Below are 57,671 nucleotides of genomic sequence, written 5' to 3' on the forward strand. Positions count from 1 at the left end.
AATTATTAAAAAGCGATCAAAAGAATGTTACTGGTTTTGGGGTGAATAGGTTTGAATCTTTGCTTAAAATTTTTGGTCATGATGGACAGGTGGAAGAAACGGTCAAACGCCAATTAATGGAGTTATCTCAAATTAGAAATGTTTTGGTTCATAAAAATGGTAAAGCTGACGGTCGCTTGGTAACTAATTGCTCGTGGTTAGGAATTAATGAGGGGGACGAAGTGAATTTAGATATGGGTCATTTTATTAGGTATATGAGTTCGGTACATTGGTACATTCTAGAAGTCTTTAGAAGGCATTTTATTAAAACTAACAGAAATAATTTTAATGATTATTTAATTCATTTACAAAAAGAGACATTAAAAGATGTTTTTAAGTTCGTAAAAATAAAAAATATAAGAAAAAAAATTGAGGGTTAATAATGACCGCTTTTTGACCGCACAATGACCGTTCATTAGGGTTTGAGCATGATATATTTGTACTGTGGAAATCAGGCGAGAGTGACACGCATGGCTGCAGTGATGCAACATCAACCGGGACGTACCTCCTCTCTCTTTTTGTTTCTTGCAGGAGTAAAGTTCTAGTTGTCGAAATGTTTCAGGATCAATGATTCGACATGGAGGAATGAACAGTGGAACCCGAAAAAGTAGAATTAATCAAAACAAGTAAAAAAGAGGATCAAAAGTCACTGAAGTTCGAAGTATACATCGACGAGTCAGGTAATACTGGTATAGATCTTTTTGATAAAAATCAACCTTTTTTTTGGACTGGAAGTATTATAGTGAGTCAGGATGCAACACTTCCGTATGATTTATCCGCTCTAGCCCGACAGGTGGGTAAGAAGGAGCTTCACGGAAATGAACTGGGGTTTGGCCGTATTAACGAGATATCTGAAAGGCTTGTAGAAGTAATTGAGGGTCTAAACGCAAGATTCATGTTTACAAGAGTTGAAAAATCTCACATATCCTCTATGAGATTAGCTGATGCATTGTTCGATAATGTCAATAATCCAGCAGTAACTGCATTCCACTATAACATCCCATTTAATAAAAAAATGCTTGCATCCTATGTTGATTTTATTATGGATGCAAAAGATAAACAGGATTTTTGGAATATTCATTTATCTGGGGATTCACGTAAATTTCGTGACTTCCTTATCAAGTTTCGTTCAAAATTCGATTCTGATTTTCCAAAAAGCAACCCAAGAGGAAGACAATTAGTTTTTGATGCACTAGATTGGGGTATTAAGGAACCTGAAACCTTACTTAGTGAACGAACAACAAAGCCGGAAGGTGTCCAAGATTTAAGGAGTTTACAATATGAGTCTCCTAATTTGGTATCTATTTCAACACTCCTTCACGGACTAAATTATATTGCTGAAGAACATAAAATGAAAGCTACAAAGATAATCCATGATGAACAAAGTGAATTTGGAAAGTATATACAATACAGTTATTCACTTTTGAAAAAGGTGAAAGTTGATCAATCTGATCAATTTCAGATTCCTAAAGTTCTTGAATCTGAAACATTTTTGTCGGATTTAGAACTCGCCTCTTCAGAGAGTTCTCCTTTTTTGCAACTGATTGATGTAGCTCTTTGGATGATAAAACAAAGAGTTGATAGGAAGAAGGAAATCCTCGGTAAAGCTTCGAATCTAATGAACTGTATAATAAGTAAAAGCAACATTTTCCACTTCAGTAGCCAGCATTTGGCGGCTGATTTACAGTATTCATACAACGAAATAATGAATAAACCAATCTCGAATGAGCAACTACAAGTTGGAATTAATGCTATGAAAGAGTTGGAATCAGGACGTATAAAGCAAATGATAGACAATAATTTACTTAAGTAGTTTTTATTTTAATTCAAACCTGTCCTTAAATTCGAAACAGATGTACAATTGGGTCAGGCAGTCTGTGGATGAACCTGCTTCCCAGAATGCCGGAATATTAAGTCGATTAAAGTAGTATAGCGAAAAAGTGAGAAATGTGGAGTAATGACATTATAATATGAGACGGATCATCTTTGTTCGTTATCGGTGTCTTTGACTTTGTTTTTAGCTGATCTGTAAAATGTTCTTGTCCTCCTTTGTTACAAAGGCCGTAAAGATTTTAAGCAAAGAGCGCAGCGCATTTGCTGCGGATGCGCAGCGGACGCCGTTCTATAGATCGGATTTATTGCACAATTGAATTGAATACATATTCCGAAGTCGCTCATTAATTGGGCGGCTTTTTTATATTGGGGGAATTATTTTGAAGAAGAAGCAACAACAGCGGCGTTTAAAAGATCCGCCTCGGCAGGCAACTAAGTGTAAGGGTTGCATATGGGGGCGCTGGGAAGGTACCGCACAGTATTGTGGCAGGCAAGTATGTCAGAAGGAAAAATATTCCTAGACGTCGAATGATGTTTACTTAAGGAGGAGGAGTATTTATGTCTGATTTAAGCACTTTATGTTATTATGTGGAGATTGATAAGTATCTTTTTGAAGATGAGTTAAAATTCGAGGGAAGCGGAGAGAAAATAAAAGGTATTAAACTTCGTATAAGTAGAGAAAGTAAGCCTCTTTACGCGCTTTTTATTGAGTTTTCTTTATCCGATGTCACAAGTCTAGAGGAAGCCGAGCAAACTGTACAACAAAGTTTGAACGATATTGTTATCGAGCTTACGGTTAGATATAAGATTTATGCCGGTAATATATATTTGACATCATACAATATTACCAATCAAGGTGAGTCAATTTTGATTTCAAATATAGCTATTAGACAGTGGAAAGACGATATTTTGAAGAAAGAAGATAAAGATGAGTTAATACGTATTCTTAATGAAAGTATTGAAAAATCTTCTGAATATGTAGAGAATACAGCCAAAAACTTATTTAGAATAGCGATGTCAAATAGAGATATTACTGCAAAGTATATGCTACTTTATTTAATTCTTCTATTTTTGACTAAGGATTCAGAAGGTAAGGAGAAACAGGGGTACGTAGACAATTATATTAATGATGATATAGGAGAGGTCAATTCCGAATACAGTGATGGCCCCCAACAGAAAAGAAACGGGACCTATATTAAAGAGACAATATACACTAAGTTACGGAATGAGATAGGACATTTTAGGGATATAGATCTGGCAGAGACCAGAAAAGAAATGGAGAGAACAATAAATTCCCTTGTAGATATAGTAAGAAAAGCTGTTTTATTGGAATAGGCATCCTTTACGGATGCTTTTTTTATGCTTATAAACAGTCTACTCTAAGCCATTCTCAGACATTATATACAGGTACGTGTGTTTGTTCGATAGAGCGTAGAAAAGAGCAGGGCGGGCTGATTCTCTTTGTCTCCTACTGCGTTTTTGCCTAACCAAAGATTAAAAACCAACTTAACTCAAATACAGCGAAAAAAAGGATAATTCTCCCTATAGTCGAAATGTATTTGTGAGGTGATTTTTATGAATACACGGCAAAGTGCAGAGAAAGAAATAAATGATTTTTTAAATTCCGATGAATCTGTAATCCTAATTACAGGTACTCATCAGTATCAGAAGCACATTCTTGTTTTGGAAGCAATATCTGAAGTGAAATGTCCCTCCATATTGTTATTTAGAGCCAACAGTATGAAGAATTTCGGAACCATCCTGGAGGATCATACAACTACTTATAAGACAGGATATGGCTATAAATTTGGTCCTCATAGGGTATATGTTGATTCTATAAAATCAACATCTTGGACGAAGACGCCTTATGCTGTTGATTTCTCAATTGTTTATCCTATTGATTCAGTGTGCAAAAATAATGGCAAAGAAAAAATTATTCAAGATATTGTACGACGTACTAACAATAAAGTGTTTTTAATAAGCTGGACGGATAATTATGACTGCAGTTGGTTAGATGAATTTATAGATCGAAAAGTGATTTATGATGTGGAAGAAGAAGATCCAGAATATCATGCGAGAATGCTAAAGAGTTTAAAAAAATTTTAAAGAGCCGAAAGGCTCTTTTTTTAGTCAGGGGATCCATATGGACATTAGAATCATACCAATCGAGCAGCTCAATGCAGCTCTTTATAACCCACGCGTAGACCTTCAGCCAGGAGATCCAGAGTATGAGAAGCTTCGCCGTAGCCTGGACGAATTCGGCTACGTTGACCCTATAATCTGGAATGAGCAGACCGGCAACATGGTCGGTGGCCATCAGCGCTATAAGGTGATGGTCCATGAGAAGGGTTGCACTGAGCTGGCCGTATCGGTGGTCAACCTGGACCCAGAGAGGGAGCGGCTCCTGAATCTGGCGCTGAACAAGGTGTCTGGTCGCTGGGATGATGAAGCTTTGGCTCAGCTGCTGAATGAGTTGCAGGAAGGCGGGGCTGACCTGGATTTGTCCGGTTTTGATTCAGAGGAAATCGGAGAGCTTATCACAGAGTTTAACGGCATGCCAGACACTGAGATTGATCTGCAGGTTGTTGAAGATGATTTCGACGTCCAGGGAGCACTTGATCAGATCAAAGAGCCTGAAACACGCCGCGGAGATGTGTGGCAGCTCGGACAGCACGTTCTCATGTGTGGTGACTCTATGAATGCTGAAGATGTTGCCAGGCTGATGGATGGTATAAAGGCTGATCTGGTTGTGACGGACCCGCCGTACAATGTAGCGGTGCAGAGCGACTCGGCCCGCCTAGCAGAAGCAGGTACCAGCTCAATAATGAACGACGATATGCCCGCAGAGGAGTTTGCGGGCTTTTTGCATGCTATCTTTGAACAGTACGCCGTGGCCATGGAACCGACCGCGGCGATTTATGTCTTTCATCCATCTTCCTATCAGCGTGAATTTGAGGATGCTATGAACGCTGCAGGAATTACGGTTCGCTGCCAGTGTGTTTGGGTTAAAAACGTGGCCACCTTCGGCTGGGCGCAATACCGCTGGAAGCATGAACCGGTGTTCTATGCTTATAAGAAAGGCAAAGTCCCGGCTTGGTACGGCGATCGCACACAGACAACGGTATGGCGGGCTGGCTTGCCGACGGAAGACCCACTTCCGGAGACGGTTTGGGAGGTTTCGAAGGGGGATGTAACCAAATATGTTCACCCTACACAGAAGCCCTTGGAGCTGTTAGCCATACCGATCCGGAACAGCAGCCGACGCGGGGATACCGTTGCTGACTTCTTTGGCGGCAGCGGCTCCACCTTGATGACCTGTGAGCAGCTTGATCGCCTCTGCAGGACAATGGAGCTAGACCCGGTATTCTGTGATGTGATTAAACTGCGGCATCAGGCTACGACTGGCATAGAGCCGGTGTTGCTTGACCGTGCTGATCCCGAATCATAAAAAACAATTTTACTTAATTTTATTATTGCTAGTTAGCGTTCAGTGTAGTGCAGTATTTCTCTAGAAACGGTAGTATATGAAATAATAATACTTATAATTTCGGGGGGATTAAATGTTTACAATTAGTTTCCAACTTGCGGGTTCAATTTTATTGGTATGGACTTTTTTGACCATCTCTCCTAGAGAAATCATTGCTTCTACTGCTGTTGTTATTCCATTTGATAATGAAGGTATCCCAGAAATCAAAGAAAAGATTGTAAAAGCAAGGCTTTTCGAAAAATATTTATCAGTGATGGGTATTTTGTTTATCGCTATTGGGTATTTAATTCAACTGTTACAAGCAGATATGTTCATAAAGAAATTGATTTATAAAATAAATCCTTTAAATAGCTATTTAAATCTTTCTGAGGTGATTGCATCACTAATCAATACACTTTTTTTATTGTTTTTGGCACTTTATATTGCTCGGGTATTGAGAAATACAATTTTCAAAAGAGAGAAAAAAAAGAAACAAACTCCTGTTGATGGAGAACTTCGTTTTGAAGAAGTGTGAATAACCAACCACCACCACCTAATCTTTGGGTGGTTTTCTTTTGCCCAAAATAAAAGGAGGACGCGCTAACGTCCTCCCGATCACCCAGGGTATCCCCCGGCTGAGACAGCGGCGCGCCACGCGTGGCATTCACAGTCATCCGCTGTCTCGAATTCCATCATAACGGAAAGTCGAGGGGTACGTAAATGGGAACACAAGATGAAATTTTATTGCAGCATGAGCTAGAAGTTATGGCTGGTATCCTTGAGAGTAAGGCGCAGTATCGTAAAATTGTTAAAGCCGGCATAGCCAAGTGGGTCAAGGATTTCCAGGACGGCCGGATTGAGATCAAGACGGTGGATGACTTGAAGAAGCTTATTGAGATAGATATCGAGCTACAGAAGGATGAATTTAATTGATTGCCTTCTCTTTACAATGTATCCTATTAGTTGAGGTGGTACTTCTTGGATACGAAAATTGTCTATAGGACAGATGAATTGGAAAATGCGATAGACTATTTAGAACAGGCGGCATGTTATTATGTGGATAGTCATTCAAAACATCGATTTAAATGGTTGATGATCGCTCTACATGGTGCATTGTATGGTTTCGGTGTGCTTGCTATCAAAGGATCTAATGCATCTGCAACTGTCTATAAACCTATAAACAGTAAAAGATTAAGAGGTCTTAGAGAACAAGTAGCGAAATATCATAATGAGTCTGATGAGAGATATATTGATATGTTTATTCAGCCAGAGCACGGCAAATTGTTGGCTATTTATGATGTCTTAGACAAATGTCAAGATGAATCATACATGATTCGCTTCGTTAACAGTAAAGTGTTAGTAATAACTGAGGATCAAAGAACGGCAATTGGAAAAATGATTGAATTCCGAAATCAATTTGCACATTTTAAACCTTCGCTTTATGCTATTACAGGAGATTATAACAAAGATATAGTAATTCCTGTTATTAAGGTAATAAGTGAACTAGCACTAGAGAGTAATAATGTCATGTACTATGAGGTTGAGCAAAAAGATCGTGTTGAAAAAGCCTTTTATAAGATCTTAAAACACGAATAGTCGAAATATAAAAAAGGGTGGCCATAAAAGTGGCTGTCCTTTTTTTGTTGGGGGTGGTGACATGTAGCATGGCCAGAGAACGCAGTCCCGAACGGGATAAGGCAAGACAGATGTGGATCGAGAGCGACGGGACGATGAAGCTTAAGGACATCGCCTCTGCTCTTTCTATTCCGGACAGCAAAGTCCGAAAGTGGAAGTCAGTCGACCGTTGGCAAGATGCGCTCAAAGGGAACGTTCCACTTGAAACCAAAGGGAGCGTTCCAATTGAACCGAAAGGGAACGCTCCACATCGCGGCGCTCCTAAAGGGAACAGAAATGCTGTTGGTAATCGTGGCGGTGCGCCTTCAGGCAATCAAAACGCCAAAGGAAATAGCGGTGGTGCTGGCGGGCCACCTGGCAACAAGAAGGCCGTCACCACCGGCGAACATGAAACCATTTGGTTGGATGCATTAACCGAAACCGAGCAGCAGCTCATCGATCAGGTGGACACTGACCCGATCATCCAGGCAAATGAATCCCTTTACCTTCTAACGATCCGTGAGCGCCGCATGATGCACCGGATTAAATCCCTGATGGATGGATTATCAGAGACCGAGCGCAGTGTGCTCTACGAGATGAAGGCTATCAAGGAAGTCGCGGAGATCCATGATGAGAAGACCGGCATTACGAAGAAGATCCCACATAGCCGTAATGAAATGATGGAATCGAAGATTGAAGAGAAAGGCTTTCGAAAGTTAGATGATATCCTGAAGTTGGAAGAAGCTCTGACTCGCATCCAAGATAAGAAGATCCGGGCCATTGAACTCAAAAATCGATTGACCGACGACGAAAAACGTATCCGCATCGAAACCATGGAGTATGAGCTTCAAATGTTGCGCGGTGGTGGAGGTAAGGAAGTCTTTGAGGATGATGGTTTTATCGATGCGCTGAAAGGCATGGCAGCGGGGGTGTGGAGCGACGATGGCGAAGCTTAAACTCAAACCAGCGGCGTTCAAGTGGTCCCCTTTCTCGAAAAAGCAGCTTAAAGTGCTGACATGGTGGACACCTGAAAGCCCACACCACGATAAAGACGCAATCATCTGTGATGGTTCGGTCCGCGCCGGTAAGACGGTCTGCATGTCATTCTCCTTTATCGCATGGGGGATGGACACCTTTCGAGGAGAACAGTTCGGTATGTCAGGAAAGACCATTGGTGCGCTACGACGTAACGTGGTCGGGCCTCTAAAGCGCATGCTCGCCAGCCGTGGGTATCACGTTCATGATAATCGATCTGAAAATGTTTTGACTGTGACCCGGGGCTTAATAAGCAACCGGTTCTTTTTATTTGGTGGACGAGATGAAAGTTCCCAGGATCTGATTGCCGGGATCACGCTGGCCGGAATGTTCTTCGATGAAGTTGCCTTGATGCCAAAGTCCTTCGTCGACCAAGCGACTGCCCGTTGTTCTGTAGATGGTGCCAAGCTCTGGTTCAACTGCAACCCTGCAGGACCATATCACTGGTTTAAAAAGGAATGGCTAGATCAGCTGCAGAAGAAGCACGCACTGCACCTACACTTTACAATGGAGGATAATCTCTCTCTTTCTGAGGGTGTACGGGAGCGGTACCGTCGCATGTACAGCGGGATATTCTATCAGCGGTACATCTTAGGGCTTTGGGTTATGGCAGAGGGAGTGATTTTCTCTAAGTTTAATGATGCGGTCCATAAGAAACCCCGAGACTGGTTTCCGGCCAAGTTTGATCGCAAATTCATTTGTATCGACTACGGGGCAAATAATCCAACGGCATTCCTGAAATACGGGGTCCAAGGGAACGTCTATTATGAACTGGATGAGTACTACCACAACATCCGGCATAAAGGTGAGAAAACGAATGGTGAATATGCGGATGATCTGGAAGCCTTTCTTGATGGCGATGAGTATTCAATCTTCATTGACCCATCAGCAAAGGCTTTTATTATTGAGTTGAAGAAGCGAGGGATCAACAATATCCGAGCTGCGGTGAATACCGTATTAGATGGGATTCAGACTGTGTCTAACAGATTTCAGAATAATGAACTTTATATCTGTGCCGATAACACCAATTCCCTTCAGGAGTTGGTGTCTTACGTATGGGATGAAAAAGCCGCCGAGCGCGGCGAAGACAAGCCCATTAAGCAAAACGACCATACCTGTGATGCACGCCGATACGGTATTCATACGGATTATCTGCTGCAGCGTGTGAAGCAGCGTAAAAAAGAGAGAGAGGAGCGATCTGATCATGATGTGGGGTGGGTGTAGGGCATGAGTGGCGAGGCACAGTGGTTTCAAATATCAAAAGCAGAGGACAGGCATATCCCCTCGAGTGCACAGCTACCGGATAGCTTTGAAAACCTATACGATCAGCACGGGCTGCTTCCGTTTCCATCAGGCAATGACCCTGTCTCCTGCAAACTTCTTGTTAAGAACAGTAATATCATTCCGCAGTGCATCGAGGCGTACAAGCGAAACATTGCTGGATATGGTATTACTTTGGAGTACCTCCCCGGTGAGAGTGATCAAACTGCGCAGGAAGAGTGGAACAAGGCTGATAAGTTTCTTGAGACCTGTAACCTGGAGGATACGCCGGATGAGATTATCGGCTCCTTGATTGAGGACATCGAGAGCAGCGGGAATGCAAATGTGGAGATCGCCTGGCCTGCCGGCAGTGAGTTCCCGACACTCTACCGAATCAATCCGAAATTCGTTCGTTGTACCCGAGAGACGGATAAGGTGACGATCAAGCGTAAGCGGCTTATCCGGTCATCGAAGAAGGTAGAGGAATTCTCCCAAGATATCTATGCCCGGAAGTATGCCATGAAGAGAGGGCAGTCCGTGGTGTGGTTCCGTACATTTGGAACAGAGGGTCAAGGGAATCAGATCATACCTTTGAAGTTGGGAAACGATGGTCCTTATGGTGAACCACGCTGGTTTGGGAATGCACCAGGAGTGGTTGGTAGTAGGGAAGCAGAGGAACTCAACGTTTCCTATTTCTCTAATGGCCGAATGCTCTCCATGCTGCTGACAGTGACCAATGGTCGGTTGACGAAACAATCTATGGAGCTACTGAAGAATGTTAAGGGTTCGCAGTCCCAAGGGGGTATTCTCTATCTGGAAGCCATCGGGGAAGAGACTGGTGGTCCGTTAGATGAGAAGGTCGAAAAAGTGTCTATTAAGCTGGACAAACTGAATGATCTATTGCAGCAGGATGCCTTGTTCCTAGAATACGGGAAGGACAAGAAGGCCGATATCCTCTCCGCGTTCCGGCTGCCTCCGATCTTGGTAGGCCAGAGCTCCGATTACAACCGCGCTACGGCGCAGGCCGCACTGCGGTTTGCAGAGGAGCAGGTCTTTGAACCGTACCGCAAGTGGATCATGGACGAAATCTTTAATAAGCGCTTATTCCCGGCTATGGGTATCTTTCGCGTGCGGGCTACGCTGAGGGGGCCGCGCATCATTGATGCGGAGGACCGCAAGGCACTGCTGGACTTTATCGCAGACCGCGGTATAATGCTGGTCCGTGATCTGATTCCAATTGCTGAGGAAGTACTGGACACAACTATCGATGAGTCTAAGTACAGCGATGAGTACCTGGATACACCGATTGCCCAACTAATTAATAGTCAGCCTGCATTAACTGTGCCAGAACCTGATTCCGATGTGAACGATCTGCAGGAGCAGGTATCCACAATTGCCAAGCGTCTGTTGCGGCAGAGTCATGACGAGGTAGTCGGTCATGTGTAAGGAATGCTGGGAGCTCATTGCCAAAGCGGACGATACTGAATTTTTGGATAGTTTGGAGCTGACCCATGCGGAGCGGACAGTGCTGGAAGAGTTGTACAAGCAGGGTGAAACCCGAATAGTTGAAATCCTTGAGCTGCAAGGGAAGGCATTGCATGATGCGATTCTGGAACTCAGTGAGGAACTACTGATTGATATCGGTGAGCTTGGGAAGGTGCTGCTGTCGGTTCAGAGTGGGGATCTCTTTACGGTACAGTTCGAGCAGGCGGTGTATGATGCCTTCACGCCGCTGTATCACTTAGCTGGTGAATCGGAGCTTACGGTGCTGAACACTGACAAGACCTGGTCCACGAAGCATAAGGCGGCATCACGGTTTGCCAAGAAGCTGCAGAAACTTGTCCCGGATATGAACGGGACTAGCAAGGAAGTTATGACTCGGGCCTTTCAGAAAGCCATCAAAGAGGGAAAGACACCTTCAGAGCGAGCACTTCTGGTACGTGGAGTCAGCGAGGCTGCAGCTTCAGGTGAAGTCGGTCCATTTAACATGGAACGGGCTATTACCGTTTCTCGAACCATGAGCACGGCAGCGGCCAACGGCGGTAAGCTGGAGGGATGGAAACAATCCGAGGTTGTCACCGGTAAGAAATGGAGGTCTTCCAAGAGCGATCGGACCCGTAAGACACACCGTAAAGCCAACGGCCAGGTGCAGCCGCTGAACAAGCCTTTTGAAGTCGGCAAGAGTAAGCTGATGTTTCCGGGAGATCCATCCGGACGGGCTGAGGAGATTATCCGCTGCCGTTGCACGATGCATTCTGTAATGGAATGAAAAAGGTAATCTCCCAACTAATCTTCTTCTTTTAGTTAATATGAATTATAAAAAAGTGGAGGGGATCATTTTGAATGAGGAATAGAAGACTGAGTAAATAGAGTAATAGACTGATTGATCATTAAGCTAACGGGCAGGATACTTCTAAATCAAGGGCGAATCATTTAGGGTAGTGATTTTGTTGGAAGGAATGATCAAATGGTGCTATTTACTTCGAACCCAGATATTTATAAAAATGCTTACCCTAATTGGCAAAAAACTTTTAGGAATTACAACGATTTCTTCGATTTATATTCTGAACATTTTAAAGAAGCTGCAGACAAGTTAATTGATTCCATTGAAGCTAACCGGGGGCATATTGCTGATAATATAATCAACCCGGCACTATTTTTGTATAGGCACTCTGTTGAGTTATCCCTGAAGGCTATTCTACATCGGATATACTTAACATCTGGTTTGGATGATAATAAAATTAAGGATAAACTAGAGGGACACGGCCTTGATAGTTTATGGGCAAAAGTTAATAATGAAATTCGAAGTAAATATAATTTTGGTGCAGACCAAAATGAAAAGGATGAATTGAGAACTATAGGCGGATTAATTATCGAACTACATAATACAGATGATAGTTCAATGACATTCAGGTATCCATTTGACAAACGGCTTGATGAGTTCACTTATGGAGATGGTAAAGAAAGTTTTGGGATTGATTTTATACATTTCAAGGAACAACTAGATTATTTGCATACAAGGTTAAGATATTGGATTTATTATAAAGTTTCAGGAGAATGGAGTAACGAATAGAAATATTATTGAAAATGCTTATCTCAATGATAAGGCAGTTTTTGAACGTACCATCGCAAGTATTGCTGAGCGATTGGAGAAGTGCATTTAGGATTGCTCCTATTCGAGTTGAATTCCTCGGAAGATGTTAGAAGCTTTAAGGAGCAGCAACTATATATGATTGCACTAACGGGACACGTTAGTTCAATGAAACAGCGACAGTCTAGGGCATTATTTTCACGTCCTTTGCTGTCGCTGTTTCAATTTGTAGGGTCAGTCTATTATTTATTTAACGAATTTTGGCGCCATTACAATTCAGAATCTGCAAGGAGTCATCTGATCTAATATAGCTTTTTTTATTGAAAGGAGGTGAGAACAGAATATGAGCTATAAACTGAAAGATGCTAAAATCACGCATATCTCCCTGGTAGACAAGGGCGCCAATGGCGTGCCGTTTGCTATTATCAAGGCTGCCAGAAAGAATGCCATTCAGAAACAGGTCCAGATTGCCAAAATTGACGATGAAAAGCGGATTGTCAAAGGTGTGGTATATCAGCCAGATGTGGCAGACGCACATGATGACCAAATGGATGAAGTTGAGATCGAGAAGGCTGCACATCTCTTTATGGAGAAGCAGCATACCTATAACATTGACAAGCAGCATGATCTTGAAGTCGATAAGGGTTTTGTCATTGAGTCTTACATTGCTCCTTGCGACATGACGCTTGGTGAGCAGCAGATCATCAAGGGCTCCTGGGTGGCAGCTGTAAAAGTGACGGACGACGACACTTGGGAGGCTATCAAGAAAGAAGAGATAACCGGCTTTTCAATATGGGGCGTTGGCAAGCGGGAAGAGATCCAAGAGGAAGAGGAGGTATCCAAGGGGCTCTTGAGTAGAATCGCTAAAGCACTGGGCCTGATCCAGAAGGGTGCAGTTGCTGACAAATACCATAAGAACAGGAAGAACCGAGAATTTTGGGCGGCGCAGGATGCCCTCAACTCGGTTCTTTTTAATTGGGACACTTGGCAAAGTGGTCTGGAAACTGATCCGGAGACCATCCGGGAGGCCCTGCAGGACTTTGTTGATATTGCTGAGGATGTGCTGACCAAGGAAGATATCGTCAAAGCCATCGGTACACCCCCAGAGAAAATTGCCAAAGCTGGGAAGAAGATTTCCGCAGGTAACCTGAAACACGTCGACGATGCGATCGCCGCATTGACCGAGCTTAAAAATAAAACGGCTCCTGTAGAAGCGGAGCCAAAGGAGGAAGACGATTTGAAAGCTGAAGATATTGCCAAGGCCGTTACGGCCGCACTGGCTCCGATCGCAAAGCAGGTGGAAGGCCTAACGTCAGAGATTGCAGAGTTAAAGAGAGAAGAAGGTGTCGAAGGTGACCAACCTGCAGGCGGTGCTGCTTCGACTGCGACCGCAGAAGAAAACGCAATTACAGATGCCATTGCTAAAGCCCTGGCACCGCTGAGTGAGCAGATGCAGACACTGGCAGCTGACGTACAGTTGGTAAAGAATAGCCGTGGTGCTTCCGCGCAAGGTGATGAAGAAGAAATCAACAAATCAGAAGGCGCCGTTAGTTTCGGACGCTTCCTGTAATTCGGAGGAGGAATGCAAATCATGAGAACAAACGGTAACATCGCTAGTACGAGCATTCGTAAATCAACCATCGTCACATCGATGGATCAAAACGCTCTGAATTATGAGGAAGTCGAAGCTTTTACGGATATGGCGTACGAAGCTAACGGCTTCTTAAAAGGCATCCGTCATGAGAATCGGAAGAGTTCCAAAGGAACAATTGACAAGGTGGGTGTACGAGGCCGTAACATGCGGAGTAAAAAAGAGAATATTATGGCTTCCAACACGCCTGGTCTGACCTTTCCACAGATTCCATATTCAGTAGAGCCAGTAATTGTTCCATTTGATATTACTGAGGAATTTATTCGCCAGACTCAGCGGGTACGAGGCCAAAACGCAGAGGATATCATCATGCGGGCTATGGCAAACAATTACGGTGAGAATATGCAGGACATCGGCTTTAATGGTGATACTGCAACCCCGAACACTGATCCGGATTATGAGTTTCTGAGCATAAATGATGGCTGGTTGAAGAAGGCACGTACCACCGGTCATTACTTAGATTGGAAGACACTTTCGGCTAAAGAGAAAACAGGGATTTTGTTTGAGGTGGAGCGAGCGATTCCAACTCGGTACAGAGCCGGCGGAGTATTCAAATATTTCATGCATCCCAACACCTTCAGCGATCGTCTTCAGATGCTGGCTGAGAAAGACACGAGCGCATCGATCCAGCTGCAGATCATGGGCGGTGTGAAGAAGATCAATGCTTATGATGTCGAAGAGGTCTGGAGTATGCCAGAAGGAGCCATTCTCTTTACTTATCAACCCAATTTTGCGATGGTCCATACTTATGACATGCAGATTCGGAAGACTACTGAGGGCAAGGAGGCAATCTGGACTGATAAGCGCTTTTACGCAATTCATTCTGACTATGATTCGATTTTTGAAGAGCCACAAGCTCTAGCCTATGTGGAAGGGGTGGAATTCTAATGGCATACGTAACCTATCGAGGCAAGAACGCCTCACTTCGGCTGTATAGTATTCGTTTTGAGCCAGCTAAGCCGGTACTGGTGGAAGATTCGGTTGTGCTGGAAAAACTGCATGAGCATCCTGATTTTGAAGTGAATGCGGAGAAGGTCATTCCGCTGGAAGATCTGACAGTTCCCCAACTGAAGGACAAGGCGAAGAAAGCCGGTATTGAAGGCTTTGCGGATATGAAGAAGCCCGAGCTTATCAATGAACTAAAGGCACTAGAAGGCGGCGGTGTGCCGGATGCTGACAGTAACACTCCTTAAGAGCCGTAGTCGTGTCAGCGCCGTCCAGGAGGCGACTGACGAACAGCTTGAGCAGTATATTGATGATGCACAGACCCGGATCGAGCTGTATTTGCCTGTTTCTTTTCCAGAGGTGGTAGACAAGCAGCTCATGTTGGCCTGGGTGAAGCTTGCGGAGTCGCTGGGTCTACAAGACAGTGAGGAATATCTTGCTTCCGTCGCTCGTGGCTACTCAGCTGAGAGTGATGGTGCTTGGACATACACCCGCCAGGCAGTTGAAGGGAAGACCACGGGCAATGCTGATGTGGACTCCATCCTCTTCTTATGGGTCAAGAAGCAGCAGTCCGGGCCGGATGATGGGAACATCACGGCCTATTTGCTATGAATCACCGTATGAATACCCTGCTGGAGGTATACAGGGTCGGACGCCAGAAGGATGCGGACGATCTGTTCAGCGATCGTAAACCCGGAAAGGTCACAGATTTAAAATGTTTTGTTGTTAAGACCCAGACCGATGCCAAGGCAGAATCCACTCCTGTCATATACATTGTCAAAAAGACAATAGGTGTGCCGAAGACAGCAGACGTTAGAATCAGCGACGAAGTATTGTTGTTTGGAAGAAAATATTTGGTGATTGACTCTAACCCACGCCGTTACTGGCGTGAGTTATTGGTGACTTGCGAGGTGAAAGGTAGTGAGCGTGCATGATTTTGATGGTTTAGCGAAGAAATTCAAGAAGCTGAGCGACGAAGGGGTTAGTCAGATCCTTAAGAACATTGCTGAGGCTGTGGGCGAAACACTTTTGAACCTGGTCATCGATGAGATTGATAAACAGGATCTGATTGACACTGGATTGATGTGGAACTCCTTTACTCGTGGAGAGGAGAATAACATTTGGGAGTGGGATATTGACCGCAATTCTATTACTATCGAAGTCGGTTCAAATGTTCCTTACGCACGTCATCTCAATGACGGTTATACCATCCACAAGGCTCACTTTGTCCCAGGTTATTGGGCAACGAATGGTACATTTGTCTACGATCCTAGGGCGAAGACAGGATTTATGGCTAAGCCAAGGTCGTTCATTGGTCGACATTACTTTGACATCGCTGTTCAGCAATTGGAGGGCGGGATGAATGCACTGATTATGAAGCGGCTAGAGAAAGAGCTGGGGAGGATGCTGTCATGATGGATGTGGGATTGAAAGCTTGGGCAGAACTCGTGCAGCGGATATATCCGGAGCTGCCGATTCTTCGAGATCGTTCCCTTTGGCTAGCAGGGCAGTTTGATCGTCCGAGTGTGTTCATTGAGACGGATCTTGTCTCTGACAAGGCTCATACGCCGCGGGCAGACCGGATCATCGAGGATGTGGGTCTGGTCTTTCATTATGACATCGACCGTAATATAGTAGAGGAGGCCGGGGAACCGGTCCCCTTGGACTTATCTCCCTTCTTCCTTTACCTCCGACAGCGACGGTTCTGTGTGGTTTCGCAGCGCTTTAGAATCATGATGGTGATTGAGGCTCCACGTACTCGGCCGCAGAATGATAGGATGGAAGTTACGTTTAGGTATTCATATCTGATTCACGTTCCGAAACTCATAATTAAAGATGACGGGCAGTCTGTTCAGAAGATTAATGAATTTTTTATTGAGCCAGGTTGTTTTAAAGTTTGATTCTGTTGTTAAGCTAACGGGCAGTTTAGTTTAAATCATTCTATCCATATTATGTTAATGCAGGAAATGATATAGTGAACACTTGAATTGCTATTGCTGGATATCTGGGGGGACAAAATGTACAAATATCAGAAAACTGAGAATACGTTGCACGAAATGTTAACCGATTTTGTTGAAAATGGACCGTTTCCGGCATTAGCCGTCGGAATAGTGAAGGACAACAATATGATCTTCACTGGTGATTATGGAAAAGCCAATTTATCGACTGGTGATTCTGTTGATCGTAGCACTTTGTTTCACCAAGCCTCCGTCTCAAAAACATTCGTTGTGACAGCCATTATGCAATTGGTTGAGAGTGGAAAAGTAGATCTGGATTCACCGATCACGAAGTACCTCCCTTACTTTAAGATGGAGGATGAGCGGTATCTACATATTACGATAAGGCAGCTTATGAACCACACATCGGGCATGCCAGATGAAGAAGATTATGCATGGGACCGGCCCGAATACGATGAGCAAAGTCTTGAAAGGTATGTAAAGAGTATCTGTCATCACAAGCTTTTGAGCGAGCCTGGTTTTAAGTTTGCTTATAGCAATATAGCTTACGAGATTTTGGGAGACATGATAGCAAAGGTTAGCGGAATGAGCTTCGAGCAGTATATGAAAAAGCATATTCTGGAACCGTCAGGAATGCAGTCAAGTTCCTTTTTGAAACAAGAGGTGGAAGCTCATCTTGCCGCACCTCATGTGCTCAAAACTTCCGATGGATATGGCGGATATATCAGTGATGTTTTTCCTTATAACAGGGCGCATGGACCCAGTTCCACTCTATATACCAATGTTGAAGACATGAGCCAATATATGCTTATGCACCTTAACCAGGGAATTGCAAAGGATGGATATAATGCCTTGCAGTCCGGCAGCTATGATGAAATGTGGAAGTCTCATGCGGCTACTCGATACGGGCAAGAAAATGCACAGATCGGTCTGGGCTGGTTTTTGGGAGAATATAAAGGGTTCAGGATCGTCTCGCATTCCGGATGGGATACCGGTTTTCTAAGTGATCTAATTCTACTTCCTGATGAAAAAATCGCTATTTCTGTGATGACCAATTGTGACTATGTCTGGCTGGGTAGCGTAACCTATCCGATACTCGATCTATTGCTTGGTTCGAATATACACCAAATAAAGCGATCAATGGCACACATAGTTGCGGACTTAGCCGTATCTAATGGAGTAGAGAAGGCGATGGAAGAGTATCACCGCATCAATAGAATGGAACAAGACAAGCATTATCTAGTGGATTTTGAATTTATGCGCATCACCGAAGCATTAACGTGGAATGGATACAGAGAGGACGCTTTAAGTGTTCAGACCTGTGCAGCCGCAATATTTCCTGACAATGAAGCAATTTCTAGCAGGTTGCAGGAGCTCCAGGCAAACGCGTAGTCATTCATTTGAACTAACGGGACACAATAGTACGGCATTAACCGCCTAAGGAAAGGCGGTTTTTTTGGTCCGGAAAAAGGGAGGAATATTTAAAGCATGAACCTAAAAAAACAGATTCGCCAGCCTACTAATGTTGTTCCAGATACCCTGAACAAGTGGAGTAAGCAGGAGTGGATTGAGAGCGCAATGGTTTTGAAGCGGGAACGCTTTGAAATTGCAGGCGCTCTTTTTGATTGTGACGAAGATACCCTGCTGACTCAGCAGGAAGTTATTCAAAAGGTGCAGGCCTATTTGGGACTGACAAAAAAGGAGGAAACAGTGAATGTCGATACAACGGAATAGACCAGGCGCGTATGTGGAGCTGCAGGCGGTTGCAAAGTCTCGTGTCCTATCGGTATCTGGCCGTGTTTTGATACCGTATCAAGCCGAGTGGGGGTTGCCGAATAAAGCAATGGATATGGCGGATCAGTCCGAGCGCTTCAAGGAATCTGGTCTACTTGTAGATGAGTTGGAACTGGCTGCAGAGAATGGCGCAACGGTAGTGGGTTATAGGGTTACGAATGGGAATGAAGTAGCTGCTTCGGTTGTTGTGGCCAGCAGCTACACAATTGAGGCCCGTTATCCAGGTACTCGTGGAAATGATTTTGAGTATCTAATTCGGACGAGTCTGGTAGATTCAACAAAGAAAGAGATTGTCATTAGGGATACGAAAGGTATCTATGATACTGAGACGTTCTTGGTCGCTGATAAAACTGAAGCTATCAATGCTCTGAAAAAGTCAAACATGGTGCGTTTTAAGGAGACAGGTGCAACGGCTTTGGCTGATGTTGCCTATACAAAGTTGGCCGGCGGAGTTACCGGTACCGCAGCGATTACGGCAGCCAATTGGAGCGGTATATTTAATAGGATTGATGGCCTGGTATTTGATGTCGTGTACTTGCCTTCCTCAGAAGCTGGAGTGCAGGCAGCGGCGAAGCAATGGCTGCTGGATCGACGCACAAAGGCTCGTAAGTTGGCACAACTAGTTTTTGGTGGTGCATCGGGGTCTGATGATGATATTGAAGCTCACAACACCCGCAGCCGCGCTGCTAATGCTCGTTTTATCATCAATTGCTCCTTGGCTGGCGAACATTCTAACGGAAAGACTTATACTTCCTTGCAGTGGGCAGCATGGGTAGCTGGTTTAGCCGCTGGAACACCTGCGAATAAATCCTTTACGGGTGTTAAGGTGCCAATGACGGAGACGCTAGTGGATTGGAGCCATAGTGAGGTTTTGAAGGGGTTGGCTGAAGGTACCCTGATGGCTACCCGGGATGGTTACGACTATATTATTGAGTCGGCAGTGAACACATTGACCACGCTTGGTGCCGGGGAACGAGAGGACTTCGGCAAGATTCGGGTTTCCATGACGATTGACCAAATTTTGAACGACATCTACTCTGCTGGTAAAGCAAACAAGGCTAAGCTGGACAATGATAAGGATGGTCGGGGGTTGTTTATCGCAGCAGTCGTTAGTTATCTGAAGACTCGTGCTGGACAGAAGGCGATTGACTCAGAGTTTACATTTACTGAGCATCCAACGAAGAAAAGTGATATGGATTATGCTTACTTCTCCCTGTCTGCAAAACCGCTGGACGCGATTGAGATCTTTAATATTGATTGGGAGGTGGCGTAATCGATGGAGCGCGAACTTATTGGCCGTAATTTATCCGTACAGGATGACAATGGCGACTCTATTCAGACCATTAAAGAAGTGGAGGTTATCCTGAAGCCGGAGACACTGGATATTATCCGTGCGCGGAAGATGTCTAAGACGAAACAGATCGTCGGGTATGAGATCACCGTAAAGTTGGTTATGTCAAAACTGGAGTCCTCTCTTCGTTACAGGCTCCTAGCTGATTTTAAGGCGGGTAAGACGATGTTCCTAGACCGGATTACCGGCTCTCTTGAGGACATGCAGACAGGTAATGTAGAACGGGTGATGATCAGCGGTGTGCATATTCATGATGAAATGGATCTGCTGGTTGCCAAGATTGATGACAACAATGGCATTGATATCACACTGTCTGGTACCGCGAATGATTTTGATTTTATTGAACAGTTTCCGGATTATATGGCATGAATTCTTAGAAGCACCCTGTAGTCATATTAGTGCTTCGAATAGGAAGGAATTGTAATAAGATTTAGAGAATACAATGTATACAAATTCGAAGAGAATAGAGGCAGGTTATGCTTAAAAGGTACCTCATGAAATATCCTTTATGGTTCAAAATTATCTGGAGTTGTGTGGTAGTAGCATTTATTATTGTATACTTAACCGGCTTTAATCCAGTAGTGTTATTTGGTGGAATGATAGTTTTGTATATAGCTAACGCTTTACGAGCTTGGAAAGGTGAAAGAAATTTAGCGATTTCCTCCCTTATATTTGCCGTCGTATTCTCTTATGTTTTTTATAAATTCTTAATACTTTAAGTATCGAAATACTCAATCAGACCGTCGTAACTTTGACGGTCTTTTTCTATTAAAAAATATCTTATTGGAGGTAGTATACATGAGCGATAAATTAGAAAAATATCTATCTAAGGGGAAATCAGGTCGGAACGATGAAACCGTCACGGTGCCAGCAGACGGAGAAAATTGGTCAGTACGCCGCCTTACCACTATTGAGGTGCGCCGAGCTTATGAGCTGGCCTATGAAGACAACGGGGATCCGAAAGAATCCTATAACGAGATTGATGTCATGATCGTTAAAGCAACTGAGCATGATTTCGATTGGAACAACAAAGATTTGCTGCTGGCTTTCAACTGCATCAGTAAGTATGAACTACCACCGCGTATCCTAGACAATCCTGCTGACTACGCTGAGCTAAGTAAGGCTGTGAACAAATTTCAAGAGACGAAAGATGCGCTACTGAAAGAAGCAAAAAACTCATCAAGCAAGACGGAGAAGCAAGCTGGGTAGCATCCTTTTGGATTAACCAGAAGCGGCTGCCAGCTGAAATCCTACCTTATGATGTGGATAAACAGCGGCAGTATTATTTCTGTCTTGCCGCGGGGATGATTGCTGAGGAAGAAGCCAAACGCCTGGCTAACAAGAAATAGGCAGGATGGGGGTGAACAACTATAGCAGCGACAACAAAAGTGACGGTTCCGTTCGAAGCACGGGATCTTATTTCCGGTGCTGTCCAGAATATGCGGAAGGCCATTCTTGGGGCGACTAATGATTTACTGGATTTTCGTCGAGCATCTGGACAGATGGGGGAAAACCTTGTATCTGATCTTCGAAGATCCCGAAGCGCAGCGGATGATTTAGGTAGCCAGATCAATGATGCTGCAGACGAAACTCGGAGACTTGGACGAGCGAACATTGATGATATTTTCAGGCGAGCTCGCTCCGGTGCTGACGATTTGCGCAGATCAGCATCTCGTGCAGATTCGGAGATTCGCGGAATGAGTGATTCCCGGGTTCACTTAAGAGCACAAGATGAGGTTAGCCCAGTCCTTGATGGTATATCTTCCAAGATTACAACGATTGCGGCAACTGCAGGTGCTCTAGTGCTAGGTGGTGGAATCAAGGACGCATTATTCGGGAATGTCATGGATTACTATTCTGAAGCTTCCCGAAGTGCGGCCTTATTGCCTAAAGCTGCACGTGATCAAGGTCTTCAGACCGTGAAAGATCTAAATATTCAGGGCATTATTCCTTCACAGACGGAAGGGGCCAGACAATTAGCAGATATTGCCCCACTAGTCCGGGATAAATCGCAAACTAGCGAGTTTCTGAGAGCTTCAGCAATGATGAAATATCTCCTGCCAGATGCAGGGTTCGAAGAGATCAATCGCGCACTGGCGCAGTCAGCTGACACGTTCGGTGAAACTTATGCTTCTGTAACTGACAGCATGATATATGCCTATGAAAAAGTCGGAGATCGACAGAAAGATCTGTTCGACACATTTTGGGAGTACAGCGGTTATTTCAAAAACACCGGTGCAAACTCTGGTCAAATGGCCAACTTCTTGACACAGAGCGTGAAGGAGGGATCCTTCAATTTCGATAAGCCTGCCGATTTTATCAAAGAGACATTTGGCGTGAAGGCTCTCGATGCGGGGGACATGGAGAAGTATTTCACTCTGCGCGGAGCTGGTAAGAACGACGCAGCAAAGCAAGCTGCCTCATTTACTAGTGACATTAACTCCGGTGAGGAGCAACGTGCAAAGGGAGCGCTAATGGCCCTAGTTGCTGATTTAGCCAGTCAGTCACAGAGTGAGTTGAAAGCTTCTCTAGTATCCCTTGGATCGGCTACAGCGGAAGACAACGGAAGTGCTGTACTTAAGACCTTTCAAGTACCTTTTCAACCTGCACCTTCTGGTATTGCGGGAACAACGGAAAGAATGGTTCAAGCTCAACAGGACGCAAATCCAATGCAGGATATCATTCAAACGCGCGCGCAGATCGATCAGCAAATGCAGGAGCTGGGAGCAAATCTTTCAACAGCAGTTCTTCCAGCACTCAAAGAATTTAATACTCTGATCACGGAAAACAAAGATGAAATACAAGAGCTAGGAACGAAAGTTGTTGGTTTTGTCAGCAAACTTACCAGCCTATATAGTGATCATTTCGATTCAATAAATGGTGCTTTAGGAGTTGTTGCTGGAGGGTTAGTAGCAGTGAAAGGAGGGAAACTACTCCAAAAGGGTTATAAAAGTGTTAAAACGGCAACAGACTGGATTGGTCAGAGAAGAGGACAAACAACAACCCCAATCGATGAAGTAGGCACTCCTACCCGCCGTAGGTTCACTCTCAGACGTGGTACCATTGGTGGATCAAGTGGAGGTTTGGGTGGCAGCCTGAGTTCTTTATCATCCATGACTGTAAATGCCAGTGTTGTTTATCTTAATGAAGCTGGCGGTCTGGGAGGCTCTCTTGGCGGACAAGGCAGTCGCGCAGGAGGTAGGTCGAACCGCCGTGGGCGTACTGGTAGCTCAAGTTCTAGCACCCGAACAACGACAGGCGGCAGCGGTACAGGTGGCTTAATCAGAGCGCGTCGAGGCACTCGAACTACTAATATTCCTGATATCGATGCAATTCCAGATGTTGCTGCAAGAAGAGGACGAGTTACCTATCGCAATACTGCTCGGCTTCGTGGGACATCAGCAATCCCGGATATCATATCAGATGTTTCAGATGTACCAGCTAGGCGGGGAGTTTTAAAAGGCTTGGCTAAAGGTGGAACAAAGGCTGTAAAGGCATTGGGGGTTGTAGGTACCGTTGCGGGTATTGGCATATCCGGGTATAGCTTGTATCAGGCGTCCAAGGACGAGGGATTAAAGGCTGGAGCTTCCAATACCGGAGGATCAATAGTCGGAGGCTTGGCAGGAGGCACAATCGGTGGAATAGTCGGATCATTAGCTGGTCCATTGGGTACCGCTGCAGGAGCAGCAGCTGGTGGCTGGGTTGGAGAAAAGCTTGGTTCCATGGCTGATAATGCTGGATGGACGAAAAAGGCTGTAGATGGCATCTATTCGATTGGTGACTGGATTACGGGTAAAGGAAAGAAGAAGGAAGAGTCTGCAGTTACTGCTAAAGTAGTGCCTGAAGCAAAGATCACCTTTGGTAACCTGACCCCAGAACGAGAAAAACAATTACAGGAGACCTTCAACGCTTTCCGGGCCAATGTCGCCAAGGATGGATTAAAGACCGCATTGACTAGTGCTGTTAACGAGAGCGGTGTAAAAGAAACGGTCGATAAGATTAAGAATACATTTGTTGGCGCGTGGAAAAGCACAGAATCGGGTAATGCTCAGCAAAATGTGCAAGCTGTTGGAGTAGCTGCACAGAAAACAGCCGGGCAGACTCAGCAGTTGGGTGTGACCACGAAAGCCAGTACTGCTGGAATTGTTCAGGGTGCTGGTGCAGCGGGAGCGAGTATGCTCGGAATCGGGACTGCAGTAAAGACGGCTACAAATGAGACGAAGCAGCAGCTGCTATCGATACAAACAGTTACGAGTCAGAGTGAAAGCTGGGGCAGTACCATTATTACGAGGATTTCCAAGGGGATGCAAAGTAAATTCCCTGAACTTAAGTCGACAGCAATCGGTGCTATGGGTATTCTGAACACCCTGACTGGAGCAGGTGCGGCGAAATCTTTGGTTACCTCGAGTCTTCCTAATTCCAGTGGTGGTGCGGCTTATGCAAACGGCGATATTATTACTCGACCTCATATCGGGTTGGTCGGTGAAGCTGGACCGGAGGCCATTATTCCTCTCTCTGCAGGGCGCCGGCAACGCGGGGTGGAACTGTGGGAACGTGCGGGAGCAATGTTGGGCGTTCGGGCTTACGCAAACGGAGGGATTGTTGGTGCGCAGCCTTTCCGAACTCAAGCTTACAAGGCTAAAGCCTACATTGATGATAACAACGATAATATAGGTTACGGAGCTGGATATGCCGAAGGGATTCACGGATCTCTTGAAATGGTGAAAAGGCAAGGTCTGAAGCGTTACACCAAGGCGATGAGTAAAGCGAGCAGCCTCACTGATGCTTATAAGATACGGGCAACCGGTCATGAGTTGCGCAGACAAGCCGCTAAGATGAAGAACTTCTCCAGGGGAACAAAGCTCATGGGTAAAGTGGTTCGACCGGTTGGATATGCCATGGATGCTTGGGATATCCTCTTCGCTGGCAAAGGAAAGCGCGGGCGACAGACTGCTAAAGTAGCTGGTGGAATTGGAGGCGGGATCTTAGGTGGCGCGGCAACAGGTGCAATGCTTGGAACCTTCCTCATGCCTGGTGTCGGTACCGCTGTTGGCGGAGCTATTGGTGGGTTGCTAGGGACTATTGGCGGTGAGAAACTGGCCACAAAAATGTATGATGGCATTTCTGGATTCTTTGGCCGTCGAAAAAAGCGCAAAAAGAAGTACGCTGATGGTGGGCTTATCAGTTCTCCACACATGGGCTTGGTTGGTGAAGCTGGACCGGAGATGATTATTCCACTTTCGCGGCAGCGGAGTAAACGAGGAAGAGCATTGTGGGAACAGACGGGGAGCCTACTGGGTGTTCGTCCCTACGCAGATGGTGGTGCGGTAGGCATGAGATCGTCCAGTATCCCGGTAGCGAAGACATTAGCGCAGGCACCTGCAGAGATCCGCGATATCGTAATTGAGAACATCAACATCAATTTTGGTGAACTGGCCAAGGGAATTACCAACTTTACTGAATTCGCCAAGATGCTGACTAGTCCACAGGGACGAGCGTTGTTTCGCAAGGTTTTCGGCGAAGAGTTGTACAATGCTCTGGAGAGTGGGGGATAAATCATGCTGACCATGATACGTGATAAGAATCGCTTCACATTTCCAATTACACCGGCAGAGATTCAGATCACTAGCAGCAATGAGATAGATTCCTTTGTAGTAATCACAGGTGAAGAGAAGACAAGTAAGAGACTCACTTCGAAGCTGAAGCGGGTCTCTTTTTCTGTGATCTTCCCACGAGCCTGGGAGGAACTTTGGGAAACAGGCAAAGAGACGGTGGCTTATCAGTCTCCAGAACAGGCTTGGAAGTTGATGGAGGAATGGAAGCTCAAGCCGGTTGTTATTAATTTTGAATCACTTTTCAGTCAGACCATGTGGTTTGAGAGTTTCGAGGCCACCTATAAAGATGGTCAGGCGAATTTGCATATTACATTTAATTTCGTTGAGTTCAACCCAGTTAAAATTGTTTCATATTCCAATACAAAGCAACTATTAAAGCCTGGTGTAATCATAACCAAGTCATCCAAAAGTCGGCCTAATACGACGGGTAAAACTGATAGTAAAAATAAAACTAAGAAGAGTGATAAACAGAAGAAAGCCGAAGCAAAAACAGCTGCCGACAATAAAAAGGGAAACTTTGATTATTTGGCTCAAAAGGAACGAATTCTGGACAAGAACTCTAGTGTTAAATAAAGGGCGGGATTAAAATGGACAATTTTGCGATCCTTTACGGGAAGGAGAGTAATCGGCAGCTGTTGACGGATGCGGCAGTTGAATTGTCCTGGTCTTCAGTACGAGATGAAATCGCACGTAGCGCAACTGTTCGACTTCGAAACGCTACTGATCTGAAGGTAGCCGGCATGCTGATGTGCTTTTCATCGCGGCTGAAAGGCATGGGAGTGCTTCATCACAAGAATCAGTTCTTCCATGGACCCATCATCAAGTATGAACAAAATGAGTTCACAGATGAATGGGAGGTTGAAGCTCGGGAGATGAGCTGGTATTTAGCGAAGAACAAAGGCACACGCCCATACCTGAAGGGCGAGGCCGGTGCAGAGCTTCAGCGTTATATCAAGACTACTGGAATTGATTTTCGATGTCCTGCGTTAGGGTTTAACCTAGATGAACGTTATGGCACGATGTTCCATTCAGAAGTTATCTTGGATGTGTTGCAAAAGGCATATGAGCGGAGCGGCTACCGTTATCATGTAGATGTAGTCCGGACGGATACTAGTTTCTACCTGCAGGTAGTTCGGGAGGGGACGAACACCCTTGTTCCAGTCTTCATTCCGGAACAGATGGAGGCTAGCACCACTGGTTATAGCATTGAGGAAACTTATACAGTCGTCACCGCACAGAAGTATAAGGACGATAAGCTTGCTTCATCAGTAACTAAGACGGCAGCCGGTGCAGTTCAAGCCATGGGTCGAATGGAAGAGATCATCGAGGTTGAGGAAGATGAGGATCCGGCCACGATCGCTACGCAACGCCTGAAGGCTTTGTCGCAGGCGAAGCAGATTAAGAAAATTACTGTAAAGCATGAGGACCACACGCTGACAGGGCTTCGGGCTGGCTGGATAGTGTTGATCAAAACGGACCATACCTCCAAGTGGATTGTAGAGTCCGCTGAGAGCAGTTTTAAGAATGGGTTATACACTGTGAAGCTTGAACTGGAAAGAAGGGAGTAACGTTGCTAAATGATGCTTTGAATTTGTTGAAGGAAAAGACGAAAGGTCATATTGACGCCCGAGATACCGAACGTGCGACATTATTGAGTTGGCCAAGTAAACCGGAAATCCAGGTAGAAGGTGACCCGGAACCATATCCTGCAGACAAACTGGTCTTTGCAGAATATCTGCAGGAACGTCGTATCGATGCAGTTTTTGAGGTTGAGCAACTTGAGGTTTCAAAGTTAACTGGTGTCCTAACGATTCCCAGCCCCCTGAAGGTTGGAGATCAGCTTATTGTTTCTCGCATGACGAGCCAGCGGTATTATGTGCTCGGAAAGGATGTGGGAAGCAGTGGCGGATAGTTTGTTTCCTGAATTGGACATATCAGACATTGGAGAAGTCGAGCTTACAGAATCGGTTGTATCGGCTACAAAATGGACTTACGTGATCGATTATCGTAACCGGCGCGCCGTTCTTACTGAAGATGGTTATCCGAAGAAGACAGGTTCTTATGCTGAGTACTTGGTTCAGACAGCGCTCAAAATCCTTAATACAGAACGCTTTCGTTATGTCTTGTATGGGGAAGAAGTTGGCGTGGAGAGATCGGAGTGGTCTACTTGGGAAGATGTAGAGATCAAACGAGATATGGAGGAAGCTTTGACTGCTCATACCGAGATTGTCCGTGCTGAGGTGCGATCGATGGTGCGAGAAGGACAGGATATGCATCTTAGAATATTGATAACTGGCTTAGCGGGTCAAGTGGAACTGGAGGAGGCGATTAGTGTATGACCATTAAACTGAGTGATTTACCGTCACTCCCCTACATGCCTATCCTAGAAGAAGAGCCAGAGGAGATCTATCAACGTTGGGTGAACCGTGCCATAGCCCTGGCGCTTGAACGAGGGTTACCACCGCCGCCAACAGGAGAAGGGGAGTACTTTTATGATTTGTGGTACCCTCTTGCGTTGGAGCTTGCCGAACAGCAAATGCTATGGACTTATGGATTCCTTCAGGGCTTTCCCATCTGGGCGGACTCTGAGTATCTCGATGGTCACGGATGGGCTGCAGGTCTTACCCGCAAGGAAGGTGAGAGTGATGATACATTTCGCTTGCGTATGCTTGAACGTGCTGCTACGGAAATTGGGAGCGGACGTCGTAAAGATTATGAAACCTGGGCCACGGAGATGGCAGGTGTGGGTGGAGCTATTTCCCGTGAAAAAGAACGGCATGACAATTCCGTTGATCTTTACTTGACCGACCTGGACGGACAGCCTATTACTGATGAATTTGCTGAGAGGGTCAAAGCATGGATGTGGGAGGAGCGACGGATCGCTGGGCATGACTTATTGGTACATCCGGCTCCGGTCTTTAATGTACGCTTAGAGACACGCTTGTTAACGTCTAGCGGTACAGACCTTACTGTGCTGGCAACAACCATTCAACAGCGTGTGTTGGATTACGCGAGTGGACGTTCCAAACTAATATACAATTATGTGGCTGCCTTGCTACTGCTGCCTGGCGTGGATGATTATGAGAGTTTAACCCTCAATGGGGATGTAGAGGATATTATTCTCCCCTTGTCATCTGTTTTGAGAGTGGAAGTGATCTTGTTATGATCCCACTGAGATATCGCGAAATGCTGCCACCTTATTGGTATGAGATTGATATGGCAGACCGGCATTTTTCGGTTTTTGAGAAAGAAATGGATGAACGCCTGCAGACGATAGATGATTTGAGCAATCAGTTTATCCTTAGGAGATCTACCTGGTCATTGTGGATTTGGGAGTGGATGTACTTCCGGAAGACTCAAGAGGGAAGTGACGATGAACGTAGAGAGGCGATACGTCGGAAGCGCTGGGGCGATCGTCCTTTTAAGTTACCTCTGCTGCGGGAACTGGGGAATCAGCATGGTAAGTTGATAAGTGTTTCAGAGGATTTTTTAGCAAAAGAGATCCATTTTGAATTTTCCTTAGTTCAACCGTTTAACATGGTAGGTCTGCAGGCTGATTTTGAATACGTGCGTCCGGTTCATATTCGTCGAGCAGTATTTAGTTCAGTAGTTCCAACGCAAGTCATTAATATAAAAGGTACTGGGTACTCGCATGGAGTGGACTTCCCGATTTGTGGGTTTGAAGTACCGTTTGGGGGAGGGTAGTAATGGCAGACGTTATTAAGCAGTTGTTTCTGGAGAAGTTGATTACAGATTTGAATGGTTATATCGTTAGCGCTCGAGTGAATATAGGAGGCGTTCAGACGACGTATCCTATTTACAACACGGTTGTAGCTGGACTTTCTGTTCGAAAGTACATTTATATAACAGAGACGCAAGCCGTCGGCAAACAGCTTTTAGGAGCTGCTTTGCTGGATGCTGAAGGTAACATACTGGCAGATCAACCCCTTACCGTTACAAAAAATGATAAGGGGTTTTTGATTGCCTTTGAAATAGTTTTGAGATTGGAGGCGAATGTTGGTGGCGTATAACAAGCAGCAATGGAAGGACGAGATTCCCGACTTGACCAAGCCGATAAGGGATTCCTCGGGAAAGCAAAAGACTGACCCACAAACCGGACGGCCTTTGTACGAACTGGTCCAAGAAGGTACACGTCTTACAGCTCAGCGTTTGAATCACATAGAAGATGGTATTGAGACCGTCCATGAACTGGCAGATCAAAACGCTGCGGATATTGATACACATAAAAAAGATACGGTTAAGCACATAACGGCTGCTGAAAGAGCGGAATGGAAAGCCAAGGAGACACCTGCAGGTGCTCAGACTAAAGCAGATGCTGCTCTATCATCTGCCAAAACCTATGCAGATACCGCGTTGCTTGCAAAGGCAGATAAGTCATCCACTTACAGTAAAACGGAGACTGACCAGCGTATTCAAGCTGTGGTCGGGGCCGCGCCGGATGCTCTGGATACACTAAAGGAAATCGGAGATGCACTGAATAATGATCCAAACTTTGCGGCCACAGTCACCAACCAGCTCTCGGGAAAAGTGGACAAGGTATCAGGCAAACAACTTTCAACAGAGGATTATTCTTCTGCAGAGAAGGCGAAGTTAGCTGGGCTTACACCTGGAGCTGGTGCTGCGGGATCGGCTACAGATGCAACGATAGGTAATCGTACAGCGGATCCTTCGATTACTACTCCCTATAGCTTAACAGGTTCTATCACACAATGGTTCTCTTGGATTACCAAGTACTTCAAAGCCATCACAGGAAAAGCCAATCCATTCGATGCACCTGACATTACACTAGCTGCTACTAAGACGCACGTCGATAACACAGTAGTACACGTCACATCCGCAGAGCGTACTGCGTGGAATGCTGCTGAAACAAACGCAAAGAATGCGTCTATTCCTAAAACAGACAAAGGAGCTGCCAACGGTGTTGCTGGACTAGATGCAAATGTTAAAGTTCCTGATGCACAGATTCCTTCTAACATCGCACGTAAGGCTGTAGAGATTCCTGCTAGTGCAGACCTGAACACGTACACTTCCGAAGGGGAGTATTACCAAGGAACATCATCTATAGCGGCTACTATTACGAATAAACCCGCATCGTCTGCGTTCCACCTGCGGGTGTCACGACACAACGGCGTAAATCAGTGGTTCACTACTTTCGGAATACCCGGCACAGGTGAGATGTTTATCTACACGCGGAACGTGTATCAGGGTGCATGGGGTCCTTGGGAAGAAGTTGAGACTACGCGTAAGAAGAACATTGCTAGCGGTTATGGAGGTTTGGACGCCAATGCCAAGCTACCGAGAGTTAACACTTATAACTCATTAGGCGGCACTACAACCACTGTTTTCAATATGGACACCCTTTACACAGCAGGCGTTCATGCTATTGGCTCTTCTGCTACTGGTGCTCCTGAAACGGGGTACGGTCAAGCTGTAGTACACGTCAGCTCAGGAGAAGTACATGACGGTGTAGGTAACTGGATATGGCAAATGTGGTTTGGTGTTACTGGAGGAACGTGGGTACGGCAGAAAGTCAATAACGGTATATGGCAGCCGTGGGCGAAATGGTGGACGGGAAAAAACGATGCTGAACTACTTGTGACGAGAAGTGCAATTGCTAATAACACAGATTTTAACACGTTAACAACAAACGGTGTCTACGCCATGAGTCAAGCTACGGGGTTGTTAAATCCACCACCGAATATATCTTTCGGGGTATTGATCATATCAAGGACTGACGGCGGCTCCCCTTTTGTAAAACAAGAGGTGACAGACGTATTAACTGGGAATACAAAAACACGCTTTAGAAATGGATCTAACGTCTGGACACCGTGGGTATCCAATATAACCAGTGGCGGTATAGGGGTAATGGAAGCGATGCTTACTAGGAGGTACGCAGGAACTTCGTATAAATACTCGGACTTAGCCTCCTACGGTCTCGGTGGAGCTACAACAGGCACAATGAAGATAACCCTCCCTGTGGGTTGGACACAAGCAATGATGCGAATCAAGATTAGCGGATACGAGTACGTTACAGGCAAAGGCGCTTGGGAGCTACTTCTTGGGGGGTATAACTTCACCACGGGATGGGCGCAAACTACAGCGAATATTATAGGAAACCCGCCATTTAATTCAGTGCGATTCGCATATGATGGTTCAAAATGCTGTATCCTCCTAGGAGGAGTTGGAACTGCTTGGAACTTTCCTCAGATAGAGGTTTCGGAGGTTTTAGCGGGACACACGGGAGCTTCCGGCTTAGGGGGAACTTGGTCGGTTGAACCTATCACCACGGAGACGGGTATCACCAACGTATTAAACACAACTCTATCATACGGCAACGCCAATACACTGAACGGTTATGCACCTTCCCAAACCGCAACTCCTAACACGATTCCAATCCGAAATAGCGTAGGGGAAATTGAAGGAGTATCCGGCAATGTAGCCAAAAAAGAAAATATGCTAGTCCCTATTGCGTCTAGCAATTTGGAAGTTCTGTCATATACGCCTACGGTAGATGGAGCGTACACCGCTAGTGTATACCTTTCCTTGCAAGGGGCTAATACCACGAAGATCGTTTTGACCTACGGAGACATGAATAGAGGGATGCAGACATTAGAAATTTGCCCGTCTACCACGCTGGCTATTGATTGTTACACCTATGTTCCTGCTTTCATTATGGCTAAGGCTGGCACGCCTATCTCAATAAAAATAACAATTTCAGGTGGCGGTTTTCCTGTAAATATTACCGCTGCACTCAGAAAGGAATAAATCTAATGACTAAGTTATTTTTGCCTGGGGAAGCTACGCCGAATCAAGTACTTGAAGGGTATGGATTCAGCGCCGGAGACACTTACAACGGTATGGGCGCTATGAAAAACATGGGCGACCAAGAGTTCACAAACGTAGGTGCTTACATGCAGGAGGGCATTCTATCTATATACCCTAAAAATTTAGGTGCGGGTAAGTATCTAGCGCTCAACGAAGGTTCTCAACTGACGTATGTAGACCCCTTACACGTCTCCGCGAAGAACATCATAATGGGTGTAGAAATGTTAGGGCTAGACGGTACAGCCACCTCAGACGCTAATGCAACAGCGGCAGATATCAGAGCAGGAGTAATAGCTTATAGCCAAGGTCAAAAGCTTTTAGGAACTTCTGTTTCTCCAAAGTACACCAAAGGGGAAACAAGACCTTACGCCGCTGGTTCTTATAGTAAAATTTCTGTTACTGGCACAGGATTTAAACCAAAATATGTCATAGCCTACTCCTCCGCACCTGCCGCTGATAAAATTTGTACTATCTGCGAGATGTATCCTGGCAGGATGGTGAACACGATGCAGAACGGCAGTGGAGCCGCAATGTCCAGCACCAAACAAGGGACTGGCGACGGATACTTTCAATTATTAGATAACGGATTTGATATGTGTGTAGGGTTTAATGGCGGCTTTGTAAGCGGGATAGTTACCTACGAGTGTTGGGGATAATGAGAATGTACTCTGAATCTATTTGTTCATACTCTGCTGTGTCTTGAAACTACGCCGTATAGGCGTTATTATTTTGCCCTCGTAGCTGTTACGGGGGCTATTTATATTGAGGGGGAAGGAAATTGACAAAATCACAAATCGCTGCATCTGCAGTTGGGGCAGTAGCTGTTTCAGTGTTTGATTTTTTATATGGGGAGGCGGATGCTGTCATAACCATTATGGCTGCACTTTTATTTTTTATTATCATGGATTGGTTATCGGGTATTAGAGCCGCTAAGAAGGACAACACCTATGCCAGTAAGTACGGTATTGATGGAGTGTTTCGGACATTTTTTATGTTACTGCTGCCAGCGGGAGGACATCTGCTTGATATGGTGTTCGGATTGCCTGGAGCGATATTTGGTGCACTAGCAATCGGTACGTTGTATCACGTGTTACAGAGCATGACTGCTAACTCAATTCGGGCAGGGTGGGGGGATTCGCTCCCATTGCCAGTCTTAGATGTAGTACTCAAATGGGTAGGTAGCGAGTTGGATAAAAAAGTTAAACGCGCTGCCAGTAGAAAAGGGGATGAGGAGTAATGTCTCTCACACTGGATCAAGTAAAGAGCAAATCAGCTACAAGATTGATAGGATTAAACCCAGTTGTGATGGCTGCTACCACAGTGTTAATTGAACGCTGTTACGCTCGGGGAGTGCCAATCATCATAACTCAAGGGTTACGGACTATTGCTGAGCAAGACGCTCTTTACGTACAAGGACGTACAAAACCCGGATCTATAGTGACCAACGCAAAGGGTGGGACCAGTTATCACAACTATGGACTTGCCATAGACTTTGCGTTGTTACTACTGGATGGCAAACAGGTGTCATGGGATTTAAAACGTGACGGTGACGGTGACAAGGTAGCTGATTGGACGGAGGTAGTTCAGGAGGCTAAAGCTCTCGGCTTCGAGTGGGGCGGTGATTTTGTCTCTATTAAGGATGCGCCGCATTTTCAAATGACTTTTGGGCTGACAACCTCACAATTACGTGCGGGTGCTAATCTGTCAGAAATCGCTATGGCAAAGGCAACGGCTATTATAGATCGACTAAAAGAGGAGGTAAAGGAAGACATGAGTAAAATTGCAGAATTGGAAGCTATCGTAACAAATCAGGATGAACGTCTAGTAGCTATGGAGAAGCGTTTAAATATCTCAGGTAAGGAAACGTATGCTAGCAATTATACAGAGGCCATTACAGCTGCTAAAGCAGCTGGTGCGATAACCACATCAGCAGACAAGTCAAAGCTAGAGCTTAATATCATTCAGATGTTTTTTAATCTTGGTCTGGTTTAAGAGAGGGGTTAAATAATCAATGGACAATCAAAACCTAACTAATGTATTGGCGTTAGCATCGGTGATCACCGTTTTTGTGTTGGCAGGAATACAGTTCGTGAAGACTATAGTTAACGTGCCTAAAAACATGTTGCCTTTGATTGGTTAGTTATCGGCCTGTTGATTGGTGTAACTACTTCCCCATTCACCGAATTAGATTTAACTCTATTGCTGTGGGTTGGAGGGCTAGCTGATAATATTAAAGTGGCTACCCCCATTTTTGAATGTTACACGAAAAATTAAGAACTTAATAATTCTCACTATTAGGCTATAAACAAAGAGCAAGCTCTTTTTTTAACAAAGAGCTTGCTCGAGTGTAAATGATAAGTTTAACTAATTACTCACCAAAATTAATGTTATAAGCTGCGTCTCTTATTGGTAATCTACTATATCCATCTGTACCTAGATTGAAAGCAAATTTGGAAATAGAAATTCCAAAGGCTGAAGTTTCTTTTGTAGTGAGTACTACAGTACCTGTTGTTGTAACTTGATTAGTAGGGAAAGTGTTAACTTTACCTGTAGGTTGCGATTGAGCATTTGGAGCTTCTAAGTAGAAGTTGCCTCCACCACCCATTGGGGACCAATATGTACTAGAAACAGAATTGATCTGTCCAAAAGATCCGGACTGATAGCAGTTATAAACTGTGTATAAATCAGCTCCAGCAAAGTGCTTACCATTGACCTCACGATCTGTATAAGTTCTATAAACAGTTCTAGTTGTATAAGTACCAGTTGCCATGATAGCCATTTTACCAGGATTGTCTTGAGTTTGAATTTTTTCGCCATAGGTTGATACAATTCGACCTGAAGTCTTTTCCGCAACTTTAACAGTTACTTCATTGGGTTCTTCTGATTTAATAAAGTCATAGAGTACGGGATCGTAAGGTGTTGTGATTGTTGTCATATCATCAAGCTGTAATGGGAACTCTTGTTGAATTGAAATAGTAGCTTCATCAGGGGGGGAAATTTCAGCTGAGGCAACAACGGCAGAAGATAGTAGTAAAGCAGTGGCTAGAGAGGCAGTAAAGAACTTTTTAGCTTCAAACATATTCATTTTCCTCCAAATAAATGTATTTTTGGTACAAGAAAATATTACCATCAAAAGAATTCATTGTAAGTGATAAATGTTATGGGAAATAATTGAATAATAATACATAATGAGTTACTATTTATTATTATCTTGGAGGAGGTCGAAGCATTGAATTCAAATGATTTAACTCAACCTGTGAACAACGTTGGTAGTCAAGTAAGTAACGTAAATTCGACAATTGGATATACTGGTAACGAAATCTCGAAAAGTATAGATAACTTGAATGCTACGTTAGTTATATCTAATATACTTTTATCTGCGCTAGTTCTGTTTCTAATAATCAACACCTTTATAAATCGAAAAAAGAACTCAAATAAATCGTGAAACAAAATTAAAAAATAAATTATTTATTTCCGAAAAGCCTTTCCCCATTAATCACTACTGATCGCGCCAGTGGTTTACCCCTTTAATGTTTTATCGCTAACTATGGTTATAGTCTGGCATCCTAGCTAGCTGTCTTGAACTGGCATTTAATAAAACTTCGAAAGGTTCTACGAAGGAATAACTTAAAAGCCCACTATAGGCTGGTGGGCTTTTTTAAATCTACAAATCATTCGTTTTTTCAATATGGTTCTTAAGGATTTTTAAAATTTGTTCTTCACAATTACTACAAATTAACATAGGATACGTTTGATTATTCAATAGTAGATGTTCCTTATCCCTTACCGAATAGTCTTTTACCTTTGCCTTTATTTGTTTGCAAACTGGGTAGAAAACATCTATTAGAATCATATCCATCTTTACACACCTCGTTCTGAATAAAAACTCCATCAGTCAGTTTATTCATTTTATCTGGTAATAGATTGTTCATATAACTGTATTCTAAAATTACTTGATTAAATAAAATAGACGGGAAAAGTCTGTAGTTAAATGTCAACTGGTTTCGGTTGGTGGGCTTCTTTTTCATTCTTCAGTAGTGCCCTCGATCCTTAACCTTATTACCCTCGACACACTCTCCACATTACTGATCGGTACCCACACTAGACCTTCATCAGTGGTAATTTTCACTCTCTTTGGATCATTCGAATGTCCTGCGATTCCCTTAATTCGCTCGCGGGTATGAGATATAAAGACGACGATTTGTTCTCCCATTGAAACGGCAGCCCGGATTTCTTGCCTTATTTCCTTAACGTTCATGGTCACAGGTTCTCTTTTTTCTTTGTTATTCATATTCACACCTCTACGCGTTTTAAACATTATATAAGATTCACTTATAAGAAGCGACAACCTAAAAAGATCCATTGCATAAAGAACGAATGTTCGCATAAATGAAAAAGGAAAGGCCGGTTCTGGATGAACAGGAATGGGAGTTAATTGATCTAGCCCTGTATCATTCCATGGCCGACCACGAACCGGTTACGATAAAACTATTTGACCTCTATAAAGAAGTGCTCTATAAAGGCATTGTCATGCAGGTGGATCGGAAGCTTAAGCGGATCAAGCTCCGATGGTCAGATGACGATTGGGATTGGATAGAGATGTCCGAAATTATTGCTGCTACATATTAAATTCCCAAGCGTTTAGAAATATGAAAAGCCCCGCCGTTTAATCAGCGGGGCTTGATTTTATAGTTTGTCCATAACTTCCTTATATTTGTTCACTTGCTCTTCTTCAAGTTTCCCTGGAAGTTGAAGTAGAACCTTATCCTTTGCATAGGTGTGGCTAAAAAACATTGCAGAGGCTTTTCCCATTTCATCATAATACTTTTTTAAATCATCAAGATCACTGGTTTTTTTGAAAACAAAAACTCGCGCGCCAACATCTTCACCAAGCGATGGCAAAACAAAACGTTGCCCTTCTTCAAAGGCCATAGGAGCAATACCCATATCCTCACTGGTCAGCGCCCTTGCGTCTTCTGCTTCTAATCCAGCCTCTTTAAATTTGGTAATAACATCGCCAGCACTTACAGAACTGCCGGAATCACTTGAACACCCGCTGATTACAAACAGCATTGCCAATAGCAACAAACTTAACTTTTTCCCCATCGTTACCCCCACTATTCCTGATATTTTTACAAAATCAGTTTAGCAGATTTAGGAAAATGAAGCTATGTATTTAACAAAGAACAATATATGTGAAGACCAGCCATGCACGGCTAGCTCGGAGCGGGTCGCACTCGTAATGCGTTGGTCTTAAGTAGATTAACATATAAAAAAATAACGTTAAAAATAACATTCTCGGCGAATACAAATGAATATCAGCGATTAGTTAAGAGTAATAAGTCTTAAAAAAGCTGTTAAAGTAGACTTTTGAATATACACGAATACAAGTGAATTAAGGGAGTAGATGTTCTTTAATCTAGGTTTATTTAAGAGAGGGGATAAATAATTGATGGATAATCAAAACCTAACTAATGTACTGGCGTTCGCCTCGGTGATCGCTGTTTTTGTATTAGCAGGGGTACAGTTTGTAAAGAAAACTTTTAATGTTTCTAACAACGTGCTTCCTGCAATCGGTTTAGTCATCGGCTTGTTGATCGGGGTTGTAGCTTATCCATTTACGGACTTATCTTTAGTGTTACGTTTATGGTCTGGTGGCCTTGCGGGGCTATCAGCTACAGGATTGTTTGAGTTAGCGTTTAGTAAGAGGGATGGGACAACAAAAGAGTAAGAAAGCATGCCCACTAGCTTCGGCAGGTGGTTTTTTTGTCGTTTACAGATTGTTCCATAAAGAATAAACTGGAGAAAAAATATTCTCGAAGGTAGGAATTAATTGGTGAAATATTTATTTTTAGATACAAATATTTACTTAGATATGGTAGTGAGTAGGGCACCAGATGCTCCGTCTATAGCACATTCCCATATAAAAGATTTATTAGATTGGGGAGATGTAAGCCTAATTATTCCTGAGATAGTGGTTGTTGAAACGTTAAGGCGTATTCCTGTTTTAATTGAAGGTATTGGAGTTGAACTTAAGCAAACAATCGCAACATTAGATAAGAGCTATTGGATAAATGTTGAGTCCAAAGACAGAAAATATAAAGACATGACTAAAAGAACTATAAGTTCGTTACGAGAATATAGTGATATTCTTTCTTGAAAGGAATAAGGAAAAATATATAAGAGGTAGTATAAACAGAGTCAATCGATTATTTAATAATACAAATTCAATAAAAATTGAAACAGATGAAAAATTACTTTCGAGAGTGTTCAGAAGAAAGGTGTTTAAAAAATGCCCACTCCATCGTAACGATCCATCTTATCAGGATGCGTTAATTATAGAAACATTAATAAGTATTAAAGATTATATCCCACTTAATGAAGAAGATAGGATATTCTTTATAACGAAAAATTTTAAAGACTTTTCTGCAAGCAAAGATAAGCGGGAAACATTCCACCCCCATATTGAAGAAGATTTGAACTGTTCAGGTTTAAACAGCATCGTGCAGTTCAGAGGGTTATTATACAAAACATTGAAAGATGATTTCAAACAAGAATCTATTGCAACACAACTGGTCGTAGAGGAACTTGAAAATTATTTGGTAAAACAAGCCGAAAATCAATGGGTTGGTGAGGCAGATATGTTAGATGCCTTAGAGGACTATTACAATCATTAGGAGTGTTTTCTTGAGTAATATATACAAAGTCTTGAACACGGATGCAGAATTTCTAACGGCTGCTTTAAAACAGTCTGAAGTTGATATACTTGAACGTAGAGGTGATCTAGCTAGCTGTATAATTGATTGTGGAGGTCCAGTACAAAAATGGAGTCCAGTTAGCGTTAAAGTTGCGGATGCTTATTACATGAGAAGTGAATTTGAGTTTAGGATGGTTTTGGCATAAGGGCAAAAAAACTCTATTAACCTTAACTGTTCGGAAGGGTATCCTGATTCAGAAATCACCCTTAAGAGCGATGTTGAATTTATTTAATGTCCCATATTTCTTTAATTCTACACAAAAAAGCGGCTTCCCTTTGGGGACGCCGCTTCCTCATAGTAGATTCTATTTTTCATTGTTCAATTCTTGATTTTAGTGATTTTTTTTGCGGTCACTTGTGCTGGAAATGAATCATCACTTACGTCATAGGATATTTCAATTTGATCACCTTTTTTATATTTAGAAGTTGTAACCTTACTTACCCAAATGGCCTGGGAATACTCACCAGAGTCAAGGACTTCTTTGAAATCCTTGTTCAAGTCTTCTTCTTTTAATTCAGAAATTACTAAAATTCTTTTATTTTCTAAATCTATTGTGTGTACAATTCCTTTCAAAACTTCATCATTCTTATTACAGGCGGTGACTAATAACAAAAAAACAAAAATAAGAGTCCATTTAATAGTAGTACGTGGTTTTTGAAACATGGACCTTCTCCTCTAGTGGTTACGACATTAGTTTAAAATCGGTTGTACAGGCATAGCATTTAGTACATTACCAATATAAGAATAAACAGCATTTCCATTATGACGACCTTTATTGATTCCCATTAATACAGTACCATAATATGTTGGTGCGCCACTATCCCCGGGTGCAGAGGTGTAGCTAGCTGATCTTAAGTTACTAAAAGTTACCCCATCAATACTATATGATACAGATTTGCTCAATATTGTTCCACACGATACTGGATTAGTGGCTGATGAAGCTCCAGACATGCAAACCATACTTCCTGCGAAGTCGTTTGCCTGAACAGTATCGAAATATCCTGCTCTACTGGAAGATGTATAGAGATCATTGGAATAGGATAAGCTTGATGTACCTATTGTTGCAGCATCAACACTTCCACCATAGACTCTTGTACCTATCGCACCAACATTATTAGTACCTTGATTGAAGGAGTTACCGGCAGTCCCGCAATGGGCGGCAGTAACAATGTATCCTGAAATGCTTCCTGATGGTTTAGCCAAAAAACCTATGCTACAGTAACCACCGGTGTTATTGTTAACTATTTTTGTCCCTGCTTGAAGAGGATTGTAAGTTGAATTTCTGTCAACATCATCCGAAACGACAGCAGATTCTCTTATAGATAACATATCGGCGTTAAAAGTTTCTTCTAATATCTTTCTCTTCGTTTCATTAAAGTCCTTCACACCCACCTGTATTTTTTGCTCTGCTAAATCTACTAACGTATCGGTAATCGTAACTCCGTTAAAATCAGTATTTATCAAAGAAATTAATTTTTCATTAAGCTCGTTTAAATCGTTTTCAGAATATTTTGTAACAAAGACATTTATTAAACTGGAGTCACCATATATTTTTTTGAAATCAGATTCATATTGATCTTTATTAGTATCAGCTTTAATACCAACGTTTATAATCCCTCCAGACTTTTGGTCAATAAAAACAAGCCCATCTTTTATATTTTTATCTAGGTACTCTTTAACTAAGGGTAAATTTTCTGTTTGATGATTGATACGCTTTATGAGCTGTTCTTCCTCTAGTTTTGTCAACCTAACTCCGAACTTAGAGTCTACCATTATATTGTCATCTTTGGAGTCCATTTGTTTTACCTTGCTGATATTAGTGTCTAATCCGAATTGCTGTCTAAAAGACAATTCTTCTTTTGTGTAATCATAAGAATCAAGTTCAGACGACGCACTTACACTCCCAGAACACAAAAATAAGATAGCAGCGGTAAACATTAGTACTGTTCTTTTTTTTAATTCCATAAGTCACCTCTTAAAAGTTATTTGTAGACAAAGTTCGACTACTTGTAAAAGTTTACATTTTTTATATAGTAATTACAATACATAAATTGAAAATTTTTCATGTTAAAATTTGAAATAGTAATAGATTTTAAGATTATGCAGTACATACTTGAGGGAATTACTGATACATACTATACATCTGAGAGTTATGGATAAGAAAAAATTCAATACATACAAAACAATAAGTATCACTTCGTCAATTTTAATTGGTAAGTGGGGGGGGGGGTTCCAGGCTTATTGGTGAAATGGTGTTTTTTCAGCCAGGCTAATAGATCCCTGCCTGCAATGGGGGATTATTGAAAGAGGTGAGTGTTACAAATGAGGTGTTGGTATCAGATTCAGAGTTTCTGACGGCAGCACTGACTTAATCTAGGGTATCTCTATGTTACCGAGAAGATCCGGACCTGATCCGTCACTTCATGGATAATGACGTCATTGTAGAGGTTACACACCAGACTCAATTAAGATTGTGGGCACCCATTTCGTTCGAGAGCGGTCTGAATCTAGAGCATAGATAAAAATAACCCGTCAACCTTAATTGGTCGACGGGTTATTTTTCTGTTTATTGTGCTGTGTACTCACTAACTTCAAAGGTAAGTATCTTATCGAATACAACATAGTCTTTACGTTTGCTGAACGGACCTTTGTTATTTGAGTGTTTATCAATAGCATATAATCCAGGTCCTCGACCAGCATCACGGGAGTCATACCATTTCAAGAAAGCATCTACTTCAGCGATCGGGAGATCGTATTCCTTTTCTGTCCCATTAATTAATGTGATTGTAAGGATAGCGCGATCACCTGAAGGCTGCTCTGGAGTTACTGTAGGTTCAGGCGTCATTGTTGGTGTCGGTGATGGTGTAACAGTTGGGCTTGGGGTACTTGTAGGTACTGGAGTAGGTGTTGGTGTTGGTGTTGGTGTTGGTGTTGGTGTTGGTGTTGGTGTTGGTGTTGGTGTTGGTGTTGGTGTTGGTGTTGAAGTTGGTGTTAAACTACCGAAAATATCGAAGTCATTGATTTGAATGGGACCACTGCCATTATTCCTCAGCGATACATATTTTACTGATTTAGCGGAGAGCCCAATTCTATTCCCATTCGTATCTTCAATGATTTTATTTGTCACAATATAATTACCATTAGAATCATGTAAAGATAAGGTTAGCTTGGTGCCTTTCATAGAAATCTGATAAGAGTCTAGATCTACAGTTGTATCAAAAGTGTACCATATAGTATAGGGATTTTGACCGGAGGAATCAGGTAAAGAAAGTATTGTCGAGTTATCTCCATCAGTAGCTACTGTAGTAGTTCCACCTGTATTTGAGTTAACTCCTCTACCCATGGTCATTGTTTTTCCATCTAAAAGGCCACCCTGATAAGCAAGAGCGTTATTTAGAGGGAAAGCAGCGAAGATAAGTAAAAACATCAAAATAATTTTAATCTTTTTCATTGGTTGCACTCCTCATTATGTATTATCGTTTATGACTTTACAAAATTAGACAAGGATTGTCTAAACATATATGACTATATATGTAATAAGATGTTTAAATAAATTCATTTTTCTTTTTATACCAATTAGTGATTAAATTCCTTGTTGTTTTAAGAATGCATGTTTGGTTATAATACAAACGAATGTTCTTGTTTTCGGAGGAGATCATATGAAAATGAGTGTCGGCCAAATAGTTGAAATTATATACCAGAACAAGTCGAAGATGATTACACAACGCAAGATCGAGATCCTCCGTATCCGTGACGGACGTATCCGAGCAGCATGCCTGACTACCGGCGCACCGAGGGTATTCTTGGCTGATAGCATATTATCCTGGAGACCGGTTGCGGAGAAGCGTCATGCTTGATGATACTTCGCACAAACTGCTGCGGAGTATATCGCAGTTTAGAAATCACTTCAGGCGGATGCCAAACATCAAAGAGTTGGGACGATTGAGCGGACGTCACCCTGCAGAGATAATCAAGGGGTTTAAGGTGTTGTCTGCGGAGCATTATATAGTTTGGGATGTGTCTACGCCTATCGAGCCAATAATTATTATCGATAATTGGGAACGGAACGTGCCGTACGATAAAACGCCACAACAAGGCACTGAGAACGGCAGAGGCGGTACTAATATTGATTACTGGCTTTATCATTAGGAGGGGTCACTGTGACCAAACTTGAGGGAAATGAACGCTGGAAAACGAAAATGATCATGACAGAGCATGTTGAGCAGTACGAGGAACAGGATGATTTTATCTCCTATTACAAAATATTTTTTCGCGGTTACCAGGAGAGGTTCGGAATGACTCGGGATGTAATGCGGGCTGAAATTAGCCTCCAACTGACGAAGTATACGTCCGACCTCGGGACGCTGCTAAAAGAGTCGCAGCAATAAATAAAATGATGACTACATAAATAAATGCCCCGTCATTGCTGTTGCGACTGACTGATGTTCGAAAATCAGTCTAGACTGGCAAGCGTTACGAATGATCATGATTAGCAATTGGAACTTCAACGTAAGCTGGAGGTGCTCCGGTTGACGGGACGGGTTCTAAAGACTTAACATATATAATAGAAGGAACACATTTATAAGAAATTAGAACAAAAGAAAATCATCTGATAAAATCACGGAAAAATCACATAATCTCTTTTTATTAGTTTGTACCTGTTTCTACTATTAAGAGGTATGTGTCCATCAGCGGCAAAAATAGATCATATTTTTACACTGGTTTTGACCTGTTTTGATGGGCTATGTAATAATATAATAAAGTATATATTCAAAAACGTGATTCCAGACTGGAGATGAAACCATTGGGAAATTGATACTGAAAGGAACAACTGGCAAGCTTCTTGCCGATACTCTGAAAAAACGAAGGAGGTGGGCCTATCCATCCGTACGGAGAATGATGGATAGGATTATAAATTGAGCGACCCTTTACCCGGTATATTACACGTAGGTCTTATTATTCTGTTGGTATTATTAAATGGATTTTTTGTTTCAGTCGAATACGCAATGGTGAAAGTACGAAGCGGTAGAATTGATACCCTTATTGAAGAAGGTAGTAAAAAAGCTTTAAAAGCGAGAAGCATCGTACGCAACTTGGAAGGTTATCTATCCGCCTGTCAGCTTGGTATTACATTGGCTTCACTTGCGCTAGGATGGTTGGGGCAACCCGCTATAGCTAACCTTGTTGGGCCCTTATTAGGAAGTATAGGTTTTGGAGTAACCGCTGTTAATGTTGTATCTTTGATTATTGCTCTAATGTTTATCACTATCTTGCATATCGTACTAGGAGAGCTTGCACCTAAGACTATTGCAGTTAACAAGGCTGAATCTGTCCTTTTGCTAACATCTGGACCGATGAATGTGTTTTACAAGATCATGTATCCAGTGATTTGGATCGTAAATGGGCTGGCACGTGGTTTATTACTGATCTTCCATTTATCCCCTGCTTCAGAGCTGGGAACGGCGCATACGGAAGAAGAAATCCGTATTATCATGCAAGAAAGTAATAAAAGCGGATTTATTGATAATACCGAAATGGCGCTGGTTGACAATATTTTTGAATTTGTGGATACAATGGCCCGTGAGATCATGATTCCTCGAACAGAAATGATCTGCCTGAATAATCATCTTTCAACGGAAGAGAACCTTGAGATTGCTTTTGATGGAATGAGGACGCGTTATCCAGTTTGTGATGGTGATAAGGATCATATCCTAGGCTTCATTCATATCAAGGACTTAATTAGGGATCGTGAACAAAGCTATAATAAATTGATTCGTCCTATACTAACCGTACCAGAATCTATTCAGATTAGTGCTCTGTTGAAAGTCATGCAGCGCGCAAAGACACAAATCGCCATTCTGATTGATGAGTACGGTGGAACATCAGGAATGGTTACGCTGGAAGATATCATGGAGGAAATTGTAGGAGAAATTCAGGATGAGTTCGACGAAGAACGTCCTGGTGTTGAGAAGCTGGGGGAGGATGAACACTCCATCGACGGCTTGATGCTTATTGAAGAGATCAATGATCTTTTGGGGCTCCATATGGATACTGAGGATTATGATACGATAGGCGGTTGGCTGTATTCTAAATTGGAGGTTAATCCACCTCAAAAAGGACAGTCAGTAGAATTTGATGATCATCTGTTTATTGTGGAAGAAACGGATAATAAGCGGATTTCTCGAATTAAGCTGCTGAAGTTACAGCTATTGACTGAAGAAGCTGGTGCATAACGAACTTATTAGTAATATTAGGACACAGTGCTATAGCGCTGTGTCTTTTTTACAGCGTTTTTACAGTATTGTTTGCCAAAAAGAGATTAAAAATTATATAATTTTAAATGTATATGATAAAAACTACATTAGTCCACAGAGGACAGAAAGGAACTCTCCTTGAGTAAACCTAATAAAAGTACAAGCGTTCCCCAGCTTAGCAAACAAGAGAAACGGCGGGTAGAACAGGAGCAGCAAAAGCAGAAGACGAGAATTTTAATTATTAGTTCAATAGCTTTAGTAGTCATCATTTTTGTTGGATTGTTTATGTTAGCTTCGAAAGATGGCGCAAAAAATGCCACTTCGGGAGAACCAGTAGCATTCAATTACAGTGAGCTACCTAGAGTCGGTAAAGAGGATGCACCTGTTAAAATTGTTGAATTTGGAGACTTAAAATGTCCAGCGTGTTCCCAGTTTGCAACTTCAGTTAAACCGAAAATTGTTCAAGATTTTGTCAACGAGGGAAAAGCAGCGCTCTACTTTGTAAATATGGCTTTCGTTGGTCCAGACTCTGAAACTGCCTCACTTGCTGCATTATCTGTTTACCATCAGAATCATGATGAATTCTGGAAGTTCTATGATGCTGTATATGCTCAGCAAGGTGATGAGAGCGAAGAATGGGCGACTGAAGATTTCTTAGTAAGCCTTGCGGAGAAAGAGAAGTTAGCTATCGATTACGAACTGCTTCGTAAAGATATTAAAGATCGTACGTATGCAGATGAGCTGAATAAGGGTATGCTGTTAGCTAGTGAAGCTGGGGTGACGACTACACCATCCCTTTATATCAATGGAGTAATGACTGCGGATCCATTTAACATTGAAGCGATTTCAACTGAAATTAACGACGCCGCAAAAGCTGTGGAGGCAAAGTGACAAAGTTCCTATCTTTTTGCAAGCGTAACTGCCTGTATCTGGCCTGGTTCGTCTCTTTAGTTGCTGTTGCTGGTAGCTTATATCTGAGCGAAGTATTGAAATATGAACCTTGTAAGCTTTGCTGGTTTCAGCGAATTTTTATGTATCCTCAGTTATTCCTCTTGGGAATTGCGACGTTTCGAGGGGATAAAAGGATTATCCCATATGTACTTCCACTAAGCTTGATTGGTGGCAGTATCTCGATCTATCATTATGCGGAGCAGAAGATTCCCGCGTTAAGTAAAGTGCTTCCTTGTACAATTGGTGTTCCTTGTAATAAGGATTACTTGAACTTTTTTGGATTCATTACGATTCCTTTCCTTGCATTAATCGCTTTTGCTTTAATTAGCATTTTACTTTGGTACGGACGCAAGGAAGAAGAAGTGATGGAGTTAGATACAGAGGAAAGTTTAGGATTTTGATTTTTTAATTTTAAAGGATCCGAAAAAATGTGAAAAGTGATTAAAAACACGATCCAGAGGGATAATTGAAGAGAATGAAAGAGAGCATCCAATAAGACGCTGAATTTGCGCTTACTGGATGTTTTTTCATTCTTTTTTCATTTTTTTCAACGCTTTACTGTATACACTTTGTAGACTAATATTAGACCTTGTGAGAAGTTGAATATGCGCTGAATTTTCTTAGGAAAAACGGGGGAACCAAACTTGGCATATGTGCCAATGGGGTGAATCGGAATGGGTCGATTAGACTTATACCGTAGGGCTAAACCACAGCCCGAATCCGCCAGCTAACCTCGTAAGCAAAGGTGGGATAATGACCATGCATAGCATGCGGATCATTTCCGTATGCTATTTTTAGTGTCTGCATTTATGAAATCCACCAATGAAAACAGCGCGCGGAAATTCCGTTTCAGCTCCCAAAGAAAGGAACTGTATCCACCATGGTAAGCAAGGTAAAACGACTATTGATCGGGCGTCCGATGAAGTCGAACGAACTCGATCATGAAAAGTTATCCAAGGTTAAAGCACTGGCTGTCCTGTCTTCTGATGCGCTCTCGTCTGTAGCCTACGGAACGGAACAAATTTTGATTGTACTGGTGGCTGCGGGGTTTACTGCCATCTGGTATTCCCTGCCAATTGCATTAGCCGTATTGGGCCTGCTGGCCATCCTGATTTTATCCTATCGGCAGACGATTTACGCTTATCCTCAGGGAGGCGGAGCTTACATCGTTGCCAAGAGTAATCTTGGTGTTCCGACAGGGCTCTTAGCAGGAGGGTCTTTGTTAGTGGATTACATTCTGACCGTAGCTGTTAGTGCGTCGGCAGGGACGGATGCGATCACATCGGCTTTTCCAAGTCTTCATAATCACACCGTTCTTATTGCAGTATCCGTTATTATTTTACTTACTTTGATTAATCTTCGCGGAGTTACAGAATCAGCTTCATTCATCGCAATCCCAGTGTATTTGTTTGTGGTGTCAATTGTAGTGTTAATTATCTCCGGTATTATTAAATATGCAGCAGGTGGCGTACATGCGAATGTCCCGGAAATTGGCTCTGCTGTTTCTAATGTTAGTTTGTTTCTACTATTAAAAGCCTTCAGTTCTGGCTGTTCGGCACTTACGGGTGTAGAGGCTGTATCTAATGCCATTCCAAACTTTAAAGCACCAGCTGAAAAGAACGCAGCCAAGACCTTAATGGTCATGGGGGTTATACTTGGATTTATGTTTACAGGTATCACACTACTGGCGTATTGGTACGGCATAGTGCCTGATGAAAAGGCAACGGTTGTTTCTCAGATCGCTGAATCGACCTTTGGCCGCGGAACCTTATATTTTTTCATTCAAGGTATCACAGCAGTAATTTTGTTCTTGGCAGCTAATACAGCTTACTCAGCGTTCCCGCTGCTCGCATTTATGTTTGCAAAAGATAAATATATGCCACATGCTTTTATGGTTCGTGGTGACCGTCTAGGTTTCTCTAATGGTATTATTTTTCTAGGTGTTCTGTCTGCTGTGCTTGTAGCTGCATTCCACGGAAATACAGAAAGCTTGATTCCACTTTATGCGGTTGGTGTATTCATTCCTTTCACATTGTCACAGCTAGGAATGATGGTTCATTGGTTTAAAACAAAACCAGCGGGATGGAAAAAAAGATTTGTTGTAAATACCATCGGTATGCTGACTACATTGACGATTACGCTTATTTTTATCATCACTAAATTCTCAAGCGTATGGATGGCTTTCATTTTCTTACCTGCTGTAATGTTCGTGTTCCACCGGATTCACAAGCACTATTTGAACACTGCAGATCAGCTTCGTATATGCCCGAGTACAGATAAACCTTTGATTAAAGGCAGTACAGTTGTTGTTCCTGTTGCGGGTGTAACACGTGCTGTACTACATTCCATCAGCTATGCCAAGTCTTTAACGGATAATGTTGTAGCCGTGTATGTTGGCTTTGATGAAGAGGACATTCAAAAAATGGAGCAACGGTGGGAGGAATGGAATCCGGGTGTACGCCTGATCGTACTTCGTTCCAGATATCGCAGTATTATTCGTCCGTTAGTGAAATTTATTGATACAGTGGAGTGGAAGACCGCAGCGACGGATCATATCACGATTCTGATTCCACAGTTTATAACTAAGCATTGGTGGCAAGCTGTACTTCATAATCAGACCAGCTTTTTAATCCGTTCGTATCTAATGAATTCAAAAGATGTTGTAGTTGCGACTGTCCCATATCATTTGAATAAATAATGGATCATTAAGGAGAGGCTATATCCGGAACGTTCGGAATATAGCCTTTTTGTATTTTTTAAGAAGGAAATTGTTGCAAATCCACAAAATTTTAAATTTATATGTTGACATAGAGAATGAGAATCAATATCATTTAAAAGTGAGGCAGAGGTAGGCAACACCTTTGGGTAACTTAGCTTGTACACACTAGGAGGGTATTTAATGTTTTTGTTTAACAGAAAAAGATTTGGAAGCATGAAATTAACGATGATCGGATTAATGGTGATGGTGCTATTTTTATCCGCTTGCGGTAATAATAATTCCGGTAACGCTTCAAACGCAGGGACAGAACCAACTACAGCACCTACTACTGAAGCCACAGAAGCTCCTGCAGCTCCTAAGACGTTAACGGATGCAATGGGACATGAAGTAACGATTCCGGCAAATCCACAACGTGTACTGGGTTCTTATTTGGAGGATGCTTTAGTAACTCTAGGTGTGACTCCAGTAGCACAATGGTCTGTGCCTAATGGTGTTCAGGATTATCTGTCCACTGAATTGAAGGATGTTCCTACGATCAGCTACGATCTTCCGCTCGAGGCAGTAACCAGCTTTGCTCCGGATCTAATTCTCATCCCATCGGAATCTTCTGTACAGAACGGTATCTATGACCAACTGAATAAGATTGCACCGACTTATGTAATTGGGGATGAACTAAATCAAGATTGGCGTAAATCGCTACTCAAGATTGGTGAAATTCTGAACAAGACCCCTGAAGCAGAGAAAGCCATCAAAGATTATGAAGATAAAGCGGCTGCAGCGAAAGAAAAGCTTAAAGGAGCTATTGGAGATGAGTCCGTGGCGATTTTATGGTTGGTACAAAAGAACTTCTATATTGTAGACGAAACTCGCAGCAGTGGTGCTGTATTATATACAGACCTTGGTGTAAAGCTGCCTAACTTAGTAACAGAAATTCCTGTTGGTACAAGAGCTACTTGGAATCCAATTTCGCTAGAGAAGCTTTCTGAGCTGACAGCAGATCATATTATCCTTGTAAATAGTGATAAGACTGAGGGTTCGGAGATTCTGGACAGTGCGATTTGGAAAGGCATCCCGGCTGTAAAAGCTGGTAATGTGCATGAAATGAGCTCAACCAGCAGTTGGCTGTACAGTGGTGCGAACGCTGGCGGCAAAATTATTGACGATGTGTTAAAAAGTTTTGTGAAATAAAAGTCGTAGTACACCATGAATGAGACTGATCATTTAGGTGGGGAAGGGCGTGCAGATCAAGTATCTTAGGATACTTAGATCTGCACCATTTTTTTATAAACCAATTCCTGTATTACTGAAAAATAACTCCTACAATTGTACAACCTAATTTTTTTTGCGATAATGAGAATGATTGTTGTTATCATATAGACCATTGTAACTATCGATTAAGGAGACGACTCATGGTTTCACCCTCAGATTTCGCACATCGTAATAAAAATGATACACAAAAAGCTCTACATACCCGACCGGCAGCTGCAATGGGTATTCTAGTGATTGGACTCGCTGCCATTGCCTTTGGACTTGCACTTTCGGTCTCAGTGGGTGCGGCAGATATCAAGCTAGCTACGGTATGGGAAGCAATATTTCATTTCAATCCAGATATACAAAAACATCAGGTGATAAGAGAACTGCGATTTCCACGCGCGATAGCAGGTGCTTTGGTCGGTGCTTGCTTCGCAGTAGCAGGGGCAATCATGCAGGGGATGACAAGGAACCCTCTTGCGGATTCAGGTCTGTTAGGCTTGAATGCGGGAGCAGGTGTAGCGCTGGCCATAGTTTTTGCTTTTGCACCTTCGATCTCATTCACTTCACTAATGTTGTTTTGTTTTATAGGTGCTGCTATAGCGTCTTTTATCGTATTTGGAATCGGGTCGCTATCTTTTAATGGCCTTACCCCTTTACGTTTGACGCTGGCAGGTTCCGCGGTTAGTGCACTACTGGTTGCTGTTAGTCAGGGCATAGCTATTCTTTTTAACTTATCCCAGGATATAGCCTTCTGGTTGGCTGGCGGAATGGGTGGGGCAAGCTGGACTCAGATCAAGATTATTTTTCCTTGGGTGTTCGTGGCATTAATCGCAGCGATGATGTTAGCGCGGTCTGTCACCTTACTCAGCTTAGGAAGAGAAGTTGCAGTTGGTCTGGGGCAGCGGACAAGATTAGTACAGTTGGCATGTATGATTGTTGTAGTAGTTCTTGCCGGAAGTGCAGTCTCAATGGTTGGCCCGATTGCTTTTATAGGACTAATTATTCCACATGTAGCACGTTATTTCGTTGGAGTAGATTATCGCTGGATCATTCCTTGCTCGGCAGTTCTTGGGAGCTTATTGATCATCTTTGCGGATATCGCCGCTAGAATGATAAATGCCCCTTATGAGACGCCGCTAGGCGCATTAATTGCCATCATCGGTGTACCTTTCTTTATTTACTTAGCGAGTAAGCGGAAGGGGGAGCTGTAATGCACAGAACAACCCTTTCTCCCAATGAAAATGAACGCCGTACACGTGCTATTACAGTGTTATCGGTCCTTGCCATATTGATCGTTGTTGTTTTTATTGTCAGTATGAATACAGGATTTATGCGTCTATCCCCACGGGAGGTATTACATACACTGCTGGGTGATGGAACTCATCAGCAAAAGCTTATTTTATTTGATTTCAGATTACCTCGCATCGTAATTTCATTGTTGGTTGGAGCGGGCTTTGCAGTGTCAGGCTGTATTTTACAAAGTCTCGCAAGAAATGCACTTGCCGAACCGGCTACGCTGGGCATAAGTGCGGGTGCTGGTTTTGCGGTAATCATTTTTATCTCGTTTTTTCCGGCTACAACAGCAGCTCCGGTATTTGTCTTGCCGCTCTTAGCGCTTGGTGGGGCTAGCTTAACCGCCGCTTTAATCTATATTCTTGCTTATAGAAAAGCAGATGGTCTATCTCCAACAAGGTTGATCCTTATCGGGATTGCAGTCGCTGCCGGAATTAACGCTTGCCAGCTGGTGTTGGCACTTCGGCTTGATCCTAATAATTATCAGTTTGTAGCGACTTGGATCGCCGGGAAAATATGGGGTGGCGATTGGAGATTCGTACTTGCTCTGCTACCTTGGATAGCGATTCTGTTACCGTTCGCCTTCTATAAAGCCCGTATTCTTAATGTATTGAATCTAGGGGACCATACTTCAGTAGGGCTTGGAATGCGAGTGGAGAAGGAGCGTATTCTCCTTCTAGTGACAGCAGTTGCGCTTGCCGGCTCCTGCGTTGCTGTAAGTGGAGGAATTGGCTTTGTCGGCCTAATTGCACCACATCTTGCCCGCAAGCTTGTGGGACCCCGTCATCAGGTATTATTGCCCGCTAGTGCGTTGACAGGGGCGCTTCTTATGATTACTGCTGATACTATCGGCAGATGGGTGTTACAGCCTGCAGAAGTTCCAACAGGCATCGTGGTTGCGATCATTGGTGCACCTTACTTTTTATATTTACTCGCCAAATCGAAAGCATAATGCGTACGAAGCGAGTTTTACTATGTAGTTCATTCTAGGAGCATAGCTCCATAAAACTTTTAAGGAGTTGTTAACATGTCAGAACGTTTGAACACAGAAGAGTTAAGTATTGGGTATGCAGAGGCTACAATTGTTAAAGGGTTGAACTTAACTATCCCTACGGGAAAAATAACCGCACTAGTGGGCGCTAACGGTTCTGGTAAATCTACAATTCTTAAAACAATGGCCCGGATCATGAAGCCTAAGAGCGGCAGTGTAATGTTGGACGGTAAATCGATCCATAACTTTTCAACGAAAGAGGTAGCTCGTCAGCTTGCGATCTTACCGCAAAACCCAACGGCTCCAGACGGACTAACGGTCTCTGAACTTGTCAGCTATGGTCGCTTCCCGCATCAAAAAGGATTTGGCACAATGACAGCAGAGGATCGCAGCATTATCTCCAACGCAATCACTGTTACAGGTATGGAGCCTTTCCATGACCGTCCGATTGACCGCTTATCTGGAGGACAACGTCAGCGTGCTTGGATCGCTATGGCATTGGCGCAAGAAACTGACATTCTATTCCTGGACGAACCAACAACATTTCTAGATATGGCTCACCAGCTTGAAGTTCTACAGCTTCTGCAAAAGCTGAATGAGGAAGAAGGCCGTACCATTATCATGGTCGTGCATGATTTGAATCATGCTACTCGTTATGCACAGCATATGGTAGCTATTAAATCCGGTACTGTGGTTAGTGAAGGCTCACCTACTGAAGTTATGACACCAGATGTACTGCGGGAAGTGTTTGGAATTGAGGCAGATATTGTTCCAGATCCACGCACCGGTGTGCCGCTGTGCCTTCCTTACGAGCTTGCTGCATACAAAGCTGTGTAATCATAATTGAAAATCATACAACGAACAGGCTCCCGTCATTGACAAGGGAGCCTGTTCGTTGTTACAGTTGTGGTTGCCTACAAATCCATGATACCACTACTAAAAATAGATCAAGGACCATCATTTATACATGGTTAAAGGAGCATGAAACATGAATATTGACAAAATTCAAAATGACCTAGAGCAGCTAATGACTGCAGGGATTGTGAAGAGTCATGAGAACTTAAAAGATCACGTGTATACCAAAATGGGCGGTAAAGCTGATATTTTGGCAGCACCAGCTACTTATGAGGAAATTCAAAAGATCGTTACATATGCGGAACAGAATGGGATAAACCTTACGGTACTTGGGAATGGCTCCAATGTGATTATCCGTGATGGAGGAGTGCGTGGAATAGTTCTGCAAACGGCAGGACTAACGGATGTGGGGATTCGAGACAATCTCTTATATGCGGAGTGCGGCGCTAAGATTATTGATGTTTCCAGATATGCGCTGGATATGGAGCTTACGGGTCTTGAGTTCGCCTGTGGCATTCCCGGAACGGTTGGTGGAGCGTTATACATGAACGCAGGCGCTTACGGCGGAGAAATTAAAGATGTACTGCATAGTGCGCTGGCTATAACTAAGAGCGGACAATTAGTGACTCTGCAAGGGGATGAGCTGCAATGGGGTTATAGAAAAAGCGTATTCGCAAGCGGTGAATACATCGTACTTGAGGCCAATTTTGCTATGACTTCAGGTGATGCATTAGCCATCAAGTCGAAAATGGATGAACTTACTTACCTGCGTGAATCCAAGCAACCGCTTGAGTATCCTTCCTGTGGTAGTGTCTTTAAACGTCCTCCAGGTCGGTTTGCAGGTCAGTTAATTCAAGAGAGTGGCTTGCAGGGAACAAGAATCGGTGGTGCTGAGGTATCCAAGAAGCATGCAGGGTTTATTGTAAATGCAGATAATGCAACCGCCAGCGATTACATTGGGCTAATTCACCATGTAAGAGCGATTGTGAAGGATAAATTCGGCGTGGAGCTTGAAACTGAAGTGGAGATCATTGGGGAAGAGTAACTATTTATTAGAAAGAGCCCACAGATTACTGTGGGCTCTTTTGCTGTCATTACATATGGCTTAATCCACAGAAAGGGTATATTTAGCTCTTTCAGTAGTTATTTCCGCCTTGCGATCACTTATGTCCTCAATCCGAAGCCCGTCAATAGCTAAGTCATAGGTGGAGTGTGGTAGCGATACTAGCTCACCATCGGCGTTTAAAGTGCTGCCAAATCCTTTTAATATTAATGCACTCCCAAGATAATCATCGATAACATCCTCCGCACTCCGAAACTCAACAGCCTCTAGATTAAAATGAATTTTATCCAGATCACGAAGCTCTTTCTTTTCAATTACAATAGTTTCATTCACATGACTGTTAATCCAATCCATAAGTTTCTGTATACTTTGTTCCATTAGATGATCCCACCCTTACCTCGAAGATTATTATGTTTAAGTTACCCTTTTCTTAGGATTTGAATCCTTATTTTTGCCACATCTGAGCGGATTTGAACAAAGGAAGGTACTAAGGAATAGCGAATGTTACAGAATAGCAACAACAGAGATAATCCTCTACAACCAGAATAAGGATAGAAGAAAGTTAACTATTCTAAAAAGGGGGGAGTGTTATTGATTCAGCTAACTGAGGTCTCAAAATATTATCAGGAGAGGTGTGCAGTTGATCGAATTACTTTCACGGTGGAGAAAGGTGAGGTCTTTGGATTTCTAGGTCCCAATGGTGCAGGGAAGACTACAACGATGCGAATGATGACAGGGCTTCTTCAGTCTACAAGCGGAGAAATTTTAATTAATGACATGAATATTTCACGTCATAAAAAAGAAATCCATGCTCAAATTGGTGTTGTTTTCGAGCTTCCGAACCTATACATGCGTAGTTCTATTCGAAATAATCTGGAGCTGTTCGCTGATCTGTATAGGGTAGCAGGAAATCGAGTGAATGAAGTCATGGAAACCCTCCAACTGTTAGATAAGGAAAAAGCTAAAGTAAGCAGCTTATCCAAAGGCTGGAAGCAGCGTGTTCTAATCGCCAGAGCATTATTACATAAGCCTCAAGTGTTGTTTTTAGATGAGCCTACAAGTGGGTTAGATCCAAATTCAGCTTCACTCATACGTAATCACGTCAAGAGAATTCAAGAAGAAGGCACAACCATTGTCCTAACGACGCATGATATGCACGAAGCCGAGGCATTAAGCGATAGAGTGGGCATCATGCACGCTGGTGCATTGGTGGCACTTGATGAACCGCATAGACTTAAGACCATTTATGGTAAACCAGAAATTGAAGTTATATATCAGCAGGATGGGAAAGTGGTTATGAAATCCTGGCCGATTGCAGAAGAAGCTACTAAAGATCATATCTATCAGTTAATGTCGATGAATCAAATTCTAAGTATGCACAGCAAAGAAGCTTCGCTGGCAGATGTATTCGCTGCCCTGACGGGAAGTGAGCTAAGTTGAGTTATCAGATATGGAAACTGTTTAAACATGAAAGTAAGGATATACTGGGTAATCCTGCGACTGTAATTCTAATAATTTTGCCTATATTTATGGCTAAAATCATCATCACTGTAGTGGACAAGAGCGGTTTGGACTTCATGCTTCTTTCTACATGGATATTATTTGCGCAAGTGATGGTTGGGATCATGATTACCGGCCCAGGATTAATTGAGGAGCGGGAGAGTAAGACTTATGATGCGCTGTTGATTACTCCGCTAAGCAGAGGCCAGATTATTACAGCGAAAGCTGGATCTGTTCTTGTTTTTTCTTTGTTATCACAGCTGATTGTTTATGTACTAAATCAAGGTTTGACAATGGATTTACTCCCTTCCTTATTGTATATGTTATTGGGTGGAATTATCTTTGTACAAGTTGGAATTATCATTGGTTTAAAGGTAAGTTCCTCCAAAAATGGTTCAGCCATCAGCTCCGCATTTATGGTTGTTTTTTTCTTAGTTGCTTCTGTGTACGTCGCTCTTCCAGAATGGACTTATCCGATCTTTGTTATTCTGCCAAGTATTGAAATCGTCCAGAATTTGAACAGTATTCTAAATGGAGAAGGAGTATTGCTCCTAGAAAGCCTGCTTTTGCTCTTGTGGATTGTGGTACTTTCGCTCTGGATTTGGAAGACGGGCAAAGCGTAGAACTTGTCAGAAGCAAATTACCATGGTATAGTTCAAGACGCAATATGCATGAAGAAGAAGTCTGCACGGATTGTGCAGGAGAGGTTCGCGAACTCCCTCTATAAAAAACTAAGAGTATATTAAATCTTATAAGCGGATGCAGTCCTTAACCCGGACGTTGCTTCCGTTTCTTCTTAGTGGAGCAAAGTTTTCGAAATCTCGTTCTTCTTTCCATTACCGGCCAAGGCCGAAGGAAAAGAGAGGGGTTTTTTGTCGTGTCAGAAGGAAGATTGAAAGAGGAAATGCAAGAAGTCACTTTACTTGGTAATCAGGGAACGCAGTACAAGTTTGGTTATGATCCAGCTATTCTTGAGGTGTTTGATAACAAGCATCCAGGGCGTGATTATTTTGTTAAATTCAACTGCCCTGAGTTTACTAGCTTATGTCCTGTTACAGGCCAGCCGGATTTTGCCACACTGTATATTTCGTATATTCCTGAACAGAAAATGGTGGAATCTAAATCATTAAAGCTGTATCTGTTTAGCTTCCGTAACCACGGTGACTTTCATGAGGACTGCGTCAACATTATTATGAATGATCTGATCTCACTGATGGACCCACGATACATTGAGGTATGGGGCAAGTTCACTCCGCGTGGAGGAATATCTATTGATCCTTATTGCAACTATGGAAGACCGGGTACGAAGTATGAGGCGATGGCGGAGCACCGCTTAATGAATCACGACCTCTATCCGGAAAAAGTGGATAACCGCTAATCCCAACAAGTTGATAAGGAGAGATTAAGATGAACAAAAAAGCACTCGTCGTATTTAGCGGCGGACAAGATAGCACCACTTGCCTGGTTTGGGCATTGAAGCAGTTTGAGGAAGTGCAGGTAGTTACCTTTAATTATAATCAGCGTCATGCGGCTGA

64 protein-coding genes and 2 riboswitches (2 of these 66 running past the window's edge) are annotated in these 57,671 nt (G+C 43.1%); of the genes, 57 read left to right on the forward strand and 7 right to left on the reverse strand.

Going from position 1 to position 57,671, the window contains the following annotated elements; genetic code table 11:
• The 37 genes from PAENI_RS27065 to PAENI_RS27245 form a co-directional block, all read left to right on the forward strand.
• Window positions 1–419: the 3' portion of a hypothetical protein gene (locus PAENI_RS27065; RefSeq protein WP_223179012.1), read on the forward strand. Its footprint begins 403 nt before the window's first position; the window shows 419 of its 822 coding nt (coding positions 404–822); its start codon lies off the left edge, out of view; it ends in the stop codon at window positions 417–419.
• Window positions 420–631: 212 nt separating this feature from the next.
• Window positions 632–1,852, forward strand: coding sequence for a DUF3800 domain-containing protein (locus tag PAENI_RS27070; RefSeq protein ID WP_149647387.1), 1,221 nt, complete (start codon window positions 632–634; stop codon window positions 1,850–1,852).
• A 578-nt stretch (window positions 1,853–2,430) separates the two neighbouring features.
• Window positions 2,431–3,207, forward strand: coding sequence for a hypothetical protein (locus tag PAENI_RS27075; RefSeq protein ID WP_149647388.1), 777 nt, complete (start codon window positions 2,431–2,433; stop codon window positions 3,205–3,207).
• A gap of 240 nt (window positions 3,208–3,447) precedes the next feature.
• Window positions 3,448–3,978, forward strand: coding sequence for a hypothetical protein (locus tag PAENI_RS27080; RefSeq protein WP_149647389.1), 531 nt, complete (start codon window positions 3,448–3,450; stop codon window positions 3,976–3,978).
• Between the two features lie 319 nt (window positions 3,979–4,297).
• Window positions 4,298–5,320: a DNA-methyltransferase gene (locus PAENI_RS27085; protein ID WP_316502964.1), complete on the forward strand. Its 1,023-nt coding sequence runs from the start codon at window positions 4,298–4,300 to the stop codon at window positions 5,318–5,320.
• Between the two features lie 112 nt (window positions 5,321–5,432).
• Window positions 5,433–5,873, forward strand: coding sequence for a hypothetical protein (locus tag PAENI_RS27090; RefSeq protein ID WP_149647391.1), 441 nt, complete (start codon window positions 5,433–5,435; stop codon window positions 5,871–5,873).
• A 185-nt stretch (window positions 5,874–6,058) separates the two neighbouring features.
• Window positions 6,059–6,271, forward strand: coding sequence for a hypothetical protein (locus PAENI_RS27095; protein ID WP_149647392.1), 213 nt, complete (start codon window positions 6,059–6,061; stop codon window positions 6,269–6,271).
• A gap of 45 nt (window positions 6,272–6,316) precedes the next feature.
• A complete protein-coding gene (locus tag PAENI_RS27100; RefSeq protein ID WP_149647393.1) occupies window positions 6,317–6,934 on the forward strand; it encodes a hypothetical protein in 618 nt (205 codons plus the stop codon).
• A 68-nt stretch (window positions 6,935–7,002) separates the two neighbouring features.
• Complete coding sequence (gene terS, locus PAENI_RS27105; protein WP_149647394.1) at window positions 7,003–7,908, forward strand: phage terminase small subunit; 906 nt, start codon at window positions 7,003–7,005, stop codon at window positions 7,906–7,908.
• The gene (locus tag PAENI_RS27110) at window positions 7,895–9,211 is read left to right on the forward strand and encodes a PBSX family phage terminase large subunit (protein WP_149647395.1); all 1,317 of its coding nucleotides are present in this window, start codon (window positions 7,895–7,897) and stop codon (window positions 9,209–9,211) included. The genes terS and PAENI_RS27110 overlap by 14 nt, the downstream gene beginning before the upstream one ends.
• A 3-nt stretch (window positions 9,212–9,214) precedes the next feature.
• Window positions 9,215–10,693, forward strand: coding sequence for a phage portal protein (locus tag PAENI_RS27115; RefSeq protein ID WP_149647396.1), 1,479 nt, complete (start codon window positions 9,215–9,217; stop codon window positions 10,691–10,693).
• Window positions 10,686–11,516 carry a phage minor head protein gene (locus PAENI_RS27120; RefSeq protein WP_149647397.1) on the forward strand — a complete coding sequence of 277 codons (831 nt, stop codon included), beginning with the start codon at window positions 10,686–10,688 and terminating at the stop codon, window positions 11,514–11,516. Before PAENI_RS27115 ends, PAENI_RS27120 begins: the two co-directional genes overlap by 8 nt.
• 198 nt (window positions 11,517–11,714) lie before the next feature.
• The gene (locus tag PAENI_RS27125) at window positions 11,715–12,320 is read left to right on the forward strand and encodes a hypothetical protein (RefSeq protein WP_149647398.1); all 606 of its coding nucleotides are present in this window, start codon (window positions 11,715–11,717) and stop codon (window positions 12,318–12,320) included.
• A 361-nt stretch (window positions 12,321–12,681) separates the two neighbouring features.
• A complete protein-coding gene (locus PAENI_RS27130; protein ID WP_149647399.1) occupies window positions 12,682–13,908 on the forward strand; it encodes an XkdF-like putative serine protease domain-containing protein in 1,227 nt (408 codons plus the stop codon).
• Window positions 13,909–13,929: 21 nt separating this feature from the next.
• Window positions 13,930–14,877, forward strand: a complete 948-nt coding sequence (locus tag PAENI_RS27135) for a P2 family phage major capsid protein (RefSeq protein WP_149647400.1) — start codon at window positions 13,930–13,932, stop codon at window positions 14,875–14,877.
• The gene (locus PAENI_RS27140) at window positions 14,877–15,182 is read left to right on the forward strand and encodes a Rho termination factor N-terminal domain-containing protein (protein WP_149647401.1); all 306 of its coding nucleotides are present in this window, start codon (window positions 14,877–14,879) and stop codon (window positions 15,180–15,182) included. The genes PAENI_RS27135 and PAENI_RS27140 overlap by 1 nt, the downstream gene beginning before the upstream one ends.
• On the forward strand, window positions 15,160–15,546 hold the full coding sequence (locus PAENI_RS27145; RefSeq protein ID WP_149647547.1) for a DUF3199 family protein: 387 nt from the start codon (window positions 15,160–15,162) through the stop codon (window positions 15,544–15,546). The genes PAENI_RS27140 and PAENI_RS27145 overlap by 23 nt, the downstream gene beginning before the upstream one ends.
• Window positions 15,543–15,869, forward strand: a complete 327-nt coding sequence (locus PAENI_RS27150; RefSeq protein ID WP_149647402.1) for a hypothetical protein — start codon at window positions 15,543–15,545, stop codon at window positions 15,867–15,869. The genes PAENI_RS27145 and PAENI_RS27150 overlap by 4 nt, the downstream gene beginning before the upstream one ends.
• Complete coding sequence (locus tag PAENI_RS27155; RefSeq protein WP_149647403.1) at window positions 15,856–16,350, forward strand: HK97 gp10 family phage protein; 495 nt, start codon at window positions 15,856–15,858, stop codon at window positions 16,348–16,350. The genes PAENI_RS27150 and PAENI_RS27155 overlap by 14 nt, the downstream gene beginning before the upstream one ends.
• A complete protein-coding gene (locus tag PAENI_RS27160; RefSeq protein ID WP_149647404.1) occupies window positions 16,347–16,835 on the forward strand; it encodes a hypothetical protein in 489 nt (162 codons plus the stop codon). The genes PAENI_RS27155 and PAENI_RS27160 overlap by 4 nt, the downstream gene beginning before the upstream one ends.
• A gap of 117 nt (window positions 16,836–16,952) precedes the next feature.
• Window positions 16,953–18,284, forward strand: a complete 1,332-nt coding sequence (locus PAENI_RS27165; protein WP_149647405.1) for a serine hydrolase domain-containing protein — start codon at window positions 16,953–16,955, stop codon at window positions 18,282–18,284.
• Between the two features lie 96 nt (window positions 18,285–18,380).
• The gene (locus PAENI_RS27170) at window positions 18,381–18,626 is read left to right on the forward strand and encodes a hypothetical protein (RefSeq protein ID WP_149647406.1); all 246 of its coding nucleotides are present in this window, start codon (window positions 18,381–18,383) and stop codon (window positions 18,624–18,626) included.
• Window positions 18,607–19,959, forward strand: coding sequence for a phage tail sheath subtilisin-like domain-containing protein (locus PAENI_RS27175; RefSeq protein WP_149647407.1), 1,353 nt, complete (start codon window positions 18,607–18,609; stop codon window positions 19,957–19,959). The genes PAENI_RS27170 and PAENI_RS27175 overlap by 20 nt, the downstream gene beginning before the upstream one ends.
• 3 nt (window positions 19,960–19,962) lie before the next feature.
• On the forward strand, window positions 19,963–20,406 hold the full coding sequence (locus PAENI_RS27180; protein ID WP_060622117.1) for a phage tail tube protein: 444 nt from the start codon (window positions 19,963–19,965) through the stop codon (window positions 20,404–20,406).
• A 429-nt stretch (window positions 20,407–20,835) separates the two neighbouring features.
• Entirely contained in the window at window positions 20,836–21,246 is a 411-nt protein-coding gene (locus tag PAENI_RS27185) for a hypothetical protein (protein ID WP_149647408.1), read from the forward strand.
• A 179-nt stretch (window positions 21,247–21,425) separates the two neighbouring features.
• The gene (locus PAENI_RS32060; protein ID WP_188114706.1) at window positions 21,426–25,592 is read left to right on the forward strand and encodes a lysozyme family protein; all 4,167 of its coding nucleotides are present in this window, start codon (window positions 21,426–21,428) and stop codon (window positions 25,590–25,592) included.
• A gap of 3 nt (window positions 25,593–25,595) precedes the next feature.
• A complete protein-coding gene (locus PAENI_RS27195) occupies window positions 25,596–26,225 on the forward strand; it encodes a hypothetical protein (RefSeq protein ID WP_149647409.1) in 630 nt (209 codons plus the stop codon).
• Window positions 26,226–26,239: 14 nt separating this feature from the next.
• A complete protein-coding gene (locus PAENI_RS27200) occupies window positions 26,240–27,220 on the forward strand; it encodes an XkdQ/YqbQ family protein (RefSeq protein ID WP_149647410.1) in 981 nt (326 codons plus the stop codon).
• Window positions 27,221–27,303: 83 nt separating this feature from the next.
• Window positions 27,304–27,564 carry a hypothetical protein gene (locus PAENI_RS27205; protein WP_262495751.1) on the forward strand — a complete coding sequence of 87 codons (261 nt, stop codon included), beginning with the start codon at window positions 27,304–27,306 and terminating at the stop codon, window positions 27,562–27,564.
• A gap of 13 nt (window positions 27,565–27,577) precedes the next feature.
• On the forward strand, window positions 27,578–27,991 hold the full coding sequence (locus tag PAENI_RS27210; protein ID WP_262495752.1) for a DUF2634 domain-containing protein: 414 nt from the start codon (window positions 27,578–27,580) through the stop codon (window positions 27,989–27,991).
• Window positions 27,988–28,818, forward strand: a complete 831-nt coding sequence (locus PAENI_RS27215) for a baseplate J/gp47 family protein (RefSeq protein WP_149647413.1) — start codon at window positions 27,988–27,990, stop codon at window positions 28,816–28,818. Before PAENI_RS27210 ends, PAENI_RS27215 begins: the two co-directional genes overlap by 4 nt.
• On the forward strand, window positions 28,815–29,357 hold the full coding sequence (locus tag PAENI_RS27220; protein WP_149647414.1) for a DUF2313 domain-containing protein: 543 nt from the start codon (window positions 28,815–28,817) through the stop codon (window positions 29,355–29,357). Before PAENI_RS27215 ends, PAENI_RS27220 begins: the two co-directional genes overlap by 4 nt.
• A 2-nt stretch (window positions 29,358–29,359) precedes the next feature.
• Entirely contained in the window at window positions 29,360–29,683 is a 324-nt protein-coding gene (locus PAENI_RS27225; protein ID WP_149647415.1) for a hypothetical protein, read from the forward strand.
• A complete protein-coding gene (locus PAENI_RS27230) occupies window positions 29,673–32,438 on the forward strand; it encodes a pyocin knob domain-containing protein (RefSeq protein WP_149647416.1) in 2,766 nt (921 codons plus the stop codon). The genes PAENI_RS27225 and PAENI_RS27230 overlap by 11 nt, the downstream gene beginning before the upstream one ends.
• A 5-nt stretch (window positions 32,439–32,443) precedes the next feature.
• Window positions 32,444–33,154: a hypothetical protein gene (locus tag PAENI_RS27235; RefSeq protein ID WP_149647417.1), complete on the forward strand. Its 711-nt coding sequence runs from the start codon at window positions 32,444–32,446 to the stop codon at window positions 33,152–33,154.
• Between the two features lie 122 nt (window positions 33,155–33,276).
• Complete coding sequence (locus PAENI_RS27240; RefSeq protein ID WP_262495753.1) at window positions 33,277–33,735, forward strand: phage holin family protein; 459 nt, start codon at window positions 33,277–33,279, stop codon at window positions 33,733–33,735.
• A complete protein-coding gene (locus PAENI_RS27245; protein ID WP_149647418.1) occupies window positions 33,735–34,490 on the forward strand; it encodes a M15 family metallopeptidase in 756 nt (251 codons plus the stop codon). Before PAENI_RS27240 ends, PAENI_RS27245 begins: the two co-directional genes overlap by 1 nt.
• 376 nt (window positions 34,491–34,866) lie before the next feature.
• Here PAENI_RS27245 and PAENI_RS27250 read toward each other — a convergent pair whose 3' ends face one another.
• On the reverse strand, window positions 34,867–35,577 hold the full coding sequence (locus tag PAENI_RS27250; RefSeq protein WP_149647419.1) for a hypothetical protein: 711 nt from the start codon (window positions 35,575–35,577) through the stop codon (window positions 34,867–34,869).
• A gap of 945 nt (window positions 35,578–36,522) precedes the next feature.
• Window positions 36,523–36,789, reverse strand: coding sequence for a hypothetical protein (locus PAENI_RS27255; protein ID WP_149647420.1), 267 nt, complete (start codon window positions 36,787–36,789; stop codon window positions 36,523–36,525).
• Window positions 36,790–36,887: 98 nt separating this feature from the next.
• On the opposite strand from PAENI_RS27255, the gene PAENI_RS27260 reads away from it, so the two are divergent.
• Window positions 36,888–37,127 carry a YolD-like family protein gene (locus PAENI_RS27260; RefSeq protein ID WP_149647421.1) on the forward strand — a complete coding sequence of 80 codons (240 nt, stop codon included), beginning with the start codon at window positions 36,888–36,890 and terminating at the stop codon, window positions 37,125–37,127.
• A 57-nt stretch (window positions 37,128–37,184) separates the two neighbouring features.
• Here the strand turns inward: PAENI_RS27260 and PAENI_RS27265 are convergent, their stop codons facing one another.
• Window positions 37,185–37,604 carry a stress protein gene (locus tag PAENI_RS27265; protein ID WP_262495754.1) on the reverse strand — a complete coding sequence of 140 codons (420 nt, stop codon included), beginning with the start codon at window positions 37,602–37,604 and terminating at the stop codon, window positions 37,185–37,187.
• A 346-nt stretch (window positions 37,605–37,950) separates the two neighbouring features.
• Here PAENI_RS27265 and PAENI_RS27270 point away from each other — a divergent pair, with 346 nt between their 5' ends.
• From PAENI_RS27270 to PAENI_RS27280, 3 genes are all read left to right on the forward strand, one after another.
• The gene (locus PAENI_RS27270; protein WP_149647422.1) at window positions 37,951–38,229 is read left to right on the forward strand and encodes a holin; all 279 of its coding nucleotides are present in this window, start codon (window positions 37,951–37,953) and stop codon (window positions 38,227–38,229) included.
• A 105-nt stretch (window positions 38,230–38,334) separates the two neighbouring features.
• Window positions 38,335–38,658, forward strand: coding sequence for a PIN domain-containing protein (locus tag PAENI_RS27275; protein ID WP_149647423.1), 324 nt, complete (start codon window positions 38,335–38,337; stop codon window positions 38,656–38,658).
• On the forward strand, window positions 38,642–39,175 hold the full coding sequence (locus tag PAENI_RS27280; protein WP_188114707.1) for a PIN domain-containing protein: 534 nt from the start codon (window positions 38,642–38,644) through the stop codon (window positions 39,173–39,175). Before PAENI_RS27275 ends, PAENI_RS27280 begins: the two co-directional genes overlap by 17 nt.
• Before the next feature lie 399 nt (window positions 39,176–39,574).
• Here the strand turns inward: PAENI_RS27280 and PAENI_RS27290 are convergent, their stop codons facing one another.
• The 3 genes from PAENI_RS27290 to PAENI_RS32065 all read right to left on the reverse strand — a co-directional run bounded on the left by PAENI_RS27290 (window position 39,575) and on the right by PAENI_RS32065 (window position 42,707).
• Window positions 39,575–39,919, reverse strand: coding sequence for a DUF3221 domain-containing protein (locus PAENI_RS27290; RefSeq protein WP_149647426.1), 345 nt, complete (start codon window positions 39,917–39,919; stop codon window positions 39,575–39,577).
• A gap of 27 nt (window positions 39,920–39,946) precedes the next feature.
• Window positions 39,947–41,221, reverse strand: a complete 1,275-nt coding sequence (locus PAENI_RS27295) for a S1 family peptidase (protein WP_149647427.1) — start codon at window positions 41,219–41,221, stop codon at window positions 39,947–39,949.
• Window positions 41,222–41,822: 601 nt separating this feature from the next.
• On the reverse strand, window positions 41,823–42,707 hold the full coding sequence (locus PAENI_RS32065) for a hypothetical protein (protein WP_188114708.1): 885 nt from the start codon (window positions 42,705–42,707) through the stop codon (window positions 41,823–41,825).
• A 208-nt stretch (window positions 42,708–42,915) separates the two neighbouring features.
• Here PAENI_RS32065 and PAENI_RS27305 point away from each other — a divergent pair, with 208 nt between their 5' ends.
• From PAENI_RS27305 to murB, 12 genes are all read left to right on the forward strand, one after another.
• Window positions 42,916–43,113, forward strand: coding sequence for a WYL domain-containing protein (locus PAENI_RS27305; protein WP_149647428.1), 198 nt, complete (start codon window positions 42,916–42,918; stop codon window positions 43,111–43,113).
• 58 nt (window positions 43,114–43,171) lie between these two features.
• Complete coding sequence (locus PAENI_RS27310) at window positions 43,172–43,405, forward strand: hypothetical protein (protein WP_149647429.1); 234 nt, start codon at window positions 43,172–43,174, stop codon at window positions 43,403–43,405.
• Between the two features lie 11 nt (window positions 43,406–43,416).
• A complete protein-coding gene (locus PAENI_RS27315) occupies window positions 43,417–43,644 on the forward strand; it encodes a YhjD family protein (RefSeq protein WP_149647430.1) in 228 nt (75 codons plus the stop codon).
• A gap of 528 nt (window positions 43,645–44,172) precedes the next feature.
• Entirely contained in the window at window positions 44,173–45,489 is a 1,317-nt protein-coding gene (locus PAENI_RS27320; protein ID WP_149647431.1) for a hemolysin family protein, read from the forward strand.
• A 159-nt stretch (window positions 45,490–45,648) separates the two neighbouring features.
• Window positions 45,649–46,401 carry a DsbA family protein gene (locus PAENI_RS27325; RefSeq protein WP_149647432.1) on the forward strand — a complete coding sequence of 251 codons (753 nt, stop codon included), beginning with the start codon at window positions 45,649–45,651 and terminating at the stop codon, window positions 46,399–46,401.
• A complete protein-coding gene (locus PAENI_RS27330) occupies window positions 46,398–46,862 on the forward strand; it encodes a disulfide oxidoreductase (protein WP_042128176.1) in 465 nt (154 codons plus the stop codon). Before PAENI_RS27325 ends, PAENI_RS27330 begins: the two co-directional genes overlap by 4 nt.
• 197 nt (window positions 46,863–47,059) lie before the next feature.
• Window positions 47,060–47,218: riboswitch (cyclic di-AMP (ydaO/yuaA leader) on the forward strand.
• A 123-nt stretch (window positions 47,219–47,341) separates the two neighbouring features.
• Window positions 47,342–49,159, forward strand: a complete 1,818-nt coding sequence (locus tag PAENI_RS27335) for an APC family permease (protein WP_076298722.1) — start codon at window positions 47,342–47,344, stop codon at window positions 49,157–49,159.
• A gap of 201 nt (window positions 49,160–49,360) precedes the next feature.
• Window positions 49,361–50,368 (forward strand): ABC transporter substrate-binding protein, encoded by a 1,008-nt coding sequence (locus tag PAENI_RS27340; protein ID WP_149647433.1) that lies wholly within the window; start codon window positions 49,361–49,363, stop codon window positions 50,366–50,368.
• Between the two features lie 221 nt (window positions 50,369–50,589).
• Window positions 50,590–51,645 (forward strand): FecCD family ABC transporter permease, encoded by a 1,056-nt coding sequence (locus PAENI_RS27345; protein ID WP_149647434.1) that lies wholly within the window; start codon window positions 50,590–50,592, stop codon window positions 51,643–51,645.
• On the forward strand, window positions 51,645–52,679 hold the full coding sequence (locus PAENI_RS27350; protein ID WP_149647435.1) for a FecCD family ABC transporter permease: 1,035 nt from the start codon (window positions 51,645–51,647) through the stop codon (window positions 52,677–52,679). Before PAENI_RS27345 ends, PAENI_RS27350 begins: the two co-directional genes overlap by 1 nt.
• Window positions 52,680–52,754: 75 nt before the next feature.
• The gene (locus PAENI_RS27355; protein WP_042188632.1) at window positions 52,755–53,555 is read left to right on the forward strand and encodes an ABC transporter ATP-binding protein; all 801 of its coding nucleotides are present in this window, start codon (window positions 52,755–52,757) and stop codon (window positions 53,553–53,555) included.
• 151 nt (window positions 53,556–53,706) lie between these two features.
• Window positions 53,707–54,618, forward strand: coding sequence for a UDP-N-acetylmuramate dehydrogenase (gene murB / locus PAENI_RS27360; protein WP_149647436.1), 912 nt, complete (start codon window positions 53,707–53,709; stop codon window positions 54,616–54,618).
• A 60-nt stretch (window positions 54,619–54,678) separates the two neighbouring features.
• Here murB and ymzB read toward each other — a convergent pair whose 3' ends face one another.
• Window positions 54,679–55,014, reverse strand: coding sequence for a protein YmzB (ymzB, locus tag PAENI_RS27365; protein WP_042188628.1), 336 nt, complete (start codon window positions 55,012–55,014; stop codon window positions 54,679–54,681).
• 213 nt (window positions 55,015–55,227) lie between these two features.
• Here ymzB and PAENI_RS27370 point away from each other — a divergent pair, with 213 nt between their 5' ends.
• The 4 genes from PAENI_RS27370 to queC form a co-directional block, all read left to right on the forward strand.
• Complete coding sequence (locus tag PAENI_RS27370) at window positions 55,228–56,076, forward strand: ABC transporter ATP-binding protein (RefSeq protein ID WP_149647437.1); 849 nt, start codon at window positions 55,228–55,230, stop codon at window positions 56,074–56,076.
• 89 nt (window positions 56,077–56,165) lie between these two features.
• Window positions 56,166–56,759: an ABC transporter permease gene (locus PAENI_RS27375; RefSeq protein ID WP_339264969.1), complete on the forward strand. Its 594-nt coding sequence runs from the start codon at window positions 56,166–56,168 to the stop codon at window positions 56,757–56,759.
• 74 nt (window positions 56,760–56,833) lie between these two features.
• Window positions 56,834–56,877: riboswitch (PreQ1 riboswitch) on the forward strand.
• A gap of 163 nt (window positions 56,878–57,040) precedes the next feature.
• The gene (queF, locus tag PAENI_RS27380; protein ID WP_042193989.1) at window positions 57,041–57,514 is read left to right on the forward strand and encodes a preQ(1) synthase; all 474 of its coding nucleotides are present in this window, start codon (window positions 57,041–57,043) and stop codon (window positions 57,512–57,514) included.
• Between the two features lie 29 nt (window positions 57,515–57,543).
• Window positions 57,544–57,671 carry the 5' end (the start) of a 7-cyano-7-deazaguanine synthase QueC gene (gene queC, locus PAENI_RS27385; protein ID WP_042188622.1) on the forward strand. The gene runs 535 nt beyond the window's last position, so the window shows 128 of its 663 coding nt (coding positions 1–128); its start codon is at window positions 57,544–57,546; the stop codon falls past the right edge of the window.

Origin of the sequence: Paenibacillus sp. B2(2019) (assembly GCF_008370385.1) — a bacterium.
Lineage (GTDB): Bacteria > Bacillota > Bacilli > Paenibacillales > Paenibacillaceae > Paenibacillus_AQ.

Coding starts and splice junctions, on each gene's coding strand:
- PAENI_RS27075 (WP_149647388.1), top strand. CDS start 2,431: ATGTCTGATTTAAGCACTTTATGTTATTATGTGGAGATTGATAAGTAT.
- PAENI_RS27080 (WP_149647389.1), top strand. CDS start 3,448: ATGAATACACGGCAAAGTGCAGAGAAAGAAATAAATGATTTTTTAAAT.
- PAENI_RS27090 (WP_149647391.1), top strand. CDS start 5,433: ATGTTTACAATTAGTTTCCAACTTGCGGGTTCAATTTTATTGGTATGG.
- PAENI_RS27095 (WP_149647392.1), top strand. CDS start 6,059: ATGGGAACACAAGATGAAATTTTATTGCAGCATGAGCTAGAAGTTATG.
- terS (WP_149647394.1), top strand. CDS start 7,003: ATGGCCAGAGAACGCAGTCCCGAACGGGATAAGGCAAGACAGATGTGG.
- PAENI_RS27110 (WP_149647395.1), top strand. CDS start 7,895: ATGGCGAAGCTTAAACTCAAACCAGCGGCGTTCAAGTGGTCCCCTTTC.
- PAENI_RS27115 (WP_149647396.1), top strand. CDS start 9,215: ATGAGTGGCGAGGCACAGTGGTTTCAAATATCAAAAGCAGAGGACAGG.
- PAENI_RS27120 (WP_149647397.1), top strand. CDS start 10,686: ATGTGTAAGGAATGCTGGGAGCTCATTGCCAAAGCGGACGATACTGAA.
- PAENI_RS27125 (WP_149647398.1), top strand. CDS start 11,715: ATGGTGCTATTTACTTCGAACCCAGATATTTATAAAAATGCTTACCCT.
- PAENI_RS27130 (WP_149647399.1), top strand. CDS start 12,682: ATGAGCTATAAACTGAAAGATGCTAAAATCACGCATATCTCCCTGGTA.
- PAENI_RS27135 (WP_149647400.1), top strand. CDS start 13,930: ATGAGAACAAACGGTAACATCGCTAGTACGAGCATTCGTAAATCAACC.
- PAENI_RS27140 (WP_149647401.1), top strand. CDS start 14,877: ATGGCATACGTAACCTATCGAGGCAAGAACGCCTCACTTCGGCTGTAT.
- PAENI_RS27145 (WP_149647547.1), top strand. CDS start 15,160: ATGCTGACAGTAACACTCCTTAAGAGCCGTAGTCGTGTCAGCGCCGTC.
- PAENI_RS27150 (WP_149647402.1), top strand. CDS start 15,543: ATGAATCACCGTATGAATACCCTGCTGGAGGTATACAGGGTCGGACGC.
- PAENI_RS27160 (WP_149647404.1), top strand. CDS start 16,347: ATGATGGATGTGGGATTGAAAGCTTGGGCAGAACTCGTGCAGCGGATA.
- PAENI_RS27165 (WP_149647405.1), top strand. CDS start 16,953: ATGTACAAATATCAGAAAACTGAGAATACGTTGCACGAAATGTTAACC.
- PAENI_RS27170 (WP_149647406.1), top strand. CDS start 18,381: ATGAACCTAAAAAAACAGATTCGCCAGCCTACTAATGTTGTTCCAGAT.
- PAENI_RS27175 (WP_149647407.1), top strand. CDS start 18,607: ATGTCGATACAACGGAATAGACCAGGCGCGTATGTGGAGCTGCAGGCG.
- PAENI_RS27180 (WP_060622117.1), top strand. CDS start 19,963: ATGGAGCGCGAACTTATTGGCCGTAATTTATCCGTACAGGATGACAAT.
- PAENI_RS27185 (WP_149647408.1), top strand. CDS start 20,836: ATGAGCGATAAATTAGAAAAATATCTATCTAAGGGGAAATCAGGTCGG.
- PAENI_RS27195 (WP_149647409.1), top strand. CDS start 25,596: ATGCTGACCATGATACGTGATAAGAATCGCTTCACATTTCCAATTACA.
- PAENI_RS27200 (WP_149647410.1), top strand. CDS start 26,240: ATGGACAATTTTGCGATCCTTTACGGGAAGGAGAGTAATCGGCAGCTG.
- PAENI_RS27215 (WP_149647413.1), top strand. CDS start 27,988: ATGACCATTAAACTGAGTGATTTACCGTCACTCCCCTACATGCCTATC.
- PAENI_RS27220 (WP_149647414.1), top strand. CDS start 28,815: ATGATCCCACTGAGATATCGCGAAATGCTGCCACCTTATTGGTATGAG.
- PAENI_RS27225 (WP_149647415.1), top strand. CDS start 29,360: ATGGCAGACGTTATTAAGCAGTTGTTTCTGGAGAAGTTGATTACAGAT.
- PAENI_RS27235 (WP_149647417.1), top strand. CDS start 32,444: ATGACTAAGTTATTTTTGCCTGGGGAAGCTACGCCGAATCAAGTACTT.
- PAENI_RS27245 (WP_149647418.1), top strand. CDS start 33,735: ATGTCTCTCACACTGGATCAAGTAAAGAGCAAATCAGCTACAAGATTG.
- PAENI_RS27250 (WP_149647419.1), bottom strand. CDS start 35,577: ATGTTTGAAGCTAAAAAGTTCTTTACTGCCTCTCTAGCCACTGCTTTA.
- PAENI_RS27255 (WP_149647420.1), bottom strand. CDS start 36,789: ATGAATAACAAAGAAAAAAGAGAACCTGTGACCATGAACGTTAAGGAA.
- PAENI_RS27260 (WP_149647421.1), top strand. CDS start 36,888: ATGAAAAAGGAAAGGCCGGTTCTGGATGAACAGGAATGGGAGTTAATT.
- PAENI_RS27265 (WP_262495754.1), bottom strand. CDS start 37,604: ATGGGGAAAAAGTTAAGTTTGTTGCTATTGGCAATGCTGTTTGTAATC.
- PAENI_RS27270 (WP_149647422.1), top strand. CDS start 37,951: ATGGATAATCAAAACCTAACTAATGTACTGGCGTTCGCCTCGGTGATC.
- PAENI_RS27290 (WP_149647426.1), bottom strand. CDS start 39,919: ATGTTTCAAAAACCACGTACTACTATTAAATGGACTCTTATTTTTGTT.
- PAENI_RS27295 (WP_149647427.1), bottom strand. CDS start 41,221: ATGGAATTAAAAAAAAGAACAGTACTAATGTTTACCGCTGCTATCTTA.
- PAENI_RS32065 (WP_188114708.1), bottom strand. CDS start 42,707: ATGAAAAAGATTAAAATTATTTTGATGTTTTTACTTATCTTCGCTGCT.
- PAENI_RS27305 (WP_149647428.1), top strand. CDS start 42,916: ATGAAAATGAGTGTCGGCCAAATAGTTGAAATTATATACCAGAACAAG.
- PAENI_RS27310 (WP_149647429.1), top strand. CDS start 43,172: ATGCCAAACATCAAAGAGTTGGGACGATTGAGCGGACGTCACCCTGCA.
- PAENI_RS27335 (WP_076298722.1), top strand. CDS start 47,342: ATGGTAAGCAAGGTAAAACGACTATTGATCGGGCGTCCGATGAAGTCG.
- PAENI_RS27340 (WP_149647433.1), top strand. CDS start 49,361: ATGTTTTTGTTTAACAGAAAAAGATTTGGAAGCATGAAATTAACGATG.
- PAENI_RS27345 (WP_149647434.1), top strand. CDS start 50,590: ATGGTTTCACCCTCAGATTTCGCACATCGTAATAAAAATGATACACAA.
- PAENI_RS27350 (WP_149647435.1), top strand. CDS start 51,645: ATGCACAGAACAACCCTTTCTCCCAATGAAAATGAACGCCGTACACGT.
- PAENI_RS27355 (WP_042188632.1), top strand. CDS start 52,755: ATGTCAGAACGTTTGAACACAGAAGAGTTAAGTATTGGGTATGCAGAG.
- murB (WP_149647436.1), top strand. CDS start 53,707: ATGAATATTGACAAAATTCAAAATGACCTAGAGCAGCTAATGACTGCA.
- ymzB (WP_042188628.1), bottom strand. CDS start 55,014: ATGGAACAAAGTATACAGAAACTTATGGATTGGATTAACAGTCATGTG.
- PAENI_RS27375 (WP_339264969.1), top strand. CDS start 56,166: ATGGCTAAAATCATCATCACTGTAGTGGACAAGAGCGGTTTGGACTTC.
- queF (WP_042193989.1), top strand. CDS start 57,041: ATGCAAGAAGTCACTTTACTTGGTAATCAGGGAACGCAGTACAAGTTT.